The 55,930-nt window shown below is 59.3% G+C and carries 53 protein-coding genes, 1 tRNA gene and 1 riboswitch (2 of these 55 cut by a window edge); of the genes, 26 read left to right on the top strand and 28 right to left on the bottom strand.

Annotated elements, in window-relative coordinates; all coding sequences use genetic code 11:
• Together ACTJK9_RS14035 and ACTJK9_RS14030 are read right to left on the bottom strand one after the other, a co-directional pair.
• A protein-coding gene (locus tag ACTJK9_RS14035) for an AI-2E family transporter (protein ID WP_039772670.1) crosses the window boundary here: on the bottom strand, positions 1-1,018 show its 5' portion. Its footprint begins 53 nt before the window's first position; the window shows 1,018 of its 1,071 coding nt (coding positions 1-1,018); it begins with the start codon at positions 1,016-1,018; the stop codon falls past the left edge of the window.
• A 32-nt stretch (positions 1,019-1,050) separates the two neighbouring features.
• Positions 1,051-1,290 (bottom strand): sulfurtransferase TusA family protein, encoded by a 240-nt coding sequence (locus ACTJK9_RS14030; RefSeq protein ID WP_007958011.1) that lies wholly within the window; start codon positions 1,288-1,290, stop codon positions 1,051-1,053.
• 97 nt (positions 1,291-1,387) lie between these two features.
• Between ACTJK9_RS14030 and ACTJK9_RS14025 the strand changes: the two genes are divergently transcribed.
• A complete protein-coding gene (locus ACTJK9_RS14025) occupies positions 1,388-2,821 on the top strand; it encodes a M48 family metalloprotease (RefSeq protein ID WP_085611612.1) in 1,434 nt (477 codons plus the stop codon).
• Positions 2,822-2,899: 78 nt separating this feature from the next.
• Here the strand turns inward: ACTJK9_RS14025 and ACTJK9_RS14020 are convergent, their stop codons facing one another.
• The 4 genes from ACTJK9_RS14020 to rpoE all read right to left on the bottom strand — a co-directional run bounded on the left by ACTJK9_RS14020 (position 2,900) and on the right by rpoE (position 6,726).
• Entirely contained in the window at positions 2,900-4,270 is a 1,371-nt protein-coding gene (locus ACTJK9_RS14020) for a DegQ family serine endoprotease (protein WP_236189711.1), read from the bottom strand.
• A 284-nt stretch (positions 4,271-4,554) separates the two neighbouring features.
• On the bottom strand, positions 4,555-5,517 hold the full coding sequence (locus tag ACTJK9_RS14015) for a MucB/RseB C-terminal domain-containing protein (protein WP_011332904.1): 963 nt from the start codon (positions 5,515-5,517) through the stop codon (positions 4,555-4,557).
• A gap of 8 nt (positions 5,518-5,525) precedes the next feature.
• Positions 5,526-6,113, bottom strand: a complete 588-nt coding sequence (locus ACTJK9_RS14010) for a sigma-E factor negative regulatory protein (RefSeq protein ID WP_039772679.1) — start codon at positions 6,111-6,113, stop codon at positions 5,526-5,528.
• 31 nt (positions 6,114-6,144) lie between these two features.
• Positions 6,145-6,726, bottom strand: coding sequence for an RNA polymerase sigma factor RpoE (rpoE, locus tag ACTJK9_RS14005; protein ID WP_003172477.1), 582 nt, complete (start codon positions 6,724-6,726; stop codon positions 6,145-6,147).
• Positions 6,727-7,285: 559 nt separating this feature from the next.
• On the opposite strand from rpoE, the gene nadB reads away from it, so the two are divergent.
• Complete coding sequence (gene nadB, locus ACTJK9_RS14000) at positions 7,286-8,902, top strand: L-aspartate oxidase (protein ID WP_064594112.1); 1,617 nt, start codon at positions 7,286-7,288, stop codon at positions 8,900-8,902.
• Here nadB and ACTJK9_RS13995 read toward each other — a convergent pair.
• Both ACTJK9_RS13995 and ACTJK9_RS13990 read right to left on the bottom strand, forming a co-directional pair.
• Entirely contained in the window at positions 8,871-9,323 is a 453-nt protein-coding gene (locus tag ACTJK9_RS13995; protein WP_064594109.1) for a protein YgfX, read from the bottom strand. The two genes, nadB and ACTJK9_RS13995, sit on opposite strands and share 32 nt — an antisense overlap.
• Positions 9,307-9,561, bottom strand: a complete 255-nt coding sequence (locus tag ACTJK9_RS13990; protein ID WP_007957989.1) for an FAD assembly factor SdhE — start codon at positions 9,559-9,561, stop codon at positions 9,307-9,309. Before ACTJK9_RS13990 ends, ACTJK9_RS13995 begins: the two co-directional genes overlap by 17 nt.
• Positions 9,562-9,710: 149 nt before the next feature.
• On the opposite strand from ACTJK9_RS13990, the gene ygfZ reads away from it, so the two are divergent.
• Both ygfZ and ACTJK9_RS13980 read left to right on the top strand, forming a co-directional pair.
• Positions 9,711-10,652 carry a CAF17-like 4Fe-4S cluster assembly/insertion protein YgfZ gene (gene ygfZ, locus ACTJK9_RS13985; RefSeq protein ID WP_440814426.1) on the top strand — a complete coding sequence of 314 codons (942 nt, stop codon included), beginning with the start codon at positions 9,711-9,713 and terminating at the stop codon, positions 10,650-10,652.
• Between the two features lie 35 nt (positions 10,653-10,687).
• Complete coding sequence (locus ACTJK9_RS13980; RefSeq protein ID WP_085611615.1) at positions 10,688-11,509, top strand: HDOD domain-containing protein; 822 nt, start codon at positions 10,688-10,690, stop codon at positions 11,507-11,509.
• On the opposite strand, the gene ACTJK9_RS13975 is transcribed toward ACTJK9_RS13980, so the two are convergent.
• The 3 genes from ACTJK9_RS13975 to ACTJK9_RS13965 form a co-directional block, all read right to left on the bottom strand.
• Positions 11,503-12,894 (bottom strand): sensor histidine kinase, encoded by a 1,392-nt coding sequence (locus tag ACTJK9_RS13975; RefSeq protein ID WP_064594105.1) that lies wholly within the window; start codon positions 12,892-12,894, stop codon positions 11,503-11,505. The genes ACTJK9_RS13980 and ACTJK9_RS13975 overlap by 7 nt on opposite strands.
• Positions 12,887-13,558 carry a response regulator gene (locus ACTJK9_RS13970; protein WP_007957980.1) on the bottom strand — a complete coding sequence of 224 codons (672 nt, stop codon included), beginning with the start codon at positions 13,556-13,558 and terminating at the stop codon, positions 12,887-12,889. Before ACTJK9_RS13970 ends, ACTJK9_RS13975 begins: the two co-directional genes overlap by 8 nt.
• Positions 13,559-13,683: 125 nt before the next feature.
• On the bottom strand, positions 13,684-14,010 hold the full coding sequence (locus ACTJK9_RS13965) for a hypothetical protein (RefSeq protein ID WP_440814423.1): 327 nt from the start codon (positions 14,008-14,010) through the stop codon (positions 13,684-13,686).
• Between ACTJK9_RS13965 and ACTJK9_RS13960 the strand changes: the two genes are divergently transcribed.
• Genes ACTJK9_RS13960 through ACTJK9_RS13945 form a run of 4 tightly spaced genes read left to right on the top strand, consistent with a single transcriptional unit; the run spans position 14,009 to position 18,047 of the window.
• The gene (locus tag ACTJK9_RS13960) at positions 14,009-14,986 is read left to right on the top strand and encodes a Bug family tripartite tricarboxylate transporter substrate binding protein (RefSeq protein WP_039772690.1); all 978 of its coding nucleotides are present in this window, start codon (positions 14,009-14,011) and stop codon (positions 14,984-14,986) included. The genes ACTJK9_RS13965 and ACTJK9_RS13960 overlap by 2 nt on opposite strands.
• Before the next feature lie 56 nt (positions 14,987-15,042).
• Entirely contained in the window at positions 15,043-15,501 is a 459-nt protein-coding gene (locus ACTJK9_RS13955; protein WP_039772692.1) for a tripartite tricarboxylate transporter TctB family protein, read from the top strand.
• A 1-nt stretch (position 15,502) separates the two neighbouring features.
• Entirely contained in the window at positions 15,503-17,017 is a 1,515-nt protein-coding gene (locus ACTJK9_RS13950) for a tripartite tricarboxylate transporter permease (RefSeq protein ID WP_039772694.1), read from the top strand.
• A complete protein-coding gene (locus ACTJK9_RS13945; RefSeq protein ID WP_103386824.1) occupies positions 17,010-18,047 on the top strand; it encodes an AbrB family transcriptional regulator in 1,038 nt (345 codons plus the stop codon). The genes ACTJK9_RS13950 and ACTJK9_RS13945 overlap by 8 nt, the downstream gene beginning before the upstream one ends.
• Positions 18,048-18,123: 76 nt before the next feature.
• Here ACTJK9_RS13945 and ung read toward each other — a convergent pair whose 3' ends face one another.
• A complete protein-coding gene (ung, locus tag ACTJK9_RS13940) occupies positions 18,124-18,819 on the bottom strand; it encodes a uracil-DNA glycosylase (RefSeq protein ID WP_064384152.1) in 696 nt (231 codons plus the stop codon).
• 132 nt (positions 18,820-18,951) lie between these two features.
• On the opposite strand from ung, the gene ACTJK9_RS13935 reads away from it, so the two are divergent.
• On the top strand, positions 18,952-20,064 hold the full coding sequence (locus ACTJK9_RS13935) for an enoyl-CoA hydratase/isomerase family protein (RefSeq protein ID WP_085611617.1): 1,113 nt from the start codon (positions 18,952-18,954) through the stop codon (positions 20,062-20,064).
• A 77-nt stretch (positions 20,065-20,141) separates the two neighbouring features.
• Here ACTJK9_RS13935 and ACTJK9_RS13930 read toward each other — a convergent pair whose 3' ends face one another.
• The 5 genes from ACTJK9_RS13930 to ACTJK9_RS13910 form a co-directional block, all read right to left on the bottom strand.
• Positions 20,142-25,694 carry a calcium-binding protein gene (locus ACTJK9_RS13930; protein ID WP_440814419.1) on the bottom strand — a complete coding sequence of 1,851 codons (5,553 nt, stop codon included), beginning with the start codon at positions 25,692-25,694 and terminating at the stop codon, positions 20,142-20,144.
• Positions 25,695-25,696: 2 nt separating this feature from the next.
• Positions 25,697-26,557, bottom strand: a complete 861-nt coding sequence (locus tag ACTJK9_RS13925) for a hypothetical protein (protein WP_085611619.1) — start codon at positions 26,555-26,557, stop codon at positions 25,697-25,699.
• 46 nt (positions 26,558-26,603) lie between these two features.
• Positions 26,604-27,803 (bottom strand): glycosyltransferase family 4 protein, encoded by a 1,200-nt coding sequence (locus ACTJK9_RS13920; RefSeq protein ID WP_440814416.1) that lies wholly within the window; start codon positions 27,801-27,803, stop codon positions 26,604-26,606.
• A 204-nt stretch (positions 27,804-28,007) separates the two neighbouring features.
• Complete coding sequence (locus ACTJK9_RS13915) at positions 28,008-28,409, bottom strand: hypothetical protein (protein ID WP_085611621.1); 402 nt, start codon at positions 28,407-28,409, stop codon at positions 28,008-28,010.
• 178 nt (positions 28,410-28,587) lie between these two features.
• On the bottom strand, positions 28,588-28,851 hold the full coding sequence (locus ACTJK9_RS13910) for a hypothetical protein (protein WP_064383076.1): 264 nt from the start codon (positions 28,849-28,851) through the stop codon (positions 28,588-28,590).
• 283 nt (positions 28,852-29,134) lie between these two features.
• Positions 29,135-29,235: riboswitch (guanidine-I (ykkC/yxkD leader) on the top strand.
• Positions 29,236-29,298: 63 nt separating this feature from the next.
• Between ACTJK9_RS13910 and ACTJK9_RS13905 the strand changes: the two genes are divergently transcribed.
• The 15 genes from ACTJK9_RS13905 to ACTJK9_RS13835 all read left to right on the top strand — a co-directional run bounded on the left by ACTJK9_RS13905 (position 29,299) and on the right by ACTJK9_RS13835 (position 46,644).
• Positions 29,299-30,366, top strand: a complete 1,068-nt coding sequence (locus ACTJK9_RS13905) for a putative urea ABC transporter substrate-binding protein (protein WP_440814413.1) — start codon at positions 29,299-29,301, stop codon at positions 30,364-30,366.
• 18 nt (positions 30,367-30,384) lie between these two features.
• A complete protein-coding gene (locus ACTJK9_RS13900; protein ID WP_440814411.1) occupies positions 30,385-31,200 on the top strand; it encodes an ABC transporter permease in 816 nt (271 codons plus the stop codon).
• Positions 31,197-31,985 carry an ABC transporter ATP-binding protein gene (locus ACTJK9_RS13895; RefSeq protein WP_039772712.1) on the top strand — a complete coding sequence of 263 codons (789 nt, stop codon included), beginning with the start codon at positions 31,197-31,199 and terminating at the stop codon, positions 31,983-31,985. The genes ACTJK9_RS13900 and ACTJK9_RS13895 overlap by 4 nt, the downstream gene beginning before the upstream one ends.
• Before the next feature lie 13 nt (positions 31,986-31,998).
• Positions 31,999-32,724: an urea amidolyase associated protein UAAP1 gene (locus ACTJK9_RS13890; protein WP_074691078.1), complete on the top strand. Its 726-nt coding sequence runs from the start codon at positions 31,999-32,001 to the stop codon at positions 32,722-32,724.
• Between the two features lie 11 nt (positions 32,725-32,735).
• Positions 32,736-33,377 carry an urea amidolyase associated protein UAAP2 gene (locus tag ACTJK9_RS13885; RefSeq protein ID WP_085611625.1) on the top strand — a complete coding sequence of 214 codons (642 nt, stop codon included), beginning with the start codon at positions 32,736-32,738 and terminating at the stop codon, positions 33,375-33,377.
• Positions 33,378-33,657: 280 nt separating this feature from the next.
• A complete protein-coding gene (gene uca / locus ACTJK9_RS13880; RefSeq protein WP_440814408.1) occupies positions 33,658-37,290 on the top strand; it encodes an urea carboxylase in 3,633 nt (1,210 codons plus the stop codon).
• A gap of 24 nt (positions 37,291-37,314) precedes the next feature.
• Positions 37,315-39,087: an allophanate hydrolase gene (gene atzF / locus ACTJK9_RS13875; protein WP_440814406.1), complete on the top strand. Its 1,773-nt coding sequence runs from the start codon at positions 37,315-37,317 to the stop codon at positions 39,085-39,087.
• A gap of 168 nt (positions 39,088-39,255) precedes the next feature.
• The gene (locus tag ACTJK9_RS13870; RefSeq protein ID WP_440814404.1) at positions 39,256-40,743 is read left to right on the top strand and encodes a sensor domain-containing diguanylate cyclase; all 1,488 of its coding nucleotides are present in this window, start codon (positions 39,256-39,258) and stop codon (positions 40,741-40,743) included.
• A gap of 5 nt (positions 40,744-40,748) precedes the next feature.
• Positions 40,749-40,967 carry a cysteine-rich CWC family protein gene (locus tag ACTJK9_RS13865; RefSeq protein WP_085666781.1) on the top strand — a complete coding sequence of 73 codons (219 nt, stop codon included), beginning with the start codon at positions 40,749-40,751 and terminating at the stop codon, positions 40,965-40,967.
• A gap of 33 nt (positions 40,968-41,000) precedes the next feature.
• Complete coding sequence (locus ACTJK9_RS13860) at positions 41,001-41,693, top strand: pseudouridine synthase (protein ID WP_440814400.1); 693 nt, start codon at positions 41,001-41,003, stop codon at positions 41,691-41,693.
• A 316-nt stretch (positions 41,694-42,009) separates the two neighbouring features.
• The gene (locus tag ACTJK9_RS13855) at positions 42,010-42,894 is read left to right on the top strand and encodes an alpha/beta fold hydrolase (RefSeq protein WP_440814398.1); all 885 of its coding nucleotides are present in this window, start codon (positions 42,010-42,012) and stop codon (positions 42,892-42,894) included.
• Between the two features lie 170 nt (positions 42,895-43,064).
• A tRNA-Gly gene (locus tag ACTJK9_RS13850) sits at positions 43,065-43,138 on the top strand.
• A 493-nt stretch (positions 43,139-43,631) separates the two neighbouring features.
• Entirely contained in the window at positions 43,632-43,949 is a 318-nt protein-coding gene (locus ACTJK9_RS13845; protein WP_085611660.1) for a helix-turn-helix transcriptional regulator, read from the top strand.
• The gene (locus tag ACTJK9_RS13840; RefSeq protein WP_085611631.1) at positions 43,942-45,201 is read left to right on the top strand and encodes a type II toxin-antitoxin system HipA family toxin; all 1,260 of its coding nucleotides are present in this window, start codon (positions 43,942-43,944) and stop codon (positions 45,199-45,201) included. Before ACTJK9_RS13845 ends, ACTJK9_RS13840 begins: the two co-directional genes overlap by 8 nt.
• Before the next feature lie 297 nt (positions 45,202-45,498).
• Positions 45,499-46,644 carry a polymorphic toxin type 44 domain-containing protein gene (locus tag ACTJK9_RS13835; RefSeq protein WP_085611632.1) on the top strand — a complete coding sequence of 382 codons (1,146 nt, stop codon included), beginning with the start codon at positions 45,499-45,501 and terminating at the stop codon, positions 46,642-46,644.
• A 28-nt stretch (positions 46,645-46,672) separates the two neighbouring features.
• Here the strand turns inward: ACTJK9_RS13835 and ACTJK9_RS13830 are convergent, their stop codons facing one another.
• Entirely contained in the window at positions 46,673-47,047 is a 375-nt protein-coding gene (locus ACTJK9_RS13830; RefSeq protein ID WP_440814394.1) for a hypothetical protein, read from the bottom strand.
• Positions 47,048-47,109: 62 nt separating this feature from the next.
• Entirely contained in the window at positions 47,110-47,478 is a 369-nt protein-coding gene (locus ACTJK9_RS13825; RefSeq protein WP_440814392.1) for a DUF6124 family protein, read from the bottom strand.
• Between the two features lie 518 nt (positions 47,479-47,996).
• Here ACTJK9_RS13825 and ACTJK9_RS13820 point away from each other — a divergent pair.
• On the top strand, positions 47,997-48,725 hold the full coding sequence (locus ACTJK9_RS13820) for a class I SAM-dependent methyltransferase (RefSeq protein WP_440814389.1): 729 nt from the start codon (positions 47,997-47,999) through the stop codon (positions 48,723-48,725).
• A gap of 40 nt (positions 48,726-48,765) precedes the next feature.
• Here the strand turns inward: ACTJK9_RS13820 and tam are convergent, their stop codons facing one another.
• Positions 48,766-49,536 (bottom strand): trans-aconitate 2-methyltransferase, encoded by a 771-nt coding sequence (tam, locus tag ACTJK9_RS13815; RefSeq protein WP_440814387.1) that lies wholly within the window; start codon positions 49,534-49,536, stop codon positions 48,766-48,768.
• 215 nt (positions 49,537-49,751) lie between these two features.
• On the opposite strand from tam, the gene ACTJK9_RS13810 reads away from it, so the two are divergent.
• On the top strand, positions 49,752-50,162 hold the full coding sequence (locus tag ACTJK9_RS13810) for a low affinity iron permease family protein (protein WP_039772727.1): 411 nt from the start codon (positions 49,752-49,754) through the stop codon (positions 50,160-50,162).
• Positions 50,163-50,211: 49 nt separating this feature from the next.
• Here ACTJK9_RS13810 and ACTJK9_RS13805 read toward each other — a convergent pair whose 3' ends face one another.
• From ACTJK9_RS13805 to ACTJK9_RS13770, 8 genes are all read right to left on the bottom strand, one after another.
• Positions 50,212-50,715: a DUF4142 domain-containing protein gene (locus ACTJK9_RS13805; RefSeq protein WP_440814384.1), complete on the bottom strand. Its 504-nt coding sequence runs from the start codon at positions 50,713-50,715 to the stop codon at positions 50,212-50,214.
• Positions 50,716-50,790: 75 nt separating this feature from the next.
• On the bottom strand, positions 50,791-50,946 hold the full coding sequence (locus ACTJK9_RS13800) for a KGG domain-containing protein (RefSeq protein WP_074691067.1): 156 nt from the start codon (positions 50,944-50,946) through the stop codon (positions 50,791-50,793).
• 118 nt (positions 50,947-51,064) lie between these two features.
• On the bottom strand, positions 51,065-52,414 hold the full coding sequence (locus tag ACTJK9_RS13795; RefSeq protein ID WP_440814381.1) for a diguanylate cyclase domain-containing protein: 1,350 nt from the start codon (positions 52,412-52,414) through the stop codon (positions 51,065-51,067).
• Positions 52,415-52,490: 76 nt separating this feature from the next.
• Positions 52,491-53,129 carry a LysE family translocator gene (locus ACTJK9_RS13790; protein ID WP_039772730.1) on the bottom strand — a complete coding sequence of 213 codons (639 nt, stop codon included), beginning with the start codon at positions 53,127-53,129 and terminating at the stop codon, positions 52,491-52,493.
• A gap of 60 nt (positions 53,130-53,189) precedes the next feature.
• A complete protein-coding gene (gene fos / locus ACTJK9_RS13785) occupies positions 53,190-53,606 on the bottom strand; it encodes a fosfomycin resistance glutathione transferase (protein WP_440814378.1) in 417 nt (138 codons plus the stop codon).
• 3 nt (positions 53,607-53,609) lie between these two features.
• Positions 53,610-54,332: a hypothetical protein gene (locus ACTJK9_RS13780; RefSeq protein ID WP_440814376.1), complete on the bottom strand. Its 723-nt coding sequence runs from the start codon at positions 54,330-54,332 to the stop codon at positions 53,610-53,612.
• Positions 54,333-54,367: 35 nt separating this feature from the next.
• Positions 54,368-55,105, bottom strand: coding sequence for a hypothetical protein (locus ACTJK9_RS13775; protein ID WP_440814373.1), 738 nt, complete (start codon positions 55,103-55,105; stop codon positions 54,368-54,370).
• A 20-nt stretch (positions 55,106-55,125) separates the two neighbouring features.
• Positions 55,126-55,930: the 3' portion of a LysR family transcriptional regulator gene (locus ACTJK9_RS13770; protein ID WP_172829473.1), read on the bottom strand. It continues 107 nt past the right edge of the window; only the last 805 of its 912 coding nucleotides appear in the window; its start codon lies beyond the right edge, outside the window; the stop codon is at positions 55,126-55,128.

Below are 55,930 nucleotides of genomic sequence, written 5' to 3'. Positions count from 1 at the left end.
CCTTGAACAACGTCGCCAGCGGAATCGCGAAGAACACGCCCCAGAATCCCCACAACCCGCCGAACAACAGCACCGCGCAGATGATTGCCACCGGGTGCAGGTTGACCGCCTCGGAAAACAGCAACGGCACCAGCACGTTGCCGTCCAGGGTCTGGATGATCCCGTAGACCGCCATCAAATAGATGAACTGATCGCTCCAGCCCCACTGGAACAGCGCAATCAGCAGCACCGGCACGGTCACCACCACGGCGCCGACATACGGCACCACCACCGACACGCCCACCAGTAACGCCAACAGTGCTGCGTAGTTCAATCCGAGGGCGACGAAGGCGATGTAGGTCACGCCGCCACAAATCACGATCTCGATGACCTTGCCGCGAATGTAGTTGGCGATCTGCCGGTTCATTTCCTCGGCGACCCGAGTGATCAGTGCCCGCTCTCGTGGCAAATAGCCGCGCACCCACTCGCCGATCATCGCCCGGTCCTTGAGGAAGAAGAACACCAGGATCGGCACCAGCACCAAATAGATCATGATGTTCACCAGCAGCGGCAGGCTCGACAGCGAGAACGTCAACGCCCACTGGCCGAACTTGCCGATCTCGCCTCGCGCCGCTTCGATCGCTTGCAGCACCTGCTCATCGGAGACCAGATGCGGATAGCGCTCGGGCAGCAACAACAGCAGCGATTGCCACTTGGCGAGCATCCCCGGCAATTCATTGAACAGCGTGATCAACTGATGCCAGAGCAGCGGCAGCACCACGACGATGAACACCATCAGCACGCCCATGAACAGTGCAAACACCAGACCGACCGCCGCCCCACCGGGCACGCGCAGACGTTCAAGCGTGAGCACCAGCCCCTGCATCAGATACGCCAGCACCATCCCGGCCAGCACCGGCGCGAGCATTCCGCCAAGCGTCAGTACCGCGGTGAAGGCGAGAAACAGCAGCACCGCCAGCACCACGGCTTCTTCATCGGAGAAGTAGCGCTGAATCCAGTCGCGCAACACTTTGAACATCAATTTTCCTTAGGTCATTTACGCGGTCGGTTTCAGGCTTTTTTCAGCCAGTAACGGTAGACACCCGCCTCGTCCTCTTCACGCAGCAGCGTATGACCGGCCAATTTGGCAAAGGTGCGAAAGTCGCGTTGCGAGCCAGCATCCGTGGCAATCACCTTGAGTACTGCGCCACTGGGCAGCTTGTTCAGCTCCATTTTGGCCTTGAGCAACGGCAACGGACAATTCAGGCCACTGGCGTCCAGTTCACAGTCATGGGCTACAGCGTCGGTCATGCGTCACTCCGGATCAGGTGGTCAGGCTGCCTAGAATATCTGGTCGCAGGCCCGGTGTCCGGCTACAGTAAGGTCTTTGTCGATTAAGGCTTTGTGCATGACATTTCTGCGCCCTACCCTGCTGACGCTCGCTTGCCTGCTCGCCTCACCGGGCTTCGCCGACGACCTGCCGTCACTCGGTGACGCCAGCTCTGCCATCGTCTCGCCACAACAGGAATATCAACTGGGTCGCGCCTGGCTGGCATTGCTGCGCAGCCAGGTTTCGCAGCTCAACGATCCACAACTCAAGGACTACGTCGAGTCCAGCGTCTATAAGCTGGTGGAAACCAGCCAGGTCAATGACCGACGCCTGGAATTCATCCTGATCAACAGCCCGCAGCTGAACGCCTTTGCGGCACCGGGCGGAATTGTCGGGGTCAATGGCGGCTTGTTCCTCAATGCCCAGACCGAGGGCGAATATGCCTCGGTACTGGCCCACGAACTGGCTCACTTGTCCCAGCGCCACTTCGCCCGTGGCGTCGAGGCCTCGCAGCGGATGCAGGTGCCAATGATGGCGGCGCTGCTGGCCGGTATCGTGATCGCCGCTGCCGGCGCCGGTGACGCCGGCATTGCAGCAATAGCCGGTACCCAAGCCGCGGCGATCCAGGAACAACGGCGTTTCTCGCGTCAGAACGAGCAGGAAGCCGACCGCATCGGCATCCTCAACCTGGAAAAGGCCGGCTACGATCCGCGCTCGATGCCGACCATGTTCGAGCGTTTGATGCGCCAGTATCGCTTTGATGCCAAACCGCCGGAATTCCTGCTGACTCACCCGGTCACCGAATCGCGGATCGCCGACACCCGCAACCGCGCCGAGCAGGCAAAACCCGGCGGTATCGAAGACAGCAAGCGCTATCAACTGATCCGCGCGCGGGTGCAGTTGACCTACGAAGAAACGCCGGGGCTCGGCGCCAAGCGCTTTCGCGCGCAACTGGACGATAATCCGAACAACGATGTGGCCCGTTACGGATTGGCGATCGCCCAGATCAAGGGCGGTCAGTTGAATGAAGCCCGAGAGAATCTCAAGCAACTGCTGGCCAAATCACCGAACGAGATCATCTACAACCTGGCGCAGGTCGATCTGGACATCACCAACAACAAGCTGGCCGATGCCCAGTCCCGGGTTGACCGGATGCTCGGTCAGTACCCAGGCAACTACCCGCTGAACCAGGTACGCGTCGATCTGCTGCTGAAACAAAACCGTACCGCCGATGCAGAGAAAGCGCTGGAGGGCTTGTTGAAATCGCGTCCGGACGATCCGGACGTCTGGTATCAGGTCGCAGAAACTCGCGGGCTGTCCGGCAACATCATTGGCCTGCATCAGGCCCGTGCGGAGTATTTCGCGCTGGTCGGCGATTACCGCCAGGCGATCCAGCAATTGGACTTCGCCAAGCGCAAGGCCGGCAGCAACTTCCCGCTGTCCTCACGCATCGATGCCCGCCAGCGCGAACTGATGGAGCAGGAGCGCATGGTGAAGGACATGATGGGTTAAGCCCGCGCCGAGACAAATTCCGGACACAAAAAAACCGCCTCTTTCGAGGCGGTTTTTTTTACTTCTTAGATAACTGGATCATTCAGCCAGTTTGAAGGTGATGAAGCTGGCACGACCCTGACGCAGAACGCGCATCGACACCGAACGGTTTTTCGGCAGCGCCTTGGCGATCTCGGCGAACTCCTTCGAAGAGCCAATGGCTTGGTTGTTCAGGTGCGTGATGATGTCGCCCGGTTGCAGACCGATCAGGGCCGCAGGACCGTCCTGCACCTCCTTGATTACCACACCACCTTTCAGGTCGTAGGTTTTCTTCTGCTCGGCGGTCAGTTCGGCGACCGATACACCCAGGCGATTGCTGTTGGTCTCGGCACCGGATTTGGGCAGCGCATCCAGCTCCTTGTCTTCGTCCGGGATGGCGCCGACAGTCAGCTCGACATTCTTGCGTTTGCCGTCACGAATCACTTCGAGATTGGCTTTGGCGCCGGCCTTCAACGCACCCACCAGATGTGGCAGGTCAGCGGACATGACGATCGGTTGACCGTTCATGCTCAGGATTACGTCACCCACTTGCAGGCCGCCCTTGGCAGCCGGGCCGTCATCCTGAATCTGTGCAACCAGCGCACCGGCCGGTTTGTCCAGACCGAACGACTCGGCCAGATCCTTGTTCACTTCCTGGATGACGACGCCCAACCAGCCACGACTGACCTTGCCACCGCTTTTCAGCTGGTTGGAAACGTCCATGGCCACGTCGATCGGAATGGCGAACGACACGCCCATGAAGCCACCGGAACGGGTGTAGATCTGCGAGTTGATCCCGACCACTTCACCGTTCAGGTTGAACAGCGGGCCACCGGAGTTGCCCGGGTTGATCGGCACGTCGGTCTGGATGAATGGCACATAGTTTTCGTTCGGCAGGCTGCGGCCGACGGCGCTGACAATGCCTTGGGTCACGGTGTGGTCAAAGCCGAATGGCGAACCGATTGCCACGACCCACTGGCCGGCTTTCAGATCCTGAGATTTGCCAAGCTTCAGCACTGGCAGATCCTTGCCTTCGATTTTCAGCAGCGCGACGTCGGAACGTGGGTCGGTGCCGATCAGTTTGGCCTTCATTTCACTGCGATCAGCCAGACGCACGAGGATTTCGTCGGCATCGGCGATCACGTGGTTGTTGGTCAGAATGTAGCCATCCGGCGAAATGATGAAGCCCGAACCCAACGATTGCGCTTCACGCTGGCGATCACCACGCGGAGAACGCTGTTGCGGCGGCATGCCGCGCTCGAAGAACTCGCGCAGCATCGGTGGCAAGCCTTCAAGGTCAGGCATCTGCTGGTTCACTTTGCGATCCGGCAGCTTTTGCGTGGTACTGATATTCACCACCGCAGGCGAGGCCTGTTCGACCAGTTGGGTGAAATCAGGCAGGCTGGCCGGGCTGACCGCTTCAGCCGCCATGGCTGCAGGAACAGCCTGACCGAGCACCAGCACCGTGGCGAAAATGGAGAGATAAGACTTCAAGCTTGGTATCGACATACAGCTCCCGTTACGACGAGCAGGGTTAAGCGATATGGAGCAAGGAACACCGGAAACCACAGGCCGGCATTTTTGTTCCGGGAACAACAAACAAGGCCAGAGCCGAGAGGCTCTGACCTATAAAAAATTTTTGGCTGTTTTGCAAATGAAAATGCTCAGCAAACATTTCACGTCTCGAAGACGAAGTGGAGATAGCTGGAATCAGCTCACTGCTTGCTGGTTGCAGCGCCATCATTGCGCATCGACAGGGCAATCCGTTCGGCGGTCCCGATTGGAATCTCGCCAACTACCGTAACCATCATTTCGCCTTGAGGCGTAGTCAAACGGCGGGATACGGCAACGGTCGGGCCCAACTGAGTCCGGGTATCGGTGACGGTTGCGCCGTTCAGCGGCTCGAGAAACACGGAGAAGCGGGCAAGACCATCGTCATACATCAGGCTGTTGACCTGGGTCTTGGTTTCCGGATCTTTGTGCGAGGAGCTGCTGGTGAGCTCGAAGCCAGGAGGCAGCCAGTCGGAACGCCAGACCTGTGCGGTCTTGACCGCAGAAGCCTTGTCGCTGTCGAGGGTGACTGTCTTGCAATCGGAGTTGGCTTGCAGGTCTTTGTCGGATGGAATTTCAGAGGTATCCAGTCGCGTGAACTGGAATCTCTCGAGTAACTGCCCCTTGTCGTTCAACAGCAGCGACTTGAGCGGCAGCCCCGTTTCCTTGTCCAGATGCAGTTCGAAACCGTAGCGGTGCTGATCCCGTGGCGTCAGCGATACGATCACCGCTTCACGCCCGGCCACACGCGACTTGCCAATGACGGCAAGCTCATACCAGTTCTTCAGCTTTTGAGGATCGAGAGGCCGAGCGGCGGAATTGGGAGAATCTCCCAGACCCGCAATCAGGGTGCCGCTGACGCATTGAGTATGTCCATCAATGCGCACGACTTCCTGAGCCGAACCATCGAGCTGAAGCAAACGCTCGCGGACCTGGCCATTCTGGACGCGATGCCAGATGTTGTGGGTAGAAAAACTACCGTTACGCTCGTAAACGAATGTGCCGTGAAAGCTTTGCTGCTGCTCGGCCTGGCCCAGGCGGGTCAACCAGTCCTGAGCCTCGTCGGCGTGGGCTGGAACGATGAACCAGCCGCTGAGCAGAAGCGAAAGTAGAGGTATGGCGCGCATGATCCCCCTTAACGGTTTTCCAGGCTTGCTGCACGTGCATAAGGCAGCGCGCTCTCGGTGCCTTTCAAGGCAGCCTGTTGAGCGTGTTGACGCAGGTAACCTGGCAGACGCTGATCGTGCCAGCCTGGCTGACCTTGCAATACACCATTGGCCATTGGGCCAGTAGCTTCCGAACTCTCACTATAGCCTGCCAATACCGCCGGGCCTTTCACCTGAGGTGTGGCCAACACTGGCTGATTGGATTGCTGAGCGAGTTCGACGCCGGCGATTTCGTCCTGGTTGTACAGGCGAACACCCGCCAGAACGGCAACAGTCACCGAAGCGGCTACGGCCAGACGACCGAGGCTGCGCCATGGGCCACGAGACACTTTGGCCGGGGTGGCTTCATCTTCCAGTGCAGCAGAAACCGCCGCAGCGAGATCCAGACGTGGAAGCAACAGATCCTTGTGCATGGCTGCCCGAGCGATCTGGTAACGAGCCCAGGTTTCACGGGTTTCAACATCGTCCAGTGCATTGAGCACTCGACGCAGTTCCAGTTCGTCCGCTTCGTTATCCATCACTGCGGACAGCGATTCCTGCAGGGCTTCACGACTCATGGCGTTCCTCTCTTGGCTGTCGCCGCTGTCTTTAGTTTTCCTGCAACAACGGCTGCAGGGCTTTATCGATGGCCTCCCGGGCGCGGAAAATCCGGGAGCGCACGGTACCAACCGGACATTGCATGACGCTCGCGATGTCCTCGTAACTCAGACCATCAAATTCGCGCAAAGTTAACGCTGTGCGCAAATCCTCCGGCAGTTGCTGAATGGTTCGATGGACGGTGCCTTCGATCTCATCCCGCAGTAATGCCCGTTCAGGAGACTCGAGATCTTTCAGGCCGTGATCGCCGTCATAGAACTCTGCATCTTCGGAACTTACATCGCTATCCGGCGGCCGGCGGCCGCGTGAAACCAGATAGTTCTTCGCCGTGTTAATGGCGATGCGGTACAGCCACGTATAAAACGCACTGTCGCCGCGGAAATTTCCAAGCGCTCGATACGCCTTGATAAAGGCTTCTTGTGCGACGTCCTGGGCTTCATGGGTGTCGTGCACAAAACGCACGATCAACCCGAGAATTTTGTGCTGATACTTCAGCACCAGCAGATCGAAAGCTCGCTTGTCGCCACGCTGAACGCGTTCGACCAGCTGCTGATCCTCTTCCTGGGTTAGCATGAACACTCCTCGATAAACTCGAAGGAGGCTTGCATGACCAAACGACCGGACTTGCAAACATAGACTCGGGCTTTTCGCAAAAGTTCTCCCCCTCCAAGCAAGTTTCCTGCGGGCTCTGATTTGGCACGCACGAAAAACGCAGCGCGGGATGAACCGGCTGCGCGAATAATCTTGTCATCGGCTCGCCGGCAAGAACCCAATCGCAGGTTCCGCATTGAAGCCGACACTGTCCCTTGTTTCGGGCAACTGTCTATTGATCTTGAGCCTCTGGCAAAAGTTCCAAATATTTATAGACGTGCCGCGCCGACATTGTGCAACCGTGAGCGGAAAAAGCGTGTTTCATCTGCGATACAGTCGCTTTTCCCCAAAACCGGTGAAGAAAACTTCCCGACAAAGCGTCCGTATATTTCCGTCACGGTAGTTTCACAATGCCATATCGGCCCGGCTATTGTGCCGCCCAACCCCTCTATATACTAGTGGGCTGTGTGGCTGTCTCGACTCGCCCATTCGCCTGTCCTGCGCCAACCCCGACCCGGGTCGCTTTGAGCGGAATCCTGAAATGAGCCAACAGTTTCAACACGATGTCCTGGTGATTGGCAGCGGCGCTGCCGGTTTGAGTCTCGCGCTGACCCTGCCCGGTCACTTGCGCATCGCCGTACTGAGCAAAGGCGACCTCGCCAACGGCTCGACCTATTGGGCCCAGGGTGGCGTCGCGGCCGTGCTGGACGACACCGACACCGTCGAATCCCATGTCGATGACACCTTGAATGCCGGCGGCGGCCTGTGCCACGAAGACGCGGTGCGTTTCACCGTCGAGCACAGCAAGGAAGCGATCCAGTGGTTGATCGATCAAGGCGTACCCTTCACTCGCGACGATCAGTCCGGCACTGAAGACGGCGGTTTCGAATTTCACCTGACCCGCGAAGGCGGCCACAGCCATCGCCGCATCATCCACGCCGCCGACGCCACCGGCGCCGCGATTTTCACGACCCTGCTGGCCCAGGCCAAAGAACGCCCGAACATCGAGTTGCTCGAACAGCGGGTAGCGGTCGATCTGATTACCGAACGCCGGCTGGGGCTGGAGGGCGAACGTTGCCTGGGCGCCTACGTGCTCAACCGCAAAACCGGCGAAGTCGATACCTTCGGCGCACGCTTCGTGATCCTGGCGTCCGGCGGCGCTGCCAAAGTCTATCTATATACAAGCAACCCCGACGGCGCCTGCGGTGATGGCATCGCCATGGCGTGGCGTTCGGGCTGCCGGGTGGCGAACCTGGAGTTCAACCAGTTTCACCCCACCTGCCTCTATCATCCACAAGCCAAGAGTTTTCTGGTAACTGAAGCTCTGCGTGGCGAAGGCGCCCATTTGAAGCTGCCGAATGGCGAACGCTTCATGCAGCGCTTCGACTCACGTGCAGAACTGGCGCCACGGGACATCGTCGCCCGCGCCATTGACCATGAGATGAAGCGTCTGGGTGTCGATTGCGTCTACCTCGACATCAGCCACAAACCCGAAGCCTTCATCAAATCGCACTTCCCGACCGTCTACGAGCGCTGCCTCGGATTCGGCATCGACATCACCAAACAACCGATCCCGGTCGTCCCGGCCGCGCATTACACCTGCGGCGGCGTGATGGTCGATCAACAGGGCCGCACCGATGTGCCCGGCCTGTACGCCATCGGCGAAACCAGCTTCACCGGTCTGCACGGTGCCAACCGCATGGCCAGCAACTCGCTGCTCGAATGCTTCGTCTACGCCCGCTCGGCAGCGGCGGACATTCTCGAGCAACTTCCCGATGTGGCGATTCCACACGCCCTGCCGGCCTGGGACGCCAGCCAGGTGACCGACTCCGACGAAGACGTGATCATCGCCCACAACTGGGACGAATTGCGGCGTTTCATGTGGGACTACGTGGGCATCGTGCGCACCAACAAGCGCCTGCAACGGGCACAGCATCGGGTGCGTCTGCTGCTGGACGAAATCGACGAGTTCTACAGCAACTATAAAGTCAGTCGCGATCTGATCGAGCTGCGCAACCTGGCGCAAGTGGCGGAACTGATGATCCGTTCGGCCATGGAACGCAAGGAAAGCCGAGGCCTGCATTACACCCTCGACTACCCGAACCTGCTGCCCGAAGCGCTCGACACTATTCTGGTGCCGCCCACCTACGCCGGCTGAACTTCAGGCGAACCCGCAGGCGCCGGTGCAGATCCGCCGCCTGTGCATCCCGCGGCACGCAGATCGATCTGACTCGCCGCTCACCACGCAATCGAAAGCGCAGCACCACGATCAGCGGCAGCGCCAGGCTGTCCGGGCGCAATTGCACCGCTTGCCAGCCATCGGCCCGGTTCCACAATTGCCAGCCATCGGCGTCCCGGCGCAATCGGCAAAATGCCTTGGGATGACTCAGCAGAATCTGCCGTGGCAACACCCAGGCCGCATGGCCGAGACACGCGAACGCCCCGAGCAAAACGGTCCAGAACGGAATCGACAATAGAAACAGAGAACCCAGCGCGAATGCCTGGGCCAGCAGATACGCCGCCAGCAACTGCCGTGAGGCATGCCAGCGGCACTCGAACGTATTACTTGGGCTGGACACGGTCCAGAATCATGCGAACCATGCGTTGCAGCTCGGGATCTTCCGATTCGCTGCGCTCCATGAACCAACCGAACATGTCCTGATCCTCGCACTCGAGCAGGCGGACATACAGCGCGCGATCCACCTCGTTCAGATTGGCGTAGACCTCTTTCACGAACGGCACCAGCAACACGTCGAGTTCCAGCATGCCGCGACGGCTGTGCCAAAAGAGGCGATTCAGTTCAACTTGTTCGACCATGGAGCCCTCCTCAAATAGGCCGCAAGTATACAGGCCCGAAGCGGCCCGAACAGTCGGCTTTGGTCGGGCACCATAGATCCTTTATGAACTACCCATTTCAACACCACCCCCTTATGATGTGCCCCAGTCTATTTACCCTGCGATGACCCATGGCCGATTCTGCTTTTTTCTGCACCCTGTCTCATGAAGGCGTTCTCGCGGTTCGCGGCGCGGATGCCGGCAAATTCCTGCAAGGCCAGTTGACCTGCAACATCAATTACCTGAGCGATACCCAAGCCAGCCTCGGCGCCCGCTGCACGCAGAAAGGCCGGATGCAGTCGAGCTTCCGCATCGTGCTTGAAGGCGACGGCGTGCTGCTGGCGATGGCGGGTGAACTGCTGGAGCCGCAACTGGCGGACCTGAAAAAGTACGCGGTGTTCTCCAAATCGAAACTGACCGACGAAAGCGCCTCCTGGGTGCGCTTCGGCCTCGATGATGGCGATGCGGTCCTGAGCAGTCTGGGCCTGGAACTGCCGGCAGAAACCGACAGCGTGGCCCGCCACGAAGGGCTGATCGCAATTCGCGTCTCCCCGAACCGTGCCGAACTCTGGGTGCCCGCCGATCAGGCCGATACCGTCAAAGGCAAACTGTCCGCGCAATTGAGCGAGGGCGAACTCAATCAATGGCTGCTGGGCCAGATTCGCGCCGGGATCGGTCAGGTCATGCCGAGCACCCGCGAGCTGTTCATCCCGCAGATGCTCAATCTGCAGGCCGTCGGCGGCGTGAGCTTCAAGAAAGGCTGCTACACCGGCCAGGAAATCGTCGCGCGCATGCAATACCTGGGCAAACTCAAGCGTCGCCTGTATCGCGTGCAACTGGACGCCGCTGAGTTGCCGGAGCCCGGCACAGCGCTGTTCGCCCCGAGCCACGGCAGTTCCATCGGCGAAGTGGTGCTGGCCGCCCGTACCGAAAAGAATATTGAACTGCTGGCGGTGTTGCAGGCCGAAGCTGCCGAAGCGGGCGACTTGCATCTGGGCTCGGCCGAAGGTCCGGCGCTGCACTTGCTCGACCTGCCATACGAACTGGATCGCGACCGCGAAATCCAGCGTTGATCGCAGCATTTGTTGCAACACCCTAGAGAAACGACATGAGTGAGCTGGCGGATAAGGTCCAACAGGATTTGGTTGAGGCCATCGATAACGATGACCTGGTTCTGCCAACGTTACCGGAAGTGGCCCTGCAGATTCGCAAGGCCGCGGAAGATCCGGACATCAGCGTCAGCGACCTGAGCAAAGTGATCGGCCGTGACACGGCGCTGTCGGCGCGTCTGATCAAAGTGGTCAACAGCCCACTGCTGCGCGCCACCCAGGAAGTGACCGACCTGCACACCGCCATCACCCGGCTCGGCGTCAACTACAGCAGCAACCTGGCGATCGGTCTGGTGATGGAGCAGATCTTCCACGCCCGCTCCGACGTGGTCGAACAGAAGATGCGCGAAGTCTGGCGCAAGAGCCTGGAGATCGCCGGCGTCAGCTACGCCCTGTGCCGCCGTTACACCCAGCTCAAGCCCGATCAGGCTGCGCTCGGTGGACTGGTTCATCAGATCGGCGTGCTGCCGATCCTGACGTATGCCGAAGACCACTACGAATTGCTGTCCGACCCGGTCAGCCTCAACCATGTGATCGATCACATTCACCCGTTGCTCGGCGACAAATTGCTGCGGGTCTGGGAGTTTCCGGAGCGCCTGGTGGAGCTGCCGGGGCTGTATCAGGACCTCAAGCGCGAATCGCAGCACATCGATTACGTCGACATCGTGCAAGTGGCCAGCCTGTATTGCCACAAGGACACCGACCATCCGTTGGCCCGCATCGATCCATTCAGCGTGCCAGCATTCCGCAAGCTCGGCATCGATCCGGAAAACAAGGCGCTGTGCGCCGATCTGGAAGAATCGCGGTCGATGTTCTACTGATCACCGGCGACAAAACTCACCCGTACCTTCAAACCCGCCTGCTCACCATCGTGCAGACTGATCTGCGCCAGATGCGCGCGGCAGATTTCCCCGACAATCGCCAACCCCAGCCCGGAACCGGCCACCTGCTGGTTGCGCCGGTAAAAACGCTCGAAAACCCGATCCCGCTCTTCGAGCGGAATGCCCGGCCCATCGTCTTCAACCTCCAGCACCGCCGGCGCCCTGACCCGCAGAATCACGTTGCCGCCCGGCGGCGTGTGGGCCAGCGCGTTGTCCACCAGATTGCTCAGCAACTCGTTGAGCAATGTCGGCTCGCCACGCAGCCATACCGGCTCGTCCGCTTCCAGCGCCAGCGCGACACCCCGCGCATGGGCCAGTGGAGCCATGGCCATGCCCAGTTCTCGCGCCAACTGACTCAGATCGAGCAACTGCGCACCGCCCTCGGCAATCGCCCGGGCGCCGTTTTCCACTCGAGCCAGCGACAGCAACTGATTGGCCAGATGGGTCAGGCGATCCGTGCTTTGTGCCGAGGATTCCAGCGTTTCGCGCCAGGTCTGCGGCTCGTTCGAGCGCAAGCCCAGTTCAAGTCGCGCCTTGAGCGCCGCCAGTGGCGTGCGCAGCTCATGGGCTGCATCGGCGATGAATTGCGCCTGCCGCTCGAACTGGCCACGCAGGCGTTCGGTGAAATGGTTGAGCGCACGCACCAGCGGCGACAACTCATGCTGGACTTCCACCAGCGGCAACGGACGCAAGTCGTCAGGTTGGCGCTCTTCCACTGCCGTGCGCAGACGTTCGATCGGCCGTAGCGCAGCACTCACTGCAAACCACACCAGCAACAGCGCGCCAATCGCCAACATGCCCAGCCGCAGCAAGGTATCTGCCGCCAGACTGCGGGCCATGCTGACGCGCGCCTCATCGGTTTCGGCAACGCGGATTTCAGCCATGCCGTTCATGTTCGGCTCGCTGACCGCTTTGAGCAGGCTGACCACACGCACGTTCTGGCCCTGATATTTCGCGTCGTAAAACCGCGCCAGGGCGGGATAACTGTCGGTTCTCGGCGTGCCCGGCGGCGGGCCCGGCAGATTTTCGTAGCCGGAAATCAACTTCTGGTTGATGTCGTTGACCTGGTAATAGATGCGCCCGGCGCTGTCGTAAGCGAAGGTATCGAGCGCCACGTACGGCACATCGGCACTGAGACTGCCATCGCGCTGCGACAGACCGGCGGCGATGGTCCGCGCCGAGGCCAGCAGCGTGCGGTCGTAGGCGGTGTCGGCGGCTTCGCGACCGTTCCAGTACGCACTCAATCCGCTGGCGAGCATCAACACCACCAGCAGCAGTGCGAGATTCCACAGCAACCGCCAGCGCAGGCTGCTGGGCTTATGCATCTCGGCTTTCCAGCAAATAGCCCAGACCGCGAAACGTCACGATGGCCACGGAATGGCCGTCGAGCTTCTTGCGCAGGCGGTGCACGTAGATTTCGATGGCATCGGGGCTGGCCTCTTCGTCGAGACCGAACACCTGCGCAGCCAGTTGCTCCTTGCTCATCACTCGACCCGGACGGGCAATCAGCGCTTCGAGCACCGCTTGTTCGCGAGAAGTCAGCGTCAGCAATTCATCGCCGAGGGTGAAGCGTCGGGTGTCGAGGTCATAGGCCAGCACACCGCAGCGCTGCTGGCGTTCGCCGCCAAGCACACTGCGGCGCAGCAATGCCTTGACCCGTGCTTCGAGCTCGGTGAGTTCGAACGGCTTGGCCAGGTAGTCATCGGCGCCGAGATTGAGCCCATGGACCCGATCCTTGACGTCACTGCGGGCCGTCAGCATCAGCACCGGCAGATTCTTGCCCCGGGCCCGCAGGCGCGCCAGCACTTCGAAACCGTCCATGCGCGGCAGACCGACATCGAGGATCGCCACCGCGTACTCCTCGCTGCCCAAGGCCAGGTCGGCAGCCACGCCGTCGTGCAAGACGTCCACGGTCAGACCGGTGCTCTTGAGCGCCTGGGCGACGCTTTCGGCCAGCGGCAAATGGTCTTCGACGAGCAGGACACGCATGGATCTCTACCTCATTCAGGGATGGCCGACGCCATTCTTTGCGGCGGAGTTTACAGCCGCAACCGCCACTGTGAAGCCCGAAAACACGCGAAAGAATACTGAAAGGTTAGCGAAAGGTTGGGCCGTTAGAGTCGTTTCACCGAAGGTCCCGACTGCCGACCTTCGCCGTTTTGCCTGTTCATACACCGTAGTTTCAAAACGTAGCTCTCGAAAAACGCCTCGATGCGTTTTCGCCAATAAGAACAATAACGAGGTACTGCACCATGCTGTCCACACAGCTTCAGGTTGACCCGTTTCATTCTTCCTTTCGAATTTCCCCGTTTTCGCTTGTCAGCGCCATCGTCGGCTGCGCGGCGTTCAACCCGTCCGGGTCTGAGCCTGTCAGCCTGCGCGCGCGAAACCGCCGCACCTGAAACATCCCCAAAAACAACAACTCCCGTGGAGACACTCATGAACCGATCCCTGCGCCGTTTCGCCCTCGCTGCCGGTTGCGTGCTGTTCGCCGGCCAACTGATGGCCGAACCGAAACGCCCCGAATGCATTGCCCCGGCCTCCCCCGGTGGCGGTTTCGACCTGACCTGCAAACTGGCGCAAAGCGCGCTGGTCAACGAAAAACTGCTGACCAAACCGATGCGCGTGACCTACATGCCCGGTGGCGTCGGTGCGGTGGCGTACAACGCCGTTGTGGCGCAGCGTCCGGCCGATGCCGGCACGCTGGTGGCGTGGTCCAGCGGATCGCTGTTGAACTTGGCCCAGGGCAAGTTCGGTCGGTTCGATGAAACCAACGTGCGCTGGCTGGCGGCAGTCGGCACCAGCTACGGCGCCATCGCGGTGAAAAGCGATTCGCCCTACAAAACCCTCGATGATCTCGTGCAGGCGCTGAAGAAAGATCCGAGTTCCGTGGTCATTGGCTCCGGCGGCACCGTTGGCAGCCAGGACTGGATGCAGACTGCGCTGATCGCCAAAGCCGCCGGGATCAACCCGCGCGACCTGCGCTACGTCGCCCTCGAAGGGGGCGGCGAGATCGCCACCGCCCTGCTCGGCGGTCATATCCAGGTCGGCAGTACCGACATTTCCGACTCCATGCCGCATATCCAGAGCGGCGACATGCGCCTGCTGGCCGTGTTTGCCGAGAAACGCCTGGACGAGCCGGAAATGAAGGACATTCCTACCGCGCGCGAACAAGGCTACGACATCGTCTGGCCGGTGGTGCGCGGTTTCTACCTCGGGCCGAAAGTCAGCGATGAAGACTACGCCTGGTGGAAAGACTCCTTCGACAAACTCCTGGCCTCCGACGACTTCGCCAAGCTGCGCGATCAGCGTGAGCTGTTCCCGTTCGCCATGACCGGTCCCGAGCTGGACACCTACGTCAAGAAACAGGTGGCGGACTACAAGGTGCTGGCCAAAGAGTTCGGCCTGATTCAGTGATCGTCTCTGTCTAGCGTCCATGGCCCTCTCACCGGGGCCATGGCAGGAGTTCCCTCATGCTTATTCAACGCATTTTTGCCTCGGTGCTTTTGCTGGCCTGTGCCGGCCTGGCACTGATGGCGTGGCCGTATCAGGCGGCTTTTTCCTACGAACCGGTGGGCCCTCGGGCGTTTCCATTGCTGATGCTCGGCCTGATGGGCCTGGCGCTGCTGTACATGGTGTTCCGCCCGGCACCGATCAAACACAGCGAGGACGAACCGCCGCTGGATCGCGAAACCCTGACCAAGATCGCGATCTGCGTCGCCTTGCTGCTGGTGTTCGCCGGTTTGTTCGAACCGCTGGGCTTCATCCTCAGCAGCATTCTGATCGGCATCCCGATGGCGCGCCTGTATGGCGGGCGCTGGGTGCCCAGCGTCATTGTCACGACGCTGATGGCGATTGGTTTGTACGTGTTGTTCGACCGCGTGATGGACGTTCCGCTGCCCCTCGGCCTGCTCGACGTTCTGGAGAACTGATATGGATACTCTCGGTTATTTGGGTCAGGGCTTCGGCGTCGCGCTGAGTCCGTACAACCTGGTCACGGCCCTGACCGGCACGCTGATCGGCACCGTGGTCGGTCTGTTGCCGGGCCTGGGCCCGATCAATGGTGTGGCGTTGCTGATCCCGATCGCGTTCGCCCTCGGACTGCCGCCGGAATCGGCACTGATCCTGTTGGCGGCGGTCTATCTGGGCTGCGAATACGGCGGCCGGATCAGCTCGATCCTGCTGAACATTCCGGGCGAAGCCTCCACCGTGATGACCACCCTCGACGGTTACCCGATGGCCCGCAAAGGCCTGGCCGGCGTGGCGCTGTCGTTGTCGGCATGGAGTTCGTTCATCGGCGCCTTCATCGCCACCTGCGGCATGGTGCTGTTCGCCCCGCTACTCGCGAAATGGGCGATTGCCTTCGGTCCGGCGGAATACTTCGTGTTGATGGTGTTCGCAATTGTCTGTCTCGGCGGCATGGCCGGTGACCGACCGCTGAAGACTTTCATTGCGGCGTTGATCGGCCTGTTCCTGTCCAGCGTCGGCATCGACGCCAACAGCGGCGTTTACCGTTTCACCGGCGACAACATTCACCTGACTGACGGCATTCAGTTCGTGGTGCTGGTACTGGGCCTGTTCTCGGTCAGCGAAATCCTCCTGCTGCTGGAAAAAACCCATCGCGGCCAGGAAGCGGTGAAAGCCACCGGGCGGATGATGTTCAACTTCAAGGAAGCAGCGTCGGTGTTCGTGGTGAACATCCGTTGCGGCCTGCTCGGTTTCATCATGGGCGTGTTGCCGGGTGCCGGCGCGACCCTGGCCAGCGCCGTGGCCTACATGACCGAGAAACGCATCGCCGGCGCCAGCGGCAAGTTTGGTCAGGGCGACGCCCGCGGCCTCGCCGCACCGGAAACCGCCATCGGTGCCTCCGCTTGCGGCGCGCTGGTGCCGATGCTGACCCTCGGCGTTCCGGGTTCGGGCACCACGGCGGTGATGATCGGCGCCCTGTCGCTGTACAACATCACCCCCGGCCCGCTGCTGTTCCAGCAACAGCCGGACATCGTCTGGGGCCTGATCGCTTCGCTGTTCATCGCCAACATCATGCTGGTGATCCTGAACATCCCGATGATCCGCATCTTCACCCGTATCCTCGCCGTGCCGAACTGGGCTCTGGTGCCGGTCATCGCGATCATCACCGGGATCGGTGTGTACGCCGTGCATGCAACCACGTTCGACCTGTTCCTGATGGTCGGCATCGGCATCTTCGGCTACATCCTGCGCAAACTGGATTTCCCGCTGTCGCCAGTCCTGCTGGGGTTCATCCTCGGCGGGCTGATGGAGCAGAACCTGCGCCGGGCGCTGTCGATTTCCAACGGTGCGCTGGAAATCCTCTGGTCGAGTCCGATCACCTTCGGCGTCTGGGTGTTGACTGCCATCATGTTGCTGATGCCGCTGCTGCGCATCTGGCGCAAACGCTCGGCCGCGCAACGCGCCGTTGCCGATGTCTGATCGGCTCTCCCTCAAAACCTGGTGGGGAACCCCGCTGGTCGGTCTGCTTGGCGGCTACATCGCCAGCCAGATCGGCTGGCCGCTGCCGTGGATGGTCGGCTCGTTGCTGGCGATCATCCTGGTGCGCTGCCTGACCCCGTGGCAATTGACCGAAATCCCTGGCGGCCGCAAGTGCGGCCAGTGGATCGTCGGGATCGGCATCGGCCTGCATTTCACCCCGCTGGTGATGGAGCAGGTGCTCGGCCACTTCGGTCTGATCTTCTTCGGCGCGCTGGTCACCAGCCTCTCGGCGGTGGTCGGCGTGTGGCTGATGCGCCGCACCGGCGAGGATCGCGCCACGGCATTTTTCTCCAGCATGCCCGGCGGCTCCGGGGAGATGGTCAACCTCGGCGCCCGCAACGGCGCGCTGCTCAGCCATGTCGCGGCCGGGCAGAGTCTGCGGGTGTTGGTGGTGGTGTTGTGTGTTCCGGCGGCGTTCAAATATCTGCTGGGTGACGGCACCCCGATTTCACACGCCGGCAGCGTCGATTGGCGCTGGCTGGCGATTCTTTTTCCGGCGGGCGGCCTACTCGCCTGGCTCTGGCAACGTCTGCGTCAACCCAACCCTTGGCTGTTCGGTCCGCTGCTGGTCAGCGCGGCGGTGAGCATCGGCTGGGACCTGCACATCGGCCTGCCCAATGGCGGCAGCCAGATCGGCCAGTGGTTGATCGGCAGTGGGCTGGGTTGTCACTTCAACCGCCAGTTCTTCCGCCGCGCCCCGTCGTTCATGGGGCGCACATTGATCGGCACGGCGCTGACCATGTTGATCGCGACACTGGCGGCGTTGGGATTGAGTGCGCTGACCCATCTGGACCTGCGCTCGCTGACGTTGGGCATGATGCCCGGCGGCATTGCAGAGATGAGCCTGACGGCAGAGACCCTGCAACTGTCGGTGCCGCTGGTGACGGCAATGCAGGTGATGCGGCTGCTGTTCGTGTTGTTTCTGGCGGAACCGTTGTTCAAATACTGGAACCGTAATCCCGAAGCCTGAGCCGGTTATTGATCGTTCCCACGCGGACGGTTCGACGCCTCGACGTGGGAACGAAATTAGCCGCCAGCCCTGAACGTCAGACCACCGACGGCAGGCGCCACTCGATCGGCGCTTCGCCATTCTGCTCCAGGAATTTATTGGTGCGGCTGAAATGCCCGCAACCGAGAAAGCCGCGATAGGCCGACAGCGGCGACGGGTGCACTGAGGTCAGCACCAGATGTTTGGTGGCATCGATCAGCTTCTGCTTGCTCTGCGCATGGGCGCCCCAGAGCATGAACACCAGATGCGGCTGTTTCTGGCTGACCACTTCAATGATCCGATCCGTGAAGAACTGCCAGCCCTTGTCCTTGTGCGCATTGGCGTTGGCGCGCTCGACGGTCATGGTGGTGTTGAGCATCAGCACACCCTGATCGGCCCAGCTCTGCAGATAGCCGTGATTGGGGATGTCGATGTTCAGGTCGCGCTTCAACTCTTTATAGATGTTGACCAGCGATGGCGGCGCCGGCACGCCCGGTTGCACCGAAAAGCACAAGCCATGGGCCTGGCCCGGGCCGTGGTACGGGTCCTGGCCGAGGATGACCACTTTCACCTTGTCCAGCGGCGTCGAGTTCAACGCGTTGAAGATCATCGGTCCCGGCGGATAGATTTCCTTGCCGGCCGCCCGCTCCTGCTGCAGAAAAGTGCGCAACTCTGCCATGTAGGGCTGGTCGAATTCGGCACGCAGTGCCTCCTTCCAGCTCGGTTCGAGTTTGATACGGTCGTCAGCAGTCATGGTCATACCCGGCAAAAACAATGGGGCGAACCCTAGGAAAGCCGACCACGCTTGTCAATTGATCTGACGCAGATCCGGCACTTTCCCACACAGCGATCATACTGATCGTTCAAATTCCCGATCGAGGTCACGATGAATCTGCACTTCGAAGAACTCACCGGCACCGACGGCGCGCGCATCGGCGTGGCCACGCTGGATGCCGAAAAGTCGCTCAATGCGCTGTCCCTGCCGATGATCCACGCCCTGAGTGACAGACTGAACGCCTGGGCCAAGGATCCGCAAATCGTCTGCGTGCTACTGCGCGGCAACGGCGCCAAGGCCTTCTGCGCTGGCGGCGAAGTGCGCAGCCTGGTGGAAGCCTGTCGCGCCCATCCCGGCGAGGTGCCGCCGCTGGCCGCCCAGTTTTTCAACGCTGAATACCACCTGGACTACAGCCTGCACACCTATCCGAAACCGTTGATCTGCTGGGGACACGGATATGTGCTGGGCGGTGGCATGGGCCTCTTGCAAGGCGCGAGCATCCGGATCGTCACGCCGAGCAGTCGTCTGGCGATGCCGGAAATCAGCATCGGCCTGTACCCGGATGTCGGCGCCAGTTGGTTCCTCTCGCGGCTGCCGGGCAAGCTCGGTTTGTTCCTTGGCTTGACCGGCGCGCACATGAACGGTCGCGATGCGATTGATCTGGACCTGGCCGACCGCTTCCTGCTCGACGAACAGCAGCAGGAATTGATCGACGGCTTGTTGCAGTTGAACTGGCAGGAACAGACCGCCATGCAGCTCAACAGCCTGCTCAAGGCACTGCAGCAGGAAGCCGTGGCGCAGATGCCTGAGGCGCAATGGCTGCCGCGTCGGCAGCAGATCGATGAATGGCTGGATGTCAGCGACGTGATCTGCGCCTGGAAAGCCATCAGCCTGCATCGCGACAGCAGCGACCCGTTGATTGCCCGTGCGGCGAAAACCATGAGCGAAGGTTCGCCGCTTACCGCGCATCTGGTCTGGGAACAGATCATCCGCGCCCGCCACATGTCGCTGGCCGAAGTCTTTCAGATGGAATACACCCTGAGCCTCAATTGCTGCCGGCATCCGGAATTCAGCGAAGGGGTCCGGGCGCGGCTGATCGACAAGGATCAAAAACCGCACTGGCACTGGCCGGACATCGCCCGGGTGCCGGACGCGGTGGTCGAGGCGCACTTTCACAAGGTCTGGGAGGGGCGGCATCCGTTGGCGGATCTGTCGCAATACTAAAACCGATAATTGCCCGCGATGGCAGTCTCTTGAGCTCTGTCGCGGGAAGTTTGAGCCAGTTGCAAAACTATCTGCGATCAAACATTCAACTCGTAAAACGCGATTATTTCCTTCATTGCCCGCAACGCCTCTTCATCATTTCTCGGCAAGATATCCTCTACGTCCCGCAACGGAGGTAGAGGGTGCAAAAGCTCAGCGAGTTGATTCGCCGTGTAATTTTCAACAGCTCCCTCTTCTCCTTGAACGCTGATGAAGCTGATAGCGGCATTGCCTCCTGAAAAGTGTTCGGAGACACGAATCTTTGGCGACATGCCATAACTGACTACGATGACGAGATCATCCCGTTCACGGTGGAACTTTAGATGGTCAATGGACAGTCCGACTTCTGAAAAGTCTATACCGTCAGTTCCGCCACCGGCATTGACTACCAGATCTCGTCCGAGACCATCATATTTATACACATCATTACCCCCGCCACCGGACAAAGTGTCATTGCCCTGCCCACCGTAAAGCACATCATCGCCAGAGCCACCGCAAAGCAGATCATCGCCTTGCATCCCTCTTATTTCACCAGCGCCTCTGAGGGTGTCATTACCGCGACCGCCCACGAGGGGGAGAAAACGGTTGTCTCGAAAGGACTTAACCTGAGTAGCGTCCTGAACGTTGATGCCGTGATGATAAGTATCGGGAGCGATGCCTAATCGGCTAACGAGATCTTTAAAACTGATGCTCGACCCGTCAGAAAACCTCACCCGTTCAATACCGGAACCACCGATGTCATCCGGATTGGGCAAAACGATTCGTACTTTTTGAGTTCCGCCCCATTCGATATCGAGTGTGGTGTACAACATCTGGGCCCGAGGCGGTTGACGATGAGCGCTACGTGGTGGGGCGGGTGAAAGTTCGATATTTACCGTCTCAACCAACACAGCGCCCCAGGTTAGCTTCAACTTATCTGGTTTCGCCTCTTCCGGAAGAACGACTGTATCAATATCAAGCGCACCAAACTCTTCATGCCACCCAGAGGCTCCAACCTCGGGGCGCAAAAAAACAGGGTCAAGAACGTCGGCAATAATGGTGGTTGCGCCATCATGCGCTTCAACTATGTAAGTGTCGGGACCGTTTTCGCCGTAAAGCCAATCTTCTCCCGGCCCACTGATCAAATAATCGGCACCCGCGGAGCCGAGCAGTGTGTCGTTGCCTGCGCCAGCCGATAAAAATGCGCCTGGGATCCTGTCGTTCACCCCGCCGTACTCAAGCACTGAACCAGCATAGGTAACCACCAAGTCATCTCCTGCACCGCCATGAAAGAGATTTCCCACTTCGAGATTTACCCTGCCGCCAGCGTCATTACCCTGAACAATCTTATGCTTGATCGTTTGGGTCGCAGAACTCCAGCGAAACGCTTTACGAACAGTTTCATGATTTTCAAAACTGCCAGCGGGATACACATACCAACCCTTAATGGCGCCCGAGTGGTCTATATCTTCGACTACAGCATCACCCACGTTGAACGAGAACCCCGAATAACTGGAGCCAGATGGGTAATATTTTGGCTTTTGTTTCGGTAATTGCGCAGTTTCAGCTTTTACAAACTTGAACGTGGTTTTCGTTGCAGAAATTGACTGCCTTTCAGTCACCACGGCGTCAGCGGCAATCGCTCCCATCCACTCAGGTGTCTTGGAAAAGACCCCGGCTTCAACGTCCTCATGGATCAATTCGGCGCTGATGGCATAACCACTTTCGTCGGTAGCAATATGACTTCTAACCCAAACACCCTGATCGTTCAGTGCAAATCCTGATGCCTGCCTGTCCGCTGAGCGCTTTGCTTTCAGTTCCGAAAGAAAAAGGCTATCCCAGTCGATGTGACGACTGGTTTCACTACCTTCCCTCTCAGTAGAAGCGGCTAAGTCATCGGGCAGTGTCTGGACGACTGCTTCGCTCTCAATGTCCTGCATTTTTCCGGCATCGGGCACCGTAGCAATTGTCGCGGACGGATCTCTTACATCTACCGGTTGCACCGTTAATTTGATTACATCCTGGAAATTCAGGATCACGCCGTCGCTGAACCTGAACGTCGAACCTGCCCACTTTTCATGGTGAAGAATCAGAAGCGCGTCACCAATACCATTCGACAGCCGCAACGCCGTGCCTACATCAAGATTGACGATCTTGACCTGCAAGTTCTCCGCAGAAAATCCATAACCAAAACTTACGACATTGTTGCCACCTGTATCGGTAACAACATCCAGTCCATCGCCCACTCCGAAGTAGAAAACATCGTTACCCTGCATCCCTTCCAGATAATCGTTGCCGGCACCACCCTCAAACACGTTATCGCCAGGGCCGCCGCGCAAATAATCGACTCCCTCCCCGCCAACCAGCGTGTCGTTTCCGCCACCGCCCAGCAAAGTGTCGTTGCCTGAACCGCCGTCAAGATAATCGGCGCCATGATCCGCTTCGGATGTTTGCTCGTAGTCCCCCATCAAAAAGTCATCATCGGCACCGCCCAAAAGCGTATCGGCGCCCAAACCACCCCAGAGCGTATCGTTTCCTGAATTACCTTGAATGTGGTCATCGTTGGTTCCGCCCGTTTGCAAGTTGGGCTCATCGCCATCCAGAGCGTCGGCGCCTGCCCCGCCTATCAGAGTGTCCGAACCACCCAAGCCACGGAGTGTGTCGTCACCCGCACCGCCATCGAGATAATCATCACCGTGGTAACGAATTGGGTGCTCATGGTAATCACCAACCAATTCGTCGTTACCGCTGCCACCGAAAAGCGAATCACCGGCACCGCCGCCCCAAAGGGTGTCATTTCCCTCGCCGCCATCCAGAAAATCACTTCCGAAAAAGTCTGCGGCAACACCCGAAACGCCTCGCAGCACCTCGTCATCACCTTTCAGCACATCATCGCCGCTGCCGCCGTACAACACATCGCTACCACCGTTTCCGGCAAGGGAGTCATCGCCACTGCCACCCGCCAACAAATCGTTGCCATGATGGCGACTGTCGAGACCGCCACCCCAATCCAGGTTGTCTCCTTGCAATGTGTCATTGCCACTCCCGCCAGCCAGCGTGTCATTACCCTCTTCGCCGCACAGCGTGTCGTCGTCACTTCCTCCATCGAGCAGGTCATCTCCTCTGCCGCCAATAATAAAATCCCGGCCACCCTGCCCATAGAGGATGTCGTCACCGCCCTCGGTGGGACTATTCAATGAAAATTTGTCAAAGACGCTACGCATGCTGATGACGCCATCACTGAGTGGAACGTCGATGCGCTTGACTGTCCAATTTTGCTCATGTGCACCGGTTGTTTGATCACCGGACAAATTGTCATCACCTGCTCCCCCAATCAGCGTGTCTCGACCGTTGCCGCCGAGCAGCACGTCTCGCGAGGCAGTGCCGACAAGCAGGTCATCACCCTGCCCACCATCCAGCCAGTCGCCACGGCTGGCCTTTCCCTTTGTTGCATCGGCAAAGGCATTTTCCAGCGTCGACTGCTTGTCACCGAATAAACGGTCATTGCCGTCCTTGCCGAACAATCGATCAGACCCGCCAAGACCAACGATGAGGTCATCCTTCGGTGATCCATAAAGCAGGTCGGCTTTGTTCCTCTGCTTAACATTGGGCAAATGCACGGCGTTGCCCAACTCATCGTAAGAAGGCTGATCTCCGCGAACATTTGGGTCGTTATCTTTAACTTTCCAGTCGCCTTGAAGGACCAGGTCGGGGACGGAGAGGGTCTGGCTTTGGTAATCAGGAAGATCAATGCCGAGCATCCCTGGCTTGAAATTCTTTACGACGATGAGATCACTCAGTCCGTATTTAATGTTCAGCGTGTTTTCAGCCAGATCTTCAATGAGCGTCAAGCTGATGGCTCGATCTTCCGTAAGCCAGATATTGCTGAGCGGAGCACTGCGTTCGAGAGGTGGGATCGGAAGTCCATTTATCAGCAACGCGCCCCCAACGTCCGCATCAAAAATTTCGTCGACTCCATCTCCGCTGGAGAACTCGTATTGATCGTTACCCGGCCCGCCAGTGAGAGAGTCGTTACCCTTACCACCCACCAAAACATCATCACCAACCATCCCGTGCAACGCGTCATTCCCATCGCCTCCACTCAAAAAGTCGTTACCGCGAGCCCCCTGGATAAAATCATTACCGGAAAGTCCGCTGATTGAATCGTTGCCGCCACCGCCGTAAAGATGATCGGTATTCGTTCCGCCACCAAATGATCGTCCGCCGTCATCACCAAACATGACCAGAGGGTTTGAGACGCCTGTGGTCATCGGGGCCTGTTTGCCTGAAGCCAAATCCGAATAGGAAAAGGTCTGGACGGTGTTTCGACCGAACGATCCATTGGTTCGGGAAATCAGCCGGGCCAGCATTTCAGAACGATCGGCAAGCCACTGCCCAGTGATGAAACCCTCCCCCGTTTCGGGATCGTAAAGCTCCAGTTCGCGTCCGGAAAAACCGTCGGCCCGCTCAATCACGATTTCGCTTAGTTGCTTGAGGGAATTGCGTAACGCGGCGCCGATTGGCGTTGCCTGACTGGCCAACGTTGCCCAGTCCTTGGCACTGCCATACTCGCCAATGGTTCTGGTAACGATACTTTGCGATTGAGCCGGAGAAAGTGCGGAGAAAAATGTGTAGGCGTTGGCGGCGAAGGTTTCGTCGGTGGTAGGCGTGGCGGCCGTGTTTCCGTCGTAGGTTCGCCTGAGCATGTCAAAGAAATCATTCAGGTTATATCGCAATATCAGACTGACAATGGGTGAGATGGGCGTACCTTTCACCACATGCTGAATCAGCGGATTGATGCTGCCACTGGCAAGAGCGATGTTTATCTGTTCGGGCAGGACTGAAAACAGGCTTTCAACCATATTCGACCCGAAGTTTTTAATCACTGCCTGCAATGCAACACTGTATGAGTCCACGGAAAACAGAATATTCTTTAGGTCATCGAGCCTATTGAACTTGGCGAGGTCATGATTACCTTTGGTGTGGGAATCCGGATCACCGGCGGAGATCAATCGCCAGGTTTCATAGGGTCTTTCTCCACCCAGCAGGCTAAAGCCGATTGTTCCAGACCATCCCGCATTACGACTGGTAGCTGTATCAATGTCACCAACATCTTCACGAAATAATACTTTACCAATAGCGCTCGCATCGATTGCTGCAATTTGGCTTATGGAGGGCACAGCCCATGGCGCCAAATCATGTTCAACGGACCCTTTTATCAGCGCGTTCATGAAATTGACAGCCACCTGATTAGATGACTCTTGCATCTTGAAATCGCTAAACTTTTTATTTAGCCTCAACTCCCCCTGCCGCAGGGTGTAGGCTCGGATCAACGTAGAGTAAGCGCCCATCCCGCCATTCGCATCAATTGCTACATCGAGCCAGAGTTTGGCATTTTTAAAAATGCCCATTACGTTCTCATCGAACGCAGAACAATCTAAAAACTTTTCACCCAAAATATTTGACAATGCGCGGTAAAGTACAGCACAGTTTCGCCCCTCTACCGCCACAGCACGATACTCTTGCCGCTCGACATTGAATTCCATCCCATCACAAACATTTGCAGCCTGCAAAATTGCCGTCTTTTCCAAATCGCTGAATATATAAGTCACATTTACTTCCCTGTAATAATTGAACGTGAAAGATAGTCACTAACAGACTTAAGCGCTTCAGGAGCACCCCGTAATCCTTCTGTACCCAAATGTATACGGCCATCCCCACCTGCAAAGTCAAAACTATGCAACTCGACCGTACAGTACGCACGCAAACTGCCAAACTCCAAATTCTCCAACTGTTCCTTATTCATTTTCAGAAGATATGCTTTACTCAAACCACTGGCCGAAGCTTTAGATTCTGGCGAATTTAAACCATCACAATTTATCGTCCGTGGTGTTCCATCACGCCGGCGCCAGTCGTGCATAACAAACGTTCGAACAGAGAATTCATTTTTGATACTGGGTGGTGATGCGGTAAGCCAAAGTTCCAGGCCTGGGTAGTTCTTCAGCTTTACAACCAGCTCATCCGGCCAATCCCCATGCCGTCCGCCCATATTGTGCGGTTCCGTGGTATCCCTTCTGGTGTAAAGCCTGGCGGTAACGTGGTAATGCGTCCAGCTGGTGGGTGGTTCTACCCCAAGAGTTTCATACACAGGAACCAGTTCTTTTCCCGTCCACCAGAATGACCCATCAAGAAGATCGGCAATACAGGAACCGTCGCTCCTTAATGTCGATCCAAAATAGAACCCGGGAATCCTTGTACGATCCAGCAGGCTGCCGCCAAGTATCGGGACCTGCTCCATACCCGCCAGCTTCCTGCTGCATTCCCCTTGTTTCTTCTGATAAATCTCCCGCGCCTCTGCGGCCTCCTCCCATCGGATACAGAAATCAACGACCCAATAACAGATCGCTAGTAACACTCCATATTTAATCCCCCTTCTGCACTGGCGAAAAACTTCCTTGCGAGACATCTTAAGCATTTCAAATCTCCATTTTAAAATGACCAATCACATCACTCGAAACAACTCACCTCATCAACTCCTTAAACACTTCAAAGTAACCGCTTACTCCTTTAACCACATCGAATTCGCTTGCCTTCAACCTCGCCGCATCCTTCATAGACTCAAAACCACCGAAAGACTTTAAAACCCTGCACACTGCCGTGGCGATTTCCTCAGCGTCAAAAAAGCCCACAAGTATCCCGTTAAATCCATCTTCGATAACTTCCTGCACGGGAGCGGTATTTGAACCTACGACAACACAGCCAGATGCCATTGCTTCCAACAGAGACCAGGACAAAACAAATGGATATGTCAAATACACGTGAGCTTTTGAAAGACTCAGAACCGATCTGTATGTTTGATAAGGCAACTTCCCAACAAAGTGAACATTGGAAATATCAATATCCACCTCCGCGACCATCTTGCTTCGCCAGTTGGGGTATCCAATGGGCATCCGCCCATAACTGACATCATCCCCACCCACTACAATGACCTGCGCGCTCGGGCACTTTTCCTGAATATAGGGAATGGATCTCATAAAACTATGAAAGCCTCGGTAAGGTTCCAGGTTTCTGGCGACATAAGTCACGATAGGCTGACCTGCTCTTATCACGCGCCCACTCGGCAGCGTTACAGACTCGACCTTTTCTGATTCGGCAAATTGAACAATGCCTTCGTGAATGACGCGAATTTTAGACTGATATGTTTTAGGAAAAAGACCGCGCTGCCATTGTGTAGGTGCAATCCCGCCATCACACTGTTCAACATTCAGGAGATGCATCGAATTCAAGACTCTAAGCCTTGAAGACGCATCCATCGCACAGGGAAATTCAGGATCGAAACCAGAGTCTGCCTCACGCGCTCGGTAATAGTACTCACAGAAATGAACTAGCGGCACATCGGGGTAAACATCTTTGACGAATAGCGTTTCACCCCACCCAGGATGGGCAAGAACTACATCAGGCCGAAAGCCTGCCTGGCTGAGTCTCTTCAATATTCGTTGAACTTGTTGCCCGTCCGAAACAGCCTCTTCATATCTGTACAAATAGTTATGAACGCCATTAATCATCTTCCTTGATGGTCGATATCGAAATAACTTTACCCCGGCAATACCTGGCGCTGTATCGCGCCCAATTGCAATGACGCCCAGACGCCTGCGCAATGCCTCCAACGCCACATGACGAAACTGACCGGGAAAATTCTGATGAATGATAAGAAGATTCATATCCGAGCAATATCCCGCGCTTATACACCTCCATGAAATTGAAGTTTTTCAACATCAACATGTGCATACAAACGCTAACAAATGCCCAGAAATAAAACTGTAGGAGGGTTCCGAGAACCCCCTAGGAGATGGTGCGAAACCACACCAACGCAAAAAACAGGCACAAAAAAAGCGGCGCTCAATGCGCCGCTTTTTTGCGGGGGGTTACCAGCGGTTGCCGTGTCGGTTGTAGTCGCCGCGTCCACTGTGACGGTCGTAGTTGCCACGACCCCGGCGGTCATCCCAGCCACTGCGACGGTGGTCGTCCCAGCGTCCGCGATCATGACCGTGCCAGCGACGGTTCTCGTAGTAGCGCGGGGCCGGTTGGTAGTAACGAGGCGCCGAGTAATAGCGTGGAGCCGGTTGGTAATAGCGTGGTGCAGGCTGGTAGTAGCGCGGCGCCGAATAATACGTGCTGCCGCCGGTGTAATAAGTGCCACCGCTGTAATACGAAGGTGCCTGCGATGTGTAGACCTCTGAGCTGTAGTAGCCATCTCCGTAGGAATAAGGGACGCATCCGCCAAGGGAAAAAAGCATCACGGTAAACAGAAGAATTCGGCGATACATGGCGGCCTCCTGGACCGCGGGTAGCCACACCAGCGACGCTGGCAGGCGTCAGTCTTTCATTCGGCGACTGACGGAATATCTGACAGCGATTTCGGCATCCGGTGCGTTTCTGCAACAACTTGAAACAAGTGATTCATGAAACCTTGTTCATGCAGAAACGCCGTCATTCAGCCGCTGATTAGTGGTGCCCACCGTGGTATCCGCCGCCGTGATAACCCCGTCCGTAGCCGCCGCGATAGCCATGGCCGCCGTAGTAATAGCGGGCGCCACCGTAGTAACGCGGGCCGTAATAACCACCGTAGTAATAGGGCGAGTAATAGCCGGGATAGTAATAGGGCGTGGAGTAAACATCGTAACCGCCGGCGTAGTAGTAACAACCGGACAGCCCTAGACCGAGCACTGCTCCCAGCAGCACCCGACGTAGCAATTTTGAAATACGCATGGCGGCCTCCTGAAAGACCTGTGACAGCAGTCGGCACAGACCGGCTGACATCAGATTTGACTGGCTGACCGCTACCGAGTGCCCAACCCTCAGGGGCATCGGATCAGCGGCAGCGGACGCTGCATGACGGTGCAACCGCGCACCAACACAAAGCGCCCACAGGCGTTCGCCATCAACCGCAACGTCACGAAAGCCCGTAGCAGAGGGCCCGACCCGACTTGGCACGCCTCTCGCTTTAGCAAACCCGTGCAGGAGTCATCACAGGTTCGCGGCACCACAATTTGCAATGGCTGACTAGGGTTCCGGCTCGCATCTGCGAGTGGCTGGTCCGAGAGTTGGCGACCTCCAGTTGAGGTTACACGGCGGGACAAAAGCCCGGGAGACAAGCCACCGTTCGCGGTGCCGCGTTGCCTTCCTGTCCGCCCTCGATCAACTGGAGAAGCCACCATGTCCCGACTACGTTTGCCCGCCCTGCTCGCCGCCGCGTTCGCCGCGTTCATCAGCACTCAATCCCCCGCCGCGCAGAAAGACCACTTCAGTGTCTGCTGGACGATCTACGCCGGCTGGATGCCATGGGAATACGCCGGCAGCCAGGGCATCGTCGACAAATGGGCGAAGAAGTACGGGATCAAGATTGATGTCGTGCAACTCAACGATTACGTCGAGTCGATCAACCAGTACACCGCCGGCCAGTTCGACGGCTGCACCATGACCAACATGGATGCCCTCACCATTCCGGCTGCCGGTGGCGTCGACAGCACCGCGCTGATCGTCAGCGATTTCTCCAACGGCAATGACGGCATCGTCCTCAAGGGTGACGGCAAGAAAGTCGCCGACCTGAAAGGCATGGACGTCAACCTGGTCGAACTGTCGGTCTCGCATTACCTGCTGGCCCGCGCGCTGGACTCGGTCGACCTGACCGAGAAAGACCTGAAAGTGGTCAACACCTCCGACGCCGACATTTCCGCCGCCTTCAACACCGAGCAGGTCAACGCCGTCACCACCTGGAACCCGATGCTCTCGGACATCAAAGCCAAACCCGGGGTGACCGAAGTCTTCAACTCCAGCCAGATCCCCGGCGAAATCATGGACATGATGGTGGTCAACAGCACCACCCTCAAAGACAACCCGGCCCTGGGCAAGGCGCTGACCGGCGCGTGGTTCGAAGTGGTCGAGTTGATGAACGCCAAGAACGCTGCGAGCAAAGCCGCGCTGGAGCACATGGCCAAAGCCTCGGGCACCGATCTGGCCGGATTCCAGGCGCAACTGGACACCACCAAACTCTTCTCCACACCGAAAGAAGCCCTGGCGTTCGCCACCAGCAAGCAACTGCCGGAAACCATGCGCAGGGTTGCCGAGTTTTCGTTCCAGCACGGTTTGCTCGGTGAAGGCGCGAAAGACACCAGCGCGGTCGGCATGGCGTTCGCCAACGGCGTGACCAGCGGCGACACCGGCAACCTCAAGCTGCGTTTCGATCCGACCTACGTGCAGATGGCCGCTGACGCCAAGCTGTAAGCCACGGAGGATTTGGCCATGCGCCTGATCAATCGCCACCCGGATCGCCCGAGTCGCCTGTTGCTAGTGATCCTGCCGTTCGCCCTGGTGCTGTTCGCCTATTTCATGGGCTCGGCCGAGCGCCTGGCGGACAATCCCAACGACAAACTGCTGCCCAGCGCGATGCAGATGACCGACGCGGTGAAACGCCTGGCGTTCAATGCCGACAGTCGCACCGGTGAGTACCTGCTCTGGCAGGACACAGCATCCAGCCTGCAACGCCTGGCCATCGGCCTCGGCATCGCGGCACTGGCCGGGTTATGCCTGGGCATGGCCGCCGGCACCCTGCCGCTGTTCGGCGCACCGCTCTCGCCATTGCTGACGGTGCTGTCGATGGTGCCGCCACTGGCCATCCTGCCGATCCTGTTCATCGTCTTCGGCCTCGGCGAGCTGTCGAAGGTGATGCTGATCGTGATCGGCATCACCCCGGCCCTGGCCCGAGATCTGGAACAGCGGGCCCGGGACATCCCCGTCGAACTGCTGATCAAGGCGCAGACTCTCGGCGCCTCGACCTGGACATTGATGCTGCGTGTGGTGCTGCCGCAACTGTTGCCGCGTCTGCTGATCTCGCTGCGGCTGATGCTCGGTTCGGCGTGGCTGTTCCTGATCGCCGCCGAAGCCATCGCCTCCACCGACGGTCTGGGCTACCGGATTTTCCTCGTGCGCCGCTACCTGGCGATGGACGTGATCCTGCCGTACGTGGTCTGGATCACCCTGCTCGCCTGGCTGATGGATTGGGGCCTCAAATACCTGACCCGTCGGGCATTCCCCTGGTATGAGGGGGCCGCCAAATGAGCTTCATCACGGTGAAAAACGTCTGGCAGCAATACGCCGACCAAGTGGTGCTCGAAGGCTTGAACCTCAACGTCAACGAGGGCGAGTTCTGCACGCTGGTCGGTGCTTCGGGCTGCGGAAAGTCAACCTTCCTGCGCCTGCTGCTGGGGCAGGAAACTGCCAGTCGCGGCGAGATTCTGCTCGACGGCCAGCCGCTGGCCCGAGAGCCGGATGCCAGCCGTGGCGTGGTGTTCCAGCGTTACTCGGTGTTCCCGCACCTGAGCGTGCTGGATAACGTCGCCCTCGGCCTCGAACTGCCACGGGCGCCACTGCTCGGTCGTCTGTTCGGCAGCGCCAAACGGGACGCCCGCGAACAAGCCTCGGCGCTGCTGCACAAAGTCGGCCTCGGCCATGCGCTGGACAAGTACCCGGCGCAACTGTCCGGCGGCATGCAACAGCGGCTGGCGATCGCCCAGGCGCTGATCATGAAACCGCGGGTGTTGCTGCTGGACGAACCGTTCGGCGCTCTTGATCCGGGCATCCGCAAGGACATGCACGCCCTGCTGCTGGAGCTGTGGCGCGAGACGCAACTGACGGTGTTCATGGTCACCCACGACCTGTCCGAAGGTTTCAGCCTCGGCACCCGCCTGCTGGTGTTCGACAAGGTCCGCCTCGACCCGCACGCCCCCGGCGCCTATGGCGCCCGCATCACCTACGACATCCCTTTGAACAGCGACCGACGTGCCCAACGCGCCGCCGTCGACGCCCTGCCCGCCGCGTTGGCCGGCACGCTTCGTATTGCCTGAGAGGACTGCTCCCATGACTGATTCGACCCAACTGTTTCCACCCTTCGCCGAAGAAACCCTGCCCGGTGGCGGCCACCGTTCCTTCGTCCTTAAACGCGGCCAGTTGCTGCGCCTGACCGACCTGCGCGGCGGTGCCAACGTCAGCCTGACCCTGCTCAACGCCAACGAGAAAACCGAGCGCCTGAACCTGCCCGACAGCCTCAAGTGCCAACACACCGCCAAGCTCACCACCGGCCATTGCCTGTACTCGGACATGGGTCGGGTGCTGGCGGCAATCACGGCGGATACCTGCGGCTGGAGCGACAGCCTCGGCGGTGTGCTGTGCGCTGAAGAGGTCGCCGAAAAATATGGCCAGGGCCGCTATCAGGAACTGCGCAACGGCTTCTTTCGCAACGGCACCGACAACCTGCTGGTAGAACTGGGCAAGTGGGGCCTGGGCCTGTCCGACCTGCTGATGACCCTCAACCTGTTCAGCCGGGTCAACGTCGATGAAGCCGGGCGATTCCATTTCGTCGAAGGCCATTCGAAGGCCGGCGACTACATCGAGCTGTACGCGCCGATGGACACCCTCGTCGTCCTCACTGCCCTGCAACACCCGATGGATCCGTCGCCCGACTACGCGCCAAAACCACTGAAGCTGAGCTGGATGAACGCCGACGCCAGCGTCGCCGAACACTGCCGTACCTCGCGCCCGGAGAACGAGCGCGGCTTTATCAACACCGACCGTTTGTTCGCCTGAGGATCATCGCCATGTCAGTTGCTATCGCCACTTCGCAAAAACAACCCGACGCTGCGGTGTACCGCGCCACCATTCCCGCCGGCGAACCCTGGCTGATGGAGGTCAAGGCCGGCCAGACTCTGCGTATCCTCGATCTTGAGGGCAATCAGGCAGTCGATACGCTGTTCTACAGCCTCGCCAATCCCCGTGAACGCTACGACGTGCAACGCACTTTGCGCCGGCAGAACAGCGTGTACCTGAGCACCGGCAGCGTTTTGTATTCCAACCTTGGCAAACCGATGCTGACCATCATCGCCGACACCTGCGGCCGCCACGACACCCTCGGCGGCGCCTGCGCGCAGGAGAGCAACACCGTGCGCTACGCCCTGGAAAAACGCTACATGCACAGCTGCCGCGATAACTACCTGCGTGCCTGCGTCCACGACGGACGCCTGAGCAAAGGTGACATCGGGCCGAACATCAATTTCTTCATGAACGTGCCCGTCACTGCCGAGGGTGGCCTGACCTTCGAAGACGGGATTTCCGCCCCCGGCAAATACGTCGACCTGCGCGCGGAGATGGACGTGATCGTGCTGATCTCCAACTGCCCGCAATTGAACAACCCGTGCAACGCCTACAACCCGACGCCTGCGGAGCTACTGGTATGGAACTGACATTCGCCCGTCTGCGCCGTTGGGTTTTCGCCCTGTGCCAGGCCCGTTCCGGCCAGTGCCTGAAATCCCCAAAACACCCCTAAACCCTGTGGGAGCTGGCTTGCCAGCGATGGCGTCGGCATAGCCAACATTGATGATGACTGACACACCGCCATCGCGGGCAAGCCCGCTCCCACAAGGTCAATGGTGACTTTCGAAATTGTGATTTTGCCGTCGGGGACGACCCCGGCGCTCATCGAAAAACTGCGGGACGGCCCGCATCCCCTTCAGGGGTTTTGCCATGTTCGAAAAAGTCCTGATTGCCAACCGTGGCGCGATTGCCTGCCGCATTCTGCGCACCTTGCGTGAACTGCACGTCGAAGGCGTCGCGGTGTACTCCGAAGCCGATGCCGCCAGCCTGCACATCCTGCAAGCTGACGAAGCCCACAGCCTAGGTGAAGGCGCAGCGGCCGGCACTTATCTGGCCGTCGAAAAGATCCTCGCCATCGCCAAAGCCACTGGCGCCACAGCGATCCATCCCGGCTACGGCTTCCTCTCGGAAAACGCCGCATTTGCCGAAGCCTGCGCCAACCACGGCGTTGCCTTCATCGGCCCGACTCCGGAACAGCTGCGGGTGTTTGGCCTCAAGCACACCGCCCGCGCCTTGGCCAAACAGCACGGCGTGCCGATGCTCGAAGGCACCGAACTGCTCGACAGCCTCGACGCCGCGCTGACTGCCGGCGCAGAGGTCGGTTATCCGGTGATGCTCAAAAGCACCGCTGGCGGTGGCGGCATCGGCATGCGCGTGTGCCGTAACCCCAGCGAACTGAGCGAGTCGTTCGAGGCGGTGAAGCGCCTCGGCCAGAACAACTTCAGCGACGCTGGAGTGTTCATCGAGAAGTACATCCAGCGTGCGCGGCATCTGGAAGTCCAGGTGTTCGGCGACGGCCAAGGCGCAGTGATCGCCCTCGGCGTGCGCGACTGCTCGGTGCAGCGGCGCAATCAGAAAGTCCTCGAGGAAACCCCGGCGCCGAACCTGCCCGACGGCATGGCCGATGCGCTGTGCGCGGCGGCGATCAAACTGGCCAAAGCGGTGAATTACCGTAGCGCCGGCACCGTCGAATTCGTCTTCGACAGCGATGCGCAGCGCTTCTATTTTCTCGAAGTGAACACCCGGCTGCAGGTCGAACACGGCGTCACCGAACAGGTGTGGGGCGTCGATCTGGTGCGCTGGATGGTCGAGTTGGCGGCCGGTGACTTGCCGCCGCTGGCCGAGTTGTTCGCAGGCCTGCAACCGCAGGGGCATGCGATTCAGGCGCGGCTGTATGCCGAGGATCCGGGCCGCGATTTCCAGCCCAGCCCCGGCTTGCTGACAGCGGTCGATTTCCCCGTCGCCGATGGTCGGCACCTGCGCATCGACACCTGGGTCGAGGCCGGTTGCGAGATCCCGCCCTACTTCGATCCGATGATCGCCAAACTCATCAGCTGGGCGCCGACCCGCGAACAGGCGCGCGCCGAACTGCACCAGGCCCTCGGCGACAGCCTGCTGTACGGCGTGGAAACCAACCGCGACTACTTGCGGCAGATTCTGCTCGATGCGCCGTTTGCCAGCGGCCAGCCGTGGACCCGTTGCCTGGAAGGCCTGGTGTACCAGGCCAACACCTTCGAAGTGCTGAGCGCCGGCACCCAGACCAGCGTCCAGGACTACCCCGGTCGCCTCGGCTACTGGGCGGTGGGCGTGCCACCCTCGGGGCCGATGGACAGCCGCGCGTTGCGTCTGGGCAATCGCTTGCTGGGCAATGACGAAGGCGCGGCGGCACTGGAAATCACCATGAACGGGCCGCTGCTGCGCTTCAATTGCGACGCGGTGGTGGCGGTGACGGGGGCGCCGTTGACGCTGACACTCGACGGCGAAGCGGTGCCGATGAACACCGTGCTGTTGATCGAAGCAGGCAGCCAGTTACATCTCGGCGGTTTGCTCGACGCTGGCGCCCGCAGCTACCTGTGCCTGCGCGGCGGCCTGCAGGTGCCGGATTATCTGGGTAGCAAAAGCACCTTCACCCTCGGTCAGTTCGGCGGTCATGGCGGGCGCGCTCTGCGCGCCGGGGACGTGTTGCACCTGGCCCCACTGAGCGACCGCAGCGTCGGGCAGACATTAGCCCCCCATCACGTCAGCGAATTACCTGCCCTGCGCCGGATCCGCGTCATCTACGGCCCCCATGGCGCGCCTGAATATTTCACTGAAAACTACATCGGCACCTTTTTCGCCACGCAATGGGAAGTGCATTTCAACTCCAGCCGCACCGGCGTGCGCCTGATCGGGCCGAAACCAGAGTGGGTGCGCGCCGACGGCGGCGAGGCCGGGCTGCATCCATCGAACATTCACGACAACCCCTATGCCATCGGTGCGGTGGACTTCACCGGCGACATGCCAGTGATCCTCGGTCCGGACGGCCCGAGCCTTGGCGGTTTCGTGTGCCCGGTGACGGTGATCGAGGCGGATCTCTGGCAACTGGGTCAGCTCAAGGCCGGGGACAAGGTGCAGTTTGAGCCGGTCGATCTCAAGACTGCCCGCGATCTCGCCCTGAAATGGGATGCCTCCGGGAGCTGGCCTGCCAGCGATGAAGTTGACGCGGTGTCTGCTCGGGCCCCATCGCTGGCAGGCCAGCTCCCACAGGGTCTGGTTTCGCCTGTGGTTCTGGAGTTGGGTCAGGACGACAAGCGGCTGGTCGGGCGTGTGTCCGGCGATACCCATCTGCTGCTGGAAATCGGCGCGCCGGAACTGGATCTGGTCCTGCGCTTTCGCGCCCATGCCCTGATGCAAGCGCTGGAAGGCAAAAACCTGCACGGCGTGATCGACCTGACACCGGGCATTCGTTCGTTGCAGATCCACTACCAGCCCGAACAATTGCCGCTGGCCGATCTGCTCGGCATCGTCGCCGGTGAATGGGATGCGGTGTGCGCCGCCCAGGACTTGCAAGTACCGTCGCGCATCGTCCATCTGCCGCTGTCCTGGGACGATCCGGCCTGCCAGTTGGCCATCGAGAAATACATGACCACCGTGCGCAAGGACGCGCCGTGGTGCCCGAGCAACCTGGAGTTCATCCGCCGCATCAACGACCTGCCGAACCTCGATGAAGTGCAGCGCACGGTGTTCGACGCGAGCTATCTGGTGATGGGCCTCGGTGATGTCTACCTTGGTGCGCCGGTCGCCACCCCGCTCGACCCGCGCCATCGGCTGGTGACCACCAAGTACAACCCGGCACGCACCTGGACCGCCGAGAACTCGGTGGGCATCGGCGGCGCCTACATGTGCGTCTACGGCATGGAAGGCCCCGGCGGTTACCAGTTTGTCGGGCGCACCTTGCAGATGTGGAACCGCTATCGCGACGTCGCCGCGTTCGACGGCAAACCGTGGCTGCTGCGGTTTTTCGATCAGATCCGTTTCTACCCGGTCAGCGCCGAAGAACTGCTGCGCATCCGCCGCGACTTTCCCCTCGGCCGCTTCGAGCTGAACATCGAACACAGCCAGCTCAACCTCGCCGACTACCAGGCCTTTCTGCAACGCGAAGCCGAGAGCATCGACGCTTTCCGGAAGCAGCAACAGGGCGCCTTTCAGGCGGAGCGCGAACGCTGGATCGCCAGTGGCCAGGCGCACTTCGACAGCGAAGAAGCCGTGCCGGACAGCAGCGAAGACACACCGCTGACCAGCGGCCAGCAGAGTATCGACAGCCACATTGCCGGCAACCTCTGGCAGGTGCAGGTCGAGGTCGGCAGCCGCGTGGCGGCCGGTGATGTGCTGGTGATTCTGGAGTCGATGAAGATGGAAATCCCCGTGCTCGCGCCCATGGCCGGGGTGGTGCAGGACATTCGCGTGCAGCCGGGATCGGCGGTGCGTGCCGGACAACGGGTCGTGGTGCTGGAACTCGACTGAAACCATTTGCCAAAGGATCAACCCATGAATCTGCAACTCGATGCCCTGCGCCAGACCTACCGCAATGGCGACACCACACCGCGGCAACTGCTGCTGGCGCTGCGGGACAAAGCAGCAGCGCTGAACCCGGACTACCACCTGTTCATCCACTTGCTCAGCGTCGAAGAACTGGAACCGTATCTGGCCGCCCTCGACGGTCGCGATCTCGACAGCCTGCCGTTGTATGGCGTGCCGTTCGCGATCAAGGACAACATCGACCTCGCCGGCATTCCCACCACCGCCGCGTGCCCGGCGTTCGCCTATGTGCCGGAGCGTTCGGCGACCATCGTCGAGCAACTGCTGGCGCTGGGGGCGATCCCGCTGGGCAAGACCAATCTCGACCAGTTCGCCACCGGCCTCAACGGCAGCCGTTCGCCTTACGGCGCCTGCCCGAACAGCGTGTTGCCGGAGTATCCGTCCGGCGGTTCGAGTGCCGGTTCGTCGCTGGCCGTGGCGCTCGGCGTTGCCAGTTTTGCCCTCGGCACCGACACCGCCGGCTCCGGCCGGGTGCCGGCGGCGCTGAACAACCTGGTGGGTCTGAAAGCCAGCAAAGGCTTGATCTCCACCGCCGGCGTGCTGCCGGCCTGTCGCACGCTCGATTGCGTCACCACGTTCACCGCAACGGCGCGGGAAGCCAGTCAGCTACTGGCGCTGACCGCGCGCCTCGATCCACGGGACGAATACAGCCGCAGCAATCCGTCATGGAACGACGGCACCGCGTTCGGTGCGCCACGGCCGTTTCGCTTCGGTGTACCGCGTGCGCAAGACCTGGAATTTTTCGGCTGTGAGGAAGGCCCGCTGCTGTTCGGCGATGCCATCGACCGTCTGAAAGCTCTGGGCGGTGAAGCGGTCGAGCTGGACTTGTCGCCGTTCCTCGAAGCGGCGCGGTTACTTTATGAAGGGCCTTGGGTGGCCGAGCGCTACAGCGTGGCCGGCGAGTTGATGGAAGAAAATCCCGAAGCAGTGCTGCCCGTGATCCGCGCGGTGCTGGCCAAAGCATCGGCCGTCAGCGGCGTGCAGACGTTCCGTGCGCAATACCGCCTGCAAGCGCTGAAAGCCGTTTGCGATAAAGCGCTGGAAGGACTCGACTGCGTGCTCACGCCCACCATCGGTCGTCCGGTGACGCTGGCGGAACTCGACGCCGAACCGGTGCTGCGCAATTCCGAATTGGGCTACTACACCAACTTCATGAACCTGCTCGATTACGCCGCCGTCGCCGTGCCCAGCGGTTTCATGGCCAACGGGTTGCCGTGGGGTGTGACGCTGCTTGGCCGGGCGTTCACCGATCAGTATCTGCTGGGCGTGGCCGATGCCTTGCAGCGCCAGCAGGATCCCGGGCTGCCGACGCCAAACAACCCGGCGCGCCATGACCGTGCACGACTGGTGGTCTGCGGTGCGCACCTGGACGGGCTGGCCCTGAACTGGCAACTGCGCCAGCGCGAAGCACGCCTGATCGAGGCCACCTACAGCTCGAAGGACTACAAACTCTATGCCCTGGCCGGCGGTCCACCGTTGCGTCCGGGGATGCTGCGCGTGGCCGAAGGTGGCGTGGCCATCGAGGTGGAAGTCTGGGAATTGCCGAGCCGTGAGCTGGGCTCGTTCCTGACCGGCATCCCGGCGCCGCTGGGGCTGGGCAAGGTGCAACTGGCGGACGGCCGCTGGGAGAGCGGATTCATCTGCGAACCCTACGGCCTGGAAGGGGCAATCGATATCAGCCATTTGGGTGGGTGGCGAGCGTATCTGCAAACCCGAAACTGAGCCGAAAACCAGCCCCTTCTCCTTCAGGGAGGGGGCTGGATGAGCGAGCCATTCTCCAGACACCCCTGCCCGGCTGATCCCCCCGCATTTCAGGCACAAATCCCGCAGTCTTTTCCCCGCCGTGCCACTAGAATGCTGCCCATCGGGTCACTGTCAACGGAATTGCCAATGCCGCTCAGATCTGCGTTTCACTCCCAACGTTCGCTGGTACTGACCCTGATCGCCCTGCTCGGCGCAGGTTTTCTCGCCACCTCGCTGCTCAGCTACTACGCCTCGCGGGCGTCGATCCGCGACAACATCGTCAACACCGAACTGCCGCTGACATCCGACACGGTGTACTCGGAAATCCAGAAAGACCTCGTCAGACCGATCCTGATTTCCTCGATGATGTCCCGCGACACCTTCATGCGTGACTGGGTGGTGAACGGCGAGAAAGACAGCGACCAGATGACCCGCTACCTCGACGAGGTCATGACCCACTACGGCGCCTATACCGCGTTCTTTGTCTCCAACAGCACCCACACCTACTACCACGCCAAGGGCGTGCTCAAGCAGGTGAAGATCGACGAGCCACGCGACGCCTGGTACTTCCGCGTGCGCGACATGAAGGATCCGTACGAGATCAACGTCGACCCGGACCTGGCCAACAAAGACAACATGACCTTCTTCATCAACTACAAGGTCTACGACTACAACGAACGCTTCATCGGCGCCGCCGGCGTAGGGCTGACGGTGGACGCGGTAATCAAGCTGATCGACAAGTACCAGCAGCGCTATCAACGCAGTGTGTACTTCGTCGACACCTTCGGCCGACTGGTCTTGACCGGCGCCGAGGGCGGGCCGGAAGGGGCGCGGGTCGGGAAAAGCCTGACCGACCTCGACAGCATGAAAAGCCTGGTCAGCCAGCTGCCCAAACCCCACAGCGGCAGCTATGAATATTCCACCCATGGCCAGGGGCATTTCCTCAACGTGCGGTTTATTCCAGAGTTGAACTGGTACCTGTTTGTCGACAAACGCGAAGACGGCGCGCTGAGCGAAATCCGCCAGTCGCTGTACCTCAACCTGCTGATCTGCCTGCTGGTGACGTTGATCGTGCTGGCCCTGGTCAACCGCTTGATCCGCCGCTATCAGGAAAAAATCCACGCCCTGGCCACCCTCGACAGCCTCACCGAACTGCCCAACCGCCGCGGCTTCGACCTGCTCGCCGTGCAAGCGCTGCACGAAGCGCACCGTGAGCCGAAACCGCTGACCGCGCTGCTGCTGGATCTGGATCACTTCAAGGCCTTGAACGACACCTACGGGCACATGGCCGGCGATCAGGTGCTGATCGGGTTCGCCCGGGACCTGCAAAGTTGCCTGCGGCATTCCGACATCGTCTGCCGTTGGGGCGGTGAGGAATTTATCGTGCTGCTGAAGGACACCGACGGCGAAACCGGTCAGAAGATTGCCGAGAAGATCCGCCAGCACGTCGAACAGCATGAATATGCCTACAACGGCCACACCCTGAATCTGACCGTCAGCATCGGCGCCACCACCCTGCAACCGGATGACACCTTGCACAGTCTGCTGTCCCGGGCCGATCATGCGATGTACCGGGCCAAACAGACCGGCCGTAACCGCACCTGCGTGGAAATGCCTCACTCGACCTATGCCTGACACTCATGAACAAACCTGACCTCTGCCCGGCCTGCGGCGCCCGCAACGACTGCACCCTGGCCGACCCGCGCACCGCCGACCGCGCCTGCTGGTGCTACGGCGTTTCCATCGATCCGGCAGTGCTCGAAGCCCTGCCGGCGGAACTGCGCGACAAGTCCTGCCTGTGCCCGCGCTGCGCCCAGGTCGAGGCGCAACTGCAAGCGGCCAGGCCGTCGATCCCGTAAGATGCGCGCCCCGCTTCCTGCCGATTGCTGATCATGCGTGTCGACCGTTTCCTGAGTAACCTGCCCCGCTACAACCGCAAGCAGGTTCGCGTGTTGCTGGTGGAAAAGCGCGTGCGCATTGACGGAAAAGTCGTCAGCGATCCCCACAGCGAAGTCCTGGAATTCAGCCGCGTGGAGGTCGACGACGAAGTGCTGCAACCCGGCAAACCGGCGCGCTACTTCATGCTGTACAAACCGCAGGGCTGCGTCAGCGCCACCCGCGATCCCGAGCATCCGACCGTGCTCGACCTGATCCACGAGCCGGACAAAGACGACCTGCACATCGCCGGGCGGCTGGATTTCAACACCACCGGGCTGATGTTGATCACCAATGATGGCAGCTGGTCGCGGCGCCTGACCCAGCCGCAGACCAAACTGCCGAAGGTCTATTACGTCGAGACCGAACAGGAGATCGGCCCGGAATATGCGATCAAGTTCGCCGAGGGGATCTACTTCGCCTTTGAGGACCTGACCACCCAACCGGCGCAGCTGCAAGTGCTCGGCCCGCGAACCGCGCGGTTGAGCATCGTCGAAGGTCGTTACCATCAGGTGAAGCGCATGTTCGGCCACTTCAACAACAGAGTGCTGCGCCTGCACCGCGAATCCATGGGCCCGCTGCCGCTCGATCACGCGCTAAAACCGGGCGAGTACCGCGCTTTGCGCACCGAAGAGATTCATTTGTTCTAAGCAGCCGACCGCTCAGCAGAAGTTGTCGAACAATTTACCAACGGCACTTGCGCGATCCTCATCCCCCTGCTTGAATCAGGTCGTCGGCCAAATTGTGACCGATGAGTCACACATAACATCCAAGAAACTTTTTGTCGGTAGACAGCCCATCAGGGCTGCGCCTCAGCCGACAGACTGCCCGCCAATAACAATACCCGTCGACCTGCCGTACCGGATCGACATGGGCCACAAAATTCCAGGCATATGCCTACCTGTCACAAAGCTCGTGCAATCTCATTTGCGCGCATACCCGCTTGCTTGCCAGGAGTCTTATGACATGAGGCCAGAAATCGCTGTGCTGGATATACAGGGTCAGTATCGGGTTTACACGGAGTTCTATCGCGCAGACGCCGCAGAAAAGACCATCATCCTGGTCAACGGCTCGATGGCCACGACTGCGTCGTTTGCACAAACCGTGAAAAATCTGCACCCGCAATTCAATGTGGTCTGCTACGACCAGCCCTACGCGGGCAAGTCGAAAGTCCACAACCGCCACGAGAAACATCTGACGAAAGAAGTTGAAGGTCTGATCCTGCTGGAGCTGATCGATCACTTCGCCGCCGAGCACGTTTTGTCGTTCTCCTGGGGTGGCGCTGCGACCATGGTCGCCCTCGCGCATCAGCCTCGACGCATTGAAAAAGCCGTGATCAGCTCGTTCTCGCCAGTAATCAACGCGCACATGCTCGATTACCTCGAACGAGGCGTCGAATGCCTCGGCAAACGCGACGGCGACCGAGTCGGGCACCTCGTCAACGACACCATCGGCAAACACCTGCCGTCGCTGTTCAAGCGCTTCAACTATCGCCACGTCAGCAGCCTGGCCGAGCACGAATACGGGCAGATGCATTTCCACATCAACGACGTGCTACACAGCGACCGTCAGTGCTATTTGAACGCGGCGAAGAAAATCAACGTACCGGTGCTGTTCCTGAACGGCGAATGGGACGAATACACCGCCGCCGAAGACGCCCGACTGTTCGGCAACCACGTCGCGCAGAGCACCTTCACCACCCTGCAGGCCACCGGGCACTTCCTCGACATGGAACACAAATCCGCCTGCCGGGACAGCCAGAACGCCCTGCTCGGTTTCCTGAAACCGGCGCAACAGGGCAGCCGAACGCGTTACCAGTTTGTCCAGGATCACCATGCATTGGCCATTTGAAACAGTGTCGTCGCGAGCAAGCCTGCGAGGCTGAGATTCAGCCGTCCTCCAGCCCGCAGCGCTTGCCCGCGATTGACCGATTTCGGCTCTGTTTCAGGACTTTCCGTAGTTCGCGTGCAAAGAAAACTTCAAATCCGTGGCCGAGTCTGGTACAAAGTCAGCCGTTCTGAGCGGGTGTCGTATAATGGCATTACTCCAGCTTCCCAAGCTGATAACGAGGGTTCGATTCCCTTCACCCGCTCCAATCGAATTTATGTCCTGCGTCGTGGTTTGACGGGGGATGCGCAAACAGAAAAAACCGGCCTTGATGGCCGGTTTTTTTGTGTCCGGGATTTGGTACCGAGCAGCCAGCTTTGAACCATTCAGAAACAACACGTTGATTGAATTCCCTCCGTCTGCGCTTACGCTCCTGACAGTCAGTCACTCATGTCGTGAGCGCTCGTTATCGAAGCGTTCGGCCTCAAGGGAGAGATTCGGGGAGAGATCCGCATGCCTCCCCGGCTGCATCTCGTCCGGAGACGATCAAGGGTATGAGATTGAAATGGTTTCGATGGAGTGCTCAACGTAAAGCCAGGCTGGAGCGGTTTGACCATCAACAATTTAATTCTGCATTATTGTGGCTTATAAACATAAATTGCCGTTAACTCATATCAGAATGGAGTTAACTGAATTGACGCATGAAGGTTAACTCTATAATTTTGGGTATTAACCGACCTTTATGCGACATAAGGCATACCATGCTGGAATTAAGCTTCAGCAAACCAAGCGAGATCGTCAAACGGCTCTGCCAACGCCTGCGCACAGAGCGGATAGCCCTGCAGATGACACAAGCCGATGTGGCTGCTCGCGCCGGTGTCGGCACCAATACGGTGGCCAACCTTGAAGCCGGGCGGAATGTCAGTTTCGAAACCGTAGTCCGAGTGGCCATGGTTGTGGGGCGCGTCCAGGAAATCGAAGACCTGTTCTTGCCAAAACTGGACAGCCTGGACGACATCCTTCGTTACGAAGACAGCTCCAGGCGTCAGCGCATAAAAAGGAAATCAGGAAATGCTTGAACGAGTGGACGTCTACTACGACGGCTGGGGTGAACACTGGCGGTGGGGCACGCTCGTTTCCACGACGGCTATCACCGGTCGCCCATTGATCGTGTTCGAGTACAGCGACGAGGCAAAGAGTAGAGGCCTGGAATTGTCGGCGTACAGACTTCCATTGGAAGGCCCCAAGTTAAGGCGTGACTTTCCGCTCCATCAACTGGGTTTGCCTGGACCGGTCTACGATGCACTGCCGGATGGGTGGGGCATGCTTCTGATGGATCGCTTGTTCAAGCGACGCGGCCTTAACTCTGCACGCATCGGCCCGCTCGAGCGCCTCGCTTACATCGGCAACAATGCCATGGGCGCAATGTCATTCGAGCCGGTGGCACCCGAGGCGCTGGAGCCGCAAGTTGAGGTCTCCATTGATCTGCTGGCTGCCGAGGTGCAGGAAGTCCTCAAGGGTGAGGGTGGCGAGTTCTTGCAACAGCTGTTGCTGGTGGGTGGATCTCCGCAGGGTGCCAGACCAAAAGCCTTGGTCTATCGCGATCCGCGAACAGGCACCTTTACCACCATAGCCAGATCAGGCTTCGAGGCCTGGCTGGTCAAGTTTCCCGCCCGGCAGGAGCATCCCGAGGTATGTGCCATCGAAATGGTCTACGCCGAATGTTTGCGGATGTGTGGAATAAAGACACCTGACACTCAGTACTTCAGCCTGCCGAACGGGCTGGCAGCGTTTGCTACCAAACGCTTTGATCGCGAAGACGACTTACGCGTGCCGATGCAAAGTCTCGCAGCCTTCACGGCCGCCGATTTCCAGAATGCCGGTGCGCTGGACTACGTCAACTTCCTGCGTGCGACCCACCTGTGCACTAATGACGTTCGGGAGAAAGCGCTCGCGTTTGAGCGTGTAGTTTTTAACGTCGCGTTCAACAATCGCGATGACCACCCGAAGAACTTCGCCTACATAATGTCGAAATCCGGCCAGTGGACGCTGGCGCCAGCCTACGATGTGACCTTCTGCGAGGGTCCCGGCGGATACCACCAGATGGACGTTATGGGCGAAGCTTTGGAGATCGGCCGAAAAGCCATGCTCGATCTTGCAGAGGAAGCGGAAGTATCGGCTGAAACGGCCGACGGCATCATCGCCCGATTCTGCGAGGTAGCTGATCAGTTCGCGACGATGGCAGAAACGATGTACCCCGGCGTCATCACTCAGGACACGTTGCAGACCATCCAGAAACGAATCGATGAAAACGTCGAGCGGCTTCGCTGAGATTGCTCTGCCAAAGCGCCAAAAATGGAAAAACCAGTCGCGATGATCGGTTTTTTTATGCCTGCCATAGACCTTCACGTCAGCCAGCATCCGGAGGAAAAGTGTCGTTCCGCGTTTTTGGCTTCGGCTGCGTTGCGTATGTTGGGTTCGTGAGTAATCTCTCGCCGCACACAAAATTGGCGTGATGCTCGCCATGTTTTCAGACGTTTCCCAGCGACCAGTCCTTGAGATTCCGCTAGCATTAGCACACCCAAGAGGACGCTTGGGGTTAACGGATGTATTCAACAAGGACGACTCATGCTTTCTTCCGCACGGTTGGGCGATAAACACGTTTGCCCGCTGCCAGGACATGGCACAACCCCGATTGCCTCAGCCTCAGCTGATACCAATATCAATTTCATGGGCGCCGCTCGCGTTGGCGATACGTGCGGCTGTGGCGCAGTGATCACCACCGGTTTTCCATCGATTCTGATTAACGGCCGACCAATGGCTCACCTCTCCAGCCCCACCAGTCACGGTGGAACGATCATCACCGGCAGTGACGACACCTTTGGTGGTTTTGTTCTTGGGAGCGCCGTTGGTAGTCCTGTTATCGATTTCGCCTTAATGGGTGCGATTCGCCCTGACGGAAAGGTTGATGAGGAACGAATGGCCACACTGCTGGCCGATCCTCAGTTGAAAACCAAGGCAACGGCTGTGGGTGCCCTTGTCGATCCTAACGCCCCAAAAAAACCGCCAGCCAAGAAGGCCAAACCTGAGGAAGAAAAGAAACCTGCCGCCTGCACTCACCCCGATAACATGGAGCCCGTGGCGGCTTACATTGCCGATGAGATGAACCGGAACATCCTGCATCCGTCGGTCGTGAAAATGAAAAATGCCAACAGCTTCGATCCGGCAGCGGAGACAAGGAAATACCGGGAGCTGCCGTGGTATGCCCGAATCGGGGAACCGCCGAACTACTACACCATGGCTCTGGGAAAGAAAGCAGCGGCATTGACGTTGTGGACGGAGCGGGTTGGACAGAATCGCCCTTGGGATCACAAGCCGATTATCAAGAAGCGGTTCGGCTCGTATTACTACAAACACGGGAAATACGATTACTTCTACGACATCTGGTCGAACATCCATTACGGTTATGTCGGCAGAGCTGGGGGATTATCCGAAAGCCTTTTGCTGGATGGCGCAGGACTTGAACAGATCGCATCTGACTCGATTCGTAAAGCCCAGGACTGGAAGAACAAACCCGGGCCACGTCAGTCACCGGGTGTCGAAGGGCTGCGGGCTTGGGATGACGTCGCCGACAGGGTTTCCATCAGCATTGGTGTGAAGTTGTACAAGCGATACCCACACGGTGGAATTACAGCAAAAATCGTCATGGATGAAGTGCTCGCCGTAGCACCTGAAAATTGGGGAGATGGAGTCAGTGTCCACGAATGCAAGTAAGCGACGCCCGCTCTATCTCGTTATGCGGTTACTTATTCTTGTGGTGTTGACGTATCTGGTTTGGTACGTCGCAGTGCCACGCGTCGAGATTGATTTCTCGAAAGAAGGCACAGGTGATTTGAGGTTTGTGCTGAATACGCAAAATGAGATCTTTCGCGGAAACCTTGCCTCCGGAGAGTCTACGGGCGGGCCAGGGCATCTGTTTCCCGATGATGACTTTTTTATGGAGTTTGATTGGCGTAATGCCGGGCAAAACCATTGCATCAGGATCACCCCGAAATGGCCCACGACTAAAATTCATATCGGGAACAATGGCGAGGTTGACCGTAGCGCTGGCAGTGGCACTGATGTCGATCAGCTGGAGCCCTGCGCACCTTGAAGATTTATACGAGACAACCTTCATAAAGAAAAACCGGCTCAATGAGCCGGTTTTTTTATGCCTTCTGAAACATTGCATCAACGCAGTTAACTCTTCACCTCAACATGATCCAGCGCCTGATTCACCGCCAATTCCCCCAGCATCACCAACTGCGCAATGCCTATCGCGGTTCTGCGGTGGGTGGGGTCGAGGGTGGCGGCGAAGTTGTTGAGCATTTCGCTGGCAGAGCCCAGTGACTCGCTGGCGTTGGCCAGCAGGGATTCGGTGTCGTAGGCCGGGTTGGCGAAGTACATCGGGTCGGGTTGGTTGTTCGTGCCCATGACATGGGCGCCGGGGCAGAGGTAGTGATCGAGGGCGCGGTTGGCGGCGTCGTTGAGCTTCCTGGAGTCGACTGAGCTGTAGGGGGACGTTGGGTCGGTTTCGACTTCAGGTGGATTCGGTGTCGGCTTGAACATGATTTCATCTCTCCAAAAACAGGTTGGAGCTGACCCATTCGGTTCCACGCGAAAGGAGGCAGCTGTACGCAGGTTGGAACCCGGGGAGAGACAACCCGGCAGACCCGAAGGTCTCCCGCGCACAGCCGCCATAACAGAGTGCACACATTCAGGTGCGCAGCATACGTCATGAATAACGATTGTGCGTTCCAACTCTCCTCGGGGTTCCAATCCCGATCGCCGATTCATCAGCGACACTCACAGGCTAGAGACCGCACTTCCGACGGACAACCTGAAAACCGTGTGGGAAGGTTCAGTAAACATGGCCAATTCTTTAAACATCCCGTAGCGAAAAACCGCGTTTACAGATCCCCGACACTCCCCCGGTTCTCACACTCGCCACGACCCGCTAGCATTTCCCCATCGCCCACCACCCTCCCCCTGCGCGGCCATCGACGAATACGCGCCATCACGTTTCGAGGGATTCAAAACCGTGGCCTGCGAGCCACCCAAATCAAATTCAAAAGAGCAGCAAATCCATGACCCAGAACATCTACGACGACCCCGAATTTTTCCAGGGCTACAGCCAGATGAACCGCTCCATCGGCGGCCTCGATGCTGCGCCGGAATGGCCGGCGCTGAAAGCCTTGTTGCCCTCCCTGCACGGTTTGCAAGTGGTGGATCTGGGCTGCGGCTACGGCTGGTTCTGCCGCTGGGCCAGCGAACACGGCGCAGCCGAGGTGCTGGGGCTGGATGTCTCGGAGAAAATGCTCGAACGTGCGAAGGAAACCACGTCGGCCGCGAACATCCGCTACGAACGTGCCGACCTGGAACACCTCGACTTGCCTGCGTGCACTTACGATCTGGCCTACAGCTCACTGGCCCTGCACTACATCAAGGATCTTTCGGGGCTGTTTAACAAACTGCATGCGGCGCTTAAACCCGGCGCGCACTTTGTGTTTTCCATCGAGCACCCGATCTTCATGGCACCGCGCAATCCGGGCTGGCTGATCGACAGCGAAGGCAACAAGCGCTGGCCGCTGGACAGTTATCAGAGGGAAGGCGAACGGGTGACCAACTGGCTGGCCGATGGTGTGATCAAGCAGCACCGCACAGTCGGGACATTGCTCAACGCGTTGATCGACGCCGGATTCACGATTCAACACGTCAATGAATGGGGCCCGAGCGATGCCGAAGTGGCCGCGCAACCGGCCCTCGCTGAAGAGCGTGAGCGCCCGATGATGATGCTGGTCGCCGTACAACGCTGACACCAAAAGAAAGGGCCGATCAAATCGGCCCTTTTTCATTTCAACGTGTGGCGACAATGAACAACCTCGGAAACGGCAACAGCACCGAACCATCCGCCAGCGCCGGATACGCCTTCGCGACCTCCGCCAGATAGTGCGCCAGATAGTCCGCCCGTTCCGCTTCCGTCAAAGGACTGAGGAACGGAATCAGACCGCTACCCTTGAACCACTCGACAACGCCGGAAGCCCCGCCCGCCAACTGATGGTGATAGGTGGTGCGCCACACATCGACCCGCGCGCAATGCGGTCGCAGCATCGAGAAATAAGCACTGGCATCCGCCATCTCGGTCCGCTGCCCCGCCGCGTCCGCCAGTTTGCTGACCCACGGCCCGTTGGCCGCCACTTCACGCATCAACCGATGGGACGGCTCGTTGAGGTTGTCCGGCATCTGAATCGCCAGACTGCCGCCCTGCGCCAACTTGCCCGCCAGCGCCGGCAGCAACGTCGCGTGATCCGGCACCCACTGCAAAACCGCGTTGGCAAAGATCACATCGAATGGCCCTGCATCCGCCCATTTATCGATGTCCGCCACCGCGAACTGCAACTGCGGCAGACGCTTGCGCGCGGCATCGATCATGTCAGGCGAACTGTCGAGCCCCTGCACTTTCGCCCCCGGAAAACGCTCCACCAACAACTCGGTCGAATTGCCGGGGCCACATCCGATATCGACCACAGAACGTGCCTCGGGCGTGGGAATCGCCGCCAGCAAGTCGCGGGCCGGGCGGGTGCGTTCATCTTCGAAAGTGACGTATTGCTTGGCGGACCAGGTCATTGCGTTCTCCTGTCTTGGACGTTCTGGCGAAACGTGGAAAAGCGGCTGCCGTCACGATACAGCGATCGTGTTTATCTGCCTTCCCCTACGTAGGTCCGATATCGCCGGGAACGCTGTCTTCGGCCGTGCCTACAGGGACTCAGAAAACTGTAAGTAGAATTTTCCGCCCCCCTCCGATGTCTGAATTTCAAGCGCCCCCCACAAGGAACACAACCATGAAATTCGCAAAAATCTCCCAGAAGCTCGCCCTCTGGGCCGGCAGCCCCAAGACGTTCATGGGGGCGTTGATTCTGATCGGGCTCTGGGGGTTGAGCGGGCCGATTTTCGATTACAACGATACCTGGCAACTGATCATCAACACCTCGACCACGATCATCACGTTCCTGATGGTGTTCCTGATCCAGAACACCCAGAACCGCGACACCGACATCCTGCATTTGAAACTCGATGAACTGCTGCGGGTGAACAAGGAAGCGCAGAACGCGATGCTCGGACTGGAGTCGCTGGATCTCAAGCAGTTGGAGGCGCTGCGTCGGCATTACCGGGCGATGGGTGAGAATGAGGTGTTTGACCTGGAAGGTCTGGGAGACAAGAGCAAGCCGAAGCAGGATCTGAATGAATGCTGACAGGCAAAAAAAACGGCGCTAAAAAAGCGCCGTTTTCATTGCTGCGGATTCAGCGACTGGCCTGAAGGGCTCGGGCCATTTCCAGATGACTCTGCAGTTTTGGCAGGGTCTCGTCGGCAAACGCCTTGATCTCCGGCACGTCGGTGGTCTGAGCCTCCTGCTGGATCTGCTGAATGGCCTCTTCCGTGGCTTTGACCTGGCTGGCGGCGTAGGCCTGATCGAAGCTGGCGCCTTCTTTGACTTCGGGCATCAGCGCTTTGGCTTTGTCGGCAACTTCTTCGCGGGGCGCCACCGGCAGTTCCAGTTTCTTGGCGATTTTCGCCAGATGCTGGTTGGCGGTGGTGCGGTCGTTGATGACGACGATGGTGTAATCCTTGACCTCTTTGGACTCGGCCTTGCTGTGCGCCAGACGACTGGCCTCGATGTCGGCCATGCCTTTGGCCGAGGCCTCATTGATGAAGTCGGCGGGCGACTGGGCAAACGCGCTGCTGGCGAACAACCCCAGCAGGCTGACAAAACTGATGTGGCGTACTCGGGTGGCCATCCGGCTCATGGTCGCGCCCTCCTTCTTTGCAGATTCAAGCGGGAGCTTGCGCCCCCGCCTCTCAATCAAAACAACCTTCACCGACTACTTCGACTTTTGAGCAGGCTTGCGGCCCATCTCGGTTTTAGGCTCTTTGTCGACCGTCGTGGTGGTGGTTTTCCCACCTTTGCGACCGGCTTCAGACGCCTTGGTCTTATCGTTGGCGAAGTTTCCCGAGTTCGAGTTTCTTGAATTAGGCATGATTCTCTACCCCTTGGTATTTGATCGCGGCGAGCAGGTGCCCGCCTAGATTGAGAATTTCCTGACCGCCAAAGGTTTAGAAAAGTTGCCGTCGCCGCGACGAACGGTGAGCTGCCAGTCAGTGGTCCAGCGCCCGATGATTCAAACGTTTGGCGGCGTACATGGCCTGGTCGGCGTGGCGGAACAGTTGCTGTTCCTCACGTCCGTGCTCGGGATACCGCGCCACACCGATGCTCGGTTCGATGTGCAGGTTGTGCCCGTCCAGGCGCAGGGGTTGCATCAATACCTGTCGGATCTTTTCCGCCACGCTGTCGGCATCGTCGGCGGCGTGGACGCTGTGCAGCAGCACCACGAATTCGTCGCCACCGATTCGCGCCACGGTGTCGGTCTCGCGCACGCAGCCCTTGAGCCGGTTGGCCACCGCCTGTAACAGCATGTCGCCGACCGTGTGTCCGAAGGTGTCGTTGATCTGTTTGAAGCGGTCCAGATCGACGTACAGCAGCGCCATGTGCCCGGACTGTTCCCGCGCATGGTTCAGGGCAGCCTTGAGGCGTTCGCGCAGCAGCTCACGGTTGGGTAACTGGGTCAGTTGGTCATATTGCGCCATGCGTCGCAGGCGGGCGTGCAGTTGCTGGCGTTCGATGGCGGTGGCGACCTGGGCACAGACGTATTGCAACAGTTCCTTGTCGCGTTCGGTGTAGCGCTCGCCGCCGGGCAGGCTTTTGACGATCAGCGCGCCAATGGTGCGGTCTTTCGAGCTCAGCGGTACGCCAAGCCAGCACGGCGATTGCTGCCCGGCCACCAGCGCGGCGAACTCCGGCGGCGCGTGGGGGCAATCCGGGGTCAGGAGGATTGGCTGGCGGCTGCGGATCACTTCCGCGCACAGACGCCCGGTGACTGTCCCGGGTTGCTCCGGTTGCAACTCGTCATCGTCAACGTGATAGGGGAAATTCAGCTGCGCGCAATGTTCGTCGTACAGCGCCACGGAGAAATTCAGCGCCGGCAGCCACTCGCCAATAATCATGTGAATGCGCTTGAACAGCGCCAGCAGATCCTCCGCCGCATGGGCCGCTTCGGAGATGGCGTACAGCGCCGCCTGGCGCGACTCGGCCAGTTTGCGCTCGGTGATGTCCCGGGCCACGGCGATGCGCAGTTGGTCGACCTCCGACCAACGCGCCGACCACAGGATATGCACGACGCTGCCGTCCTTGCGCACATAACGGTTTTCAAAATTGTGCTTGGGTTCGCCGCCCATGATGTCGTTTGCGGCGGCCAGGGTGCGCTCACGGTCGGCCGGGTAGACATAGTCGATCATCGACTGGCCGATCAGCTCATCAGGCGTGTAGCCGAGAATCCGCTCGCAGGCTGCGCTGACAAAAACGAAACGGCCCTGCTTGTCCACGGCACAGACGGCGTCCAGCAACAGATCGATGTAACTCGCCAACGGCGCGGAATTTCGGCTTTCCATGGTTCAGAAAAGGTGTCCGGACAATGCAGCGCTGATCCACCGTCCCTGACCCCGACCTCGCATCCTGCGATCGATTTCAAGCCTTGTTCGGCATCAACCCCGGCAGTGCATGCACCAGCGCGTTGATGGCAAAACCGATGAACATGATCCCGCACAACCGGGTGATCGCCAGTTCATGACGCTGGTACAACGTACGCACCTGCCGCGCCCCGACGATGCCAATGAGGATAGCGTAGGCGAGCAATCCGCCGAGGAAGCTCAAGGCGATCAGCATCGGCAGCATCGACCAGTTGAGCAGTTCGGCGCGGCTCGACAGCAGCGCGGTGAAGGTTGCCACCGCCACCGGGTAAGCCTTGGGGTTGGTCAGGCCGAACAGGATGCCGTGCCAGAACGGCTGACGCGCCGCGCCCTGCGGTTGATCGCCGTTGCTGCGCTTGGCCCGTACCGCACGCCAGCCGAGCCAGAACAGGTACAGGCCGCTGAGTACGCCGAGTACATCGAACGCGGTGCTGCCGATTTCCCGGGCGCCGACAATCGCAATCAGCGCGGTGCTGCACCAGATCACATCGCCCAGCAGGTGCCCGCACAGAAACCCCGCCCCGGCCCTCCGCCCACGTGCGGCGCCAATGCCGAACACCGCCAGCACACCCGGCCCCGGCGTGATGCCGTAAATGAAACCCGAAGCCAGCACGGCCATTAGCAACGATGGAGTCATGGAAAACCTGCAAGTCCCGGAAAACGTGGCCGCCAGTCTATCCCAGCAGTTTGTGAATATTCACGGCTCGTTGAAAAAACCCATGCCCGCGTAGGGCTTTTGCCGACACGCGGCCAGTCGCGAGGCCAGGTCGCCGACGTGGGCTTCGAGTTTGTGCCCGTCCGGGTCGAGGAAGTAGAACGACGCGCCTTCGCTGCGGTTGTCGCGCCATTCCTGCACGTTGGCGGCGCGAAGCTGTTGCACGAACCGCGGGAAATCCGCCGCTCCGAGGCTGAAGGCGTAGTGGGTGTAGTCGGCGGCGGGTTCGGAATGGCGCTTCGGATCGAGGGACAGGCACAACCACAGGCCCGGAAGCGACAGGTAGGCACCGGCATCCCACGTGGCCTCGACTCGCAGCTGCAACACGTCGCGGTAGAACGCGAGGCTGCGGTCCAGGTCGGTGACGGCGAGGGTCAGGTGGTTGAGGCCGGTGAGCATCGGTCAGTAACCTCTGAGGTCTTCGGGAATGGTGTATTGCTTGCCGTCGTAGGTCAGGGTGATTTGGGTTTTCTTCAGTGGGGAATCCCGGGAAACGCACTCCTTGCCGGCCTTGACGGTTTTCATCGCCGTGCCGCTTGAGGTGACGATCAGGTCGGCCAAGCCATTGTGGCTGGTCGGGCCGATTTCCACGGTTCGGCGAATTTGCTGACCTTCACCCACACAGTTTTCCAGCCACTCACCGTTGTTTTTGTAGACCACCAGGCCATCAAGTACCGGGCGCAGTTTATTACCCTCGCGCACATAAAGTGTCAGGTCGGTTTTTTCGTAGGGAATGGCGCTTGAATTGTGCGAGAACTTTGACCGCAGCCCGAACGCGCGAACATCCGGGGCCAGCCGATAGCGAGCGGTATCGACCAGCAGATCGGTGAAACGAATGGCATCGGAATTGTAGGCACCGGGTTTCGCATACGTCGCCAGCGTCTTCCAGTTGCTGGTGTCGATGATCGCCAGATCCAGATCAAACACACCGGCATCGTCACTACCAGCATCCGGCACGTAGGTGGATTTGAGGGCAATCGCCTGATCCTTGAACGCCGGCCATGCCTTGCAGCGGGCCAATGACTGGTCGTCGTAATCCTTGGTGACGCAGGAAACCTGGGCCTGGGCTGGAGCGGTGATGGCCAGCAAGCCGAGGGCGATGAAAAGTCGGGTTGGGATGAGCATTGTTCTTCCTTGAATTAAGTCGCGTTGGCTCTGTATCACTCGATGGCTTTGAAACCTTTAGGCAGGACGTAGGATTTTCCGTCGTAGCGAAGGGTTGTCAGTTCAGGGCTGCTGACGCTGATTTTGTCTTCACAAGTATCGCCTTCGACGACATTGGTCGTCCCTGTCGTCTTGGTTTTGATGATCAGATCGGCATAACCATGGGAGCTGGTCTTGGCAATTTCTACCGTTCTGGTCGTCTCATATCGCTCGCCGGCGCAATCACCGTCCCATTCACCGCCGTACTCATAAACCACTAATTGACTGAGCACGGGACGTAACTTATCGCCCTCTCTCACATAAAGAGAGAGGTGCGTTTCTTCAAGCGGGTTGAGGCGAGAGGCATTGGTGAATTGCACGCGAACGCCAAACGCCCGTACTTCTGGGGTTAGTTTGTAGCGCGCGGTATCGAGCGAGAGATCTCGCAATGCCACCCCACCCGAGAAGAAAGCGGAGGGTTGGTGATAAGTGGCAACCGGTTTTGTTTGGTCGCTTTTCAAGACAGATAAAATGAAATCATAGGTGCCGCTCGTGTCGGTGGCACCCGGCACGGAGCTACGCTCAAATTTCGCATTCGCGCTGATGTTCAACCCCGGGTAAGCGGGCCACTCCTTGCACACGGAGAAATCCAGATCACCCGCCACCGGCGCAGGCACACAATCAGCCAACACCTGCCCCGCCATCAGCGCCCCACAAAGCGCCAGCCCCACAACAACCCCAGACTTCACTGTCACGCCCCGCTCCTTGATGTTTTTCAGCCGCGCACTATCCCCTGCTCAATCCGCCGATTCAACCAGTTCAACGCCTGATCCCCGCCCCGCCGTTTGTGCCATGCCGAGACAAACGTGAACGGTGCAATTTCAAACGGTGGCGGTACGACGATCAGCGATTGGTCATCCACCTCATTCAACGCCCGCGAAGCGACGGTCAGGATCAGGTCCGTGCCGCTGATGAAACGTGGCGCAGCGCTCCAGTGCGGCAGGCTGATGGCGACGCGGCGGCGTTCGCGCAGGGCAGTCAGGGTGCGTTCGATTTCCGGGGTGCCGCTGCCGCGCATTTCCAGCAAGACATGGGGACGGGAGAGATAGGTTGGCAGGTCGAGCTGGCCGTCGGCCGGCAGGCTGTGGCGATCCAGCAAACACACGTAGCGCTCCTCGAACAGCGGCGTGCTGCGCAGTTCGCCGGGCAATTCGGGGAGCACGCCGGCGGCGAGGTCGATGTCGCCGTTGAGCAGGCCTTCGACCATGCCTTCGCGGCTGGCATGGCTGATTTGCAGGTCGATGCCCGGTGCTTCCGCGCGCAGAGTGCGAATCAGCCCGGGCAGGATGATCGCCGCGCCGTAGTCCGACATCGCGAGGCGAAAGGTCCGACGGGCGCTGGCCGGATCGAAGGTGTTCGGCGCCAGCAGCGATTGCACCTGGGCCAGGGTTTCGGCCAGCGGCGCCGCCAGCTCCAGCGCCCGCGCGGTGGGCACCAGCCCCGAACCGGCACGCACCAACAATGGATCACCGAGCAAGTCGCGCAGACGCGCCAACGCGTGGCTGACCGCCGGTTGACTC

It is taken from the genome of Pseudomonas sp. 22082, assembly GCF_052046055.1.
In the GTDB taxonomy this organism is placed as follows: Bacteria; Pseudomonadota; Gammaproteobacteria; order Pseudomonadales; family Pseudomonadaceae; genus Aquipseudomonas; species Aquipseudomonas pharyngis.
This window is presented reverse-complemented; position numbering and strand designations above follow the sequence as displayed.

What these genes read in the sequence shown, in the direction of transcription:
- ACTJK9_RS13820 (WP_440814389.1), top strand. Translation starts at nt 47,997, where the DNA reads ATGACCCAGAACATCTACGACGACCCCGAATTTTTCCAGGGCTACAGC.
- ACTJK9_RS13980 (WP_085611615.1), top strand. Translation starts at nt 10,688, where the DNA reads ATGAGTGAGCTGGCGGATAAGGTCCAACAGGATTTGGTTGAGGCCATC.
- ACTJK9_RS14025 (WP_085611612.1), top strand. Translation starts at nt 1,388, where the DNA reads ATGACATTTCTGCGCCCTACCCTGCTGACGCTCGCTTGCCTGCTCGCC.
- ACTJK9_RS13790 (WP_039772730.1), bottom strand. Translation starts at nt 53,129, where the DNA reads ATGACTCCATCGTTGCTAATGGCCGTGCTGGCTTCGGGTTTCATTTAC.
- ACTJK9_RS13905 (WP_440814413.1), top strand. Translation starts at nt 29,299, where the DNA reads ATGTCCCGACTACGTTTGCCCGCCCTGCTCGCCGCCGCGTTCGCCGCG.
- ACTJK9_RS13975 (WP_064594105.1), bottom strand. Translation starts at nt 12,894, where the DNA reads ATGCATAAGCCCAGCAGCCTGCGCTGGCGGTTGCTGTGGAATCTCGCA.
- ACTJK9_RS14030 (WP_007958011.1), bottom strand. Translation starts at nt 1,290, where the DNA reads ATGACCGACGCTGTAGCCCATGACTGTGAACTGGACGCCAGTGGCCTG.
- ACTJK9_RS14020 (WP_236189711.1), bottom strand. Translation starts at nt 4,270, where the DNA reads ATGGCGGCTGAAGCGGTCAGCCCGGCCAGCCTGCCTGATTTCACCCAA.
- ACTJK9_RS13845 (WP_085611660.1), top strand. Translation starts at nt 43,632, where the DNA reads ATGCTGGAATTAAGCTTCAGCAAACCAAGCGAGATCGTCAAACGGCTC.
- ACTJK9_RS13835 (WP_085611632.1), top strand. Translation starts at nt 45,499, where the DNA reads ATGCTTTCTTCCGCACGGTTGGGCGATAAACACGTTTGCCCGCTGCCA.
- ACTJK9_RS13950 (WP_039772694.1), top strand. Translation starts at nt 15,503, where the DNA reads ATGGATACTCTCGGTTATTTGGGTCAGGGCTTCGGCGTCGCGCTGAGT.
- ACTJK9_RS13945 (WP_103386824.1), top strand. Translation starts at nt 17,010, where the DNA reads ATGTCTGATCGGCTCTCCCTCAAAACCTGGTGGGGAACCCCGCTGGTC.
- ACTJK9_RS14010 (WP_039772679.1), bottom strand. Translation starts at nt 6,113, where the DNA reads ATGAGTCGTGAAGCCCTGCAGGAATCGCTGTCCGCAGTGATGGATAAC.
- nadB (WP_064594112.1), top strand. Translation starts at nt 7,286, where the DNA reads ATGAGCCAACAGTTTCAACACGATGTCCTGGTGATTGGCAGCGGCGCT.
- ung (WP_064384152.1), bottom strand. Translation starts at nt 18,819, where the DNA reads ATGACTGCTGACGACCGTATCAAACTCGAACCGAGCTGGAAGGAGGCA.
- ACTJK9_RS13890 (WP_074691078.1), top strand. Translation starts at nt 31,999, where the DNA reads ATGACTGATTCGACCCAACTGTTTCCACCCTTCGCCGAAGAAACCCTG.
- tam (WP_440814387.1), bottom strand. Translation starts at nt 49,536, where the DNA reads ATGACCTGGTCCGCCAAGCAATACGTCACTTTCGAAGATGAACGCACC.
- ACTJK9_RS13935 (WP_085611617.1), top strand. Translation starts at nt 18,952, where the DNA reads ATGAATCTGCACTTCGAAGAACTCACCGGCACCGACGGCGCGCGCATC.
- ACTJK9_RS13865 (WP_085666781.1), top strand. Translation starts at nt 40,749, where the DNA reads ATGAACAAACCTGACCTCTGCCCGGCCTGCGGCGCCCGCAACGACTGC.
- ACTJK9_RS14015 (WP_011332904.1), bottom strand. Translation starts at nt 5,517, where the DNA reads ATGCGCGCCATACCTCTACTTTCGCTTCTGCTCAGCGGCTGGTTCATC.
- atzF (WP_440814406.1), top strand. Translation starts at nt 37,315, where the DNA reads ATGAATCTGCAACTCGATGCCCTGCGCCAGACCTACCGCAATGGCGAC.
- ACTJK9_RS13920 (WP_440814416.1), bottom strand. Translation starts at nt 27,803, where the DNA reads ATGAATCTTCTTATCATTCATCAGAATTTTCCCGGTCAGTTTCGTCAT.
- ACTJK9_RS13910 (WP_064383076.1), bottom strand. Translation starts at nt 28,851, where the DNA reads ATGCGTATTTCAAAATTGCTACGTCGGGTGCTGCTGGGAGCAGTGCTC.
- ACTJK9_RS13885 (WP_085611625.1), top strand. Translation starts at nt 32,736, where the DNA reads ATGTCAGTTGCTATCGCCACTTCGCAAAAACAACCCGACGCTGCGGTG.
- ACTJK9_RS13860 (WP_440814400.1), top strand. Translation starts at nt 41,001, where the DNA reads ATGCGTGTCGACCGTTTCCTGAGTAACCTGCCCCGCTACAACCGCAAG.
- ACTJK9_RS13830 (WP_440814394.1), bottom strand. Translation starts at nt 47,047, where the DNA reads ATGAAGGTTGTCTCGTATAAATCTTCAAGGTGCGCAGGGCTCCAGCTG.
- fos (WP_440814378.1), bottom strand. Translation starts at nt 53,606, where the DNA reads ATGCTCACCGGCCTCAACCACCTGACCCTCGCCGTCACCGACCTGGAC.
- ACTJK9_RS13925 (WP_085611619.1), bottom strand. Translation starts at nt 26,557, where the DNA reads ATGCTTAAGATGTCTCGCAAGGAAGTTTTTCGCCAGTGCAGAAGGGGG.
- ACTJK9_RS13990 (WP_007957989.1), bottom strand. Translation starts at nt 9,561, where the DNA reads ATGGTCGAACAAGTTGAACTGAATCGCCTCTTTTGGCACAGCCGTCGC.
- rpoE (WP_003172477.1), bottom strand. Translation starts at nt 6,726, where the DNA reads ATGCTAACCCAGGAAGAGGATCAGCAGCTGGTCGAACGCGTTCAGCGT.
- ACTJK9_RS13955 (WP_039772692.1), top strand. Translation starts at nt 15,043, where the DNA reads ATGCTTATTCAACGCATTTTTGCCTCGGTGCTTTTGCTGGCCTGTGCC.
- ACTJK9_RS13855 (WP_440814398.1), top strand. Translation starts at nt 42,010, where the DNA reads ATGAGGCCAGAAATCGCTGTGCTGGATATACAGGGTCAGTATCGGGTT.
- uca (WP_440814408.1), top strand. Translation starts at nt 33,658, where the DNA reads ATGTTCGAAAAAGTCCTGATTGCCAACCGTGGCGCGATTGCCTGCCGC.
- ACTJK9_RS13805 (WP_440814384.1), bottom strand. Translation starts at nt 50,715, where the DNA reads ATGAGCCGGATGGCCACCCGAGTACGCCACATCAGTTTTGTCAGCCTG.
- ACTJK9_RS13915 (WP_085611621.1), bottom strand. Translation starts at nt 28,409, where the DNA reads ATGTATCGCCGAATTCTTCTGTTTACCGTGATGCTTTTTTCCCTTGGC.
- ACTJK9_RS13965 (WP_440814423.1), bottom strand. Translation starts at nt 14,010, where the DNA reads ATGAGTGTCTCCACGGGAGTTGTTGTTTTTGGGGATGTTTCAGGTGCG.
- ACTJK9_RS13895 (WP_039772712.1), top strand. Translation starts at nt 31,197, where the DNA reads ATGAGCTTCATCACGGTGAAAAACGTCTGGCAGCAATACGCCGACCAA.
- ACTJK9_RS13870 (WP_440814404.1), top strand. Translation starts at nt 39,256, where the DNA reads ATGCCGCTCAGATCTGCGTTTCACTCCCAACGTTCGCTGGTACTGACC.
- ACTJK9_RS13780 (WP_440814376.1), bottom strand. Translation starts at nt 54,332, where the DNA reads ATGCTCATCCCAACCCGACTTTTCATCGCCCTCGGCTTGCTGGCCATC.
- ACTJK9_RS13795 (WP_440814381.1), bottom strand. Translation starts at nt 52,414, where the DNA reads ATGGAAAGCCGAAATTCCGCGCCGTTGGCGAGTTACATCGATCTGTTG.
- ACTJK9_RS13840 (WP_085611631.1), top strand. Translation starts at nt 43,942, where the DNA reads ATGCTTGAACGAGTGGACGTCTACTACGACGGCTGGGGTGAACACTGG.
- ACTJK9_RS13970 (WP_007957980.1), bottom strand. Translation starts at nt 13,558, where the DNA reads ATGCGTGTCCTGCTCGTCGAAGACCATTTGCCGCTGGCCGAAAGCGTC.
- ygfZ (WP_440814426.1), top strand. Translation starts at nt 9,711, where the DNA reads ATGGCCGATTCTGCTTTTTTCTGCACCCTGTCTCATGAAGGCGTTCTC.
- ACTJK9_RS13825 (WP_440814392.1), bottom strand. Translation starts at nt 47,478, where the DNA reads ATGTTCAAGCCGACACCGAATCCACCTGAAGTCGAAACCGACCCAACG.
- ACTJK9_RS13800 (WP_074691067.1), bottom strand. Translation starts at nt 50,946, where the DNA reads ATGCCTAATTCAAGAAACTCGAACTCGGGAAACTTCGCCAACGATAAG.
- ACTJK9_RS13960 (WP_039772690.1), top strand. Translation starts at nt 14,009, where the DNA reads ATGAACCGATCCCTGCGCCGTTTCGCCCTCGCTGCCGGTTGCGTGCTG.
- ACTJK9_RS13810 (WP_039772727.1), top strand. Translation starts at nt 49,752, where the DNA reads ATGAAATTCGCAAAAATCTCCCAGAAGCTCGCCCTCTGGGCCGGCAGC.
- ACTJK9_RS13900 (WP_440814411.1), top strand. Translation starts at nt 30,385, where the DNA reads ATGCGCCTGATCAATCGCCACCCGGATCGCCCGAGTCGCCTGTTGCTA.